Annotated in this window: 60 protein-coding genes and 1 tRNA gene (2 of these 61 only partly in view); 42 read left to right on the forward strand and 19 right to left on the reverse strand. The window is 68.5% G+C overall.

What is annotated here, in order from left to right:
- From murA to ACFOD4_RS15385, 5 genes are all read left to right on the forward strand, one after another.
- Positions 1–1046, forward strand: partial view of a UDP-N-acetylglucosamine 1-carboxyvinyltransferase gene (murA, locus tag ACFOD4_RS15365; protein ID WP_379597774.1) — the 3' portion only. Its footprint begins 214 nt before the window's first position; 1046 of the gene's 1260 nt are visible here — the last part of the coding sequence; its start codon lies off the left edge, out of view; it ends in the stop codon at positions 1044–1046.
- A 37-nt stretch (positions 1047–1083) separates the two neighbouring features.
- Complete coding sequence (gene hisG / locus ACFOD4_RS15370; protein ID WP_379597775.1) at positions 1084–1779, forward strand: ATP phosphoribosyltransferase; 696 nt, start codon at positions 1084–1086, stop codon at positions 1777–1779.
- 23 nt (positions 1780–1802) lie between these two features.
- Entirely contained in the window at positions 1803–3107 is a 1305-nt protein-coding gene (gene hisD, locus ACFOD4_RS15375; RefSeq protein ID WP_379597777.1) for a histidinol dehydrogenase, read from the forward strand.
- 335 nt (positions 3108–3442) lie between these two features.
- The gene (locus ACFOD4_RS15380) at positions 3443–4234 is read left to right on the forward strand and encodes a FadR/GntR family transcriptional regulator (protein ID WP_379597779.1); all 792 of its coding nucleotides are present in this window, start codon (positions 3443–3445) and stop codon (positions 4232–4234) included.
- Positions 4212–5129, forward strand: a complete 918-nt coding sequence (locus ACFOD4_RS15385; protein WP_379597781.1) for a dihydrodipicolinate synthase family protein — start codon at positions 4212–4214, stop codon at positions 5127–5129. The genes ACFOD4_RS15380 and ACFOD4_RS15385 overlap by 23 nt, the downstream gene beginning before the upstream one ends.
- 45 nt (positions 5130–5174) lie before the next feature.
- On the opposite strand, the gene ACFOD4_RS15390 is transcribed toward ACFOD4_RS15385, so the two are convergent.
- Positions 5175–6158, reverse strand: a complete 984-nt coding sequence (locus tag ACFOD4_RS15390) for a Bug family tripartite tricarboxylate transporter substrate binding protein (protein WP_379597782.1) — start codon at positions 6156–6158, stop codon at positions 5175–5177.
- 292 nt (positions 6159–6450) lie between these two features.
- Here ACFOD4_RS15390 and infA point away from each other — a divergent pair, with 292 nt between their 5' ends.
- From infA to ACFOD4_RS15415, 5 genes are all read left to right on the forward strand, one after another.
- A complete protein-coding gene (gene infA, locus ACFOD4_RS15395; RefSeq protein ID WP_007003972.1) occupies positions 6451–6669 on the forward strand; it encodes a translation initiation factor IF-1 in 219 nt (72 codons plus the stop codon).
- Between the two features lie 10 nt (positions 6670–6679).
- Positions 6680–7345, forward strand: a complete 666-nt coding sequence (locus ACFOD4_RS15400; RefSeq protein WP_379597784.1) for a Maf family protein — start codon at positions 6680–6682, stop codon at positions 7343–7345.
- Entirely contained in the window at positions 7330–8442 is a 1113-nt protein-coding gene (locus tag ACFOD4_RS15405) for a ribonuclease E/G (protein ID WP_379597785.1), read from the forward strand. Before ACFOD4_RS15400 ends, ACFOD4_RS15405 begins: the two co-directional genes overlap by 16 nt.
- Entirely contained in the window at positions 8432–8623 is a 192-nt protein-coding gene (locus ACFOD4_RS15410) for a DNA gyrase inhibitor YacG (protein WP_379597787.1), read from the forward strand. The genes ACFOD4_RS15405 and ACFOD4_RS15410 overlap by 11 nt, the downstream gene beginning before the upstream one ends.
- Positions 8624–8739: 116 nt before the next feature.
- A tRNA-Phe gene (locus tag ACFOD4_RS15415) sits at positions 8740–8815 on the forward strand.
- Between the two features lie 277 nt (positions 8816–9092).
- On the opposite strand, the gene ACFOD4_RS15420 is transcribed toward ACFOD4_RS15415, so the two are convergent.
- The 5 genes from ACFOD4_RS15420 to ACFOD4_RS15440 form a co-directional block, all read right to left on the reverse strand.
- The gene (locus ACFOD4_RS15420) at positions 9093–11525 is read right to left on the reverse strand and encodes a diguanylate cyclase (protein WP_379597789.1); all 2433 of its coding nucleotides are present in this window, start codon (positions 11523–11525) and stop codon (positions 9093–9095) included.
- Between the two features lie 105 nt (positions 11526–11630).
- Positions 11631–11867 (reverse strand): hypothetical protein, encoded by a 237-nt coding sequence (locus ACFOD4_RS15425; RefSeq protein ID WP_379597790.1) that lies wholly within the window; start codon positions 11865–11867, stop codon positions 11631–11633.
- Positions 11868–11984: 117 nt separating this feature from the next.
- Positions 11985–12977: a tripartite tricarboxylate transporter substrate binding protein gene (locus tag ACFOD4_RS15430; RefSeq protein WP_379597791.1), complete on the reverse strand. Its 993-nt coding sequence runs from the start codon at positions 12975–12977 to the stop codon at positions 11985–11987.
- Between the two features lie 106 nt (positions 12978–13083).
- Positions 13084–14577 (reverse strand): tripartite tricarboxylate transporter permease, encoded by a 1494-nt coding sequence (locus ACFOD4_RS15435; RefSeq protein ID WP_379597792.1) that lies wholly within the window; start codon positions 14575–14577, stop codon positions 13084–13086.
- 4 nt (positions 14578–14581) lie between these two features.
- A complete protein-coding gene (locus ACFOD4_RS15440) occupies positions 14582–15067 on the reverse strand; it encodes a tripartite tricarboxylate transporter TctB family protein (RefSeq protein WP_379597794.1) in 486 nt (161 codons plus the stop codon).
- 541 nt (positions 15068–15608) lie between these two features.
- On the opposite strand from ACFOD4_RS15440, the gene ACFOD4_RS15445 reads away from it, so the two are divergent.
- Together ACFOD4_RS15445 and ACFOD4_RS15450 are read left to right on the forward strand one after the other, a co-directional pair.
- Positions 15609–16925, forward strand: coding sequence for an ArgE/DapE family deacylase (locus ACFOD4_RS15445; RefSeq protein WP_379597796.1), 1317 nt, complete (start codon positions 15609–15611; stop codon positions 16923–16925).
- 145 nt (positions 16926–17070) lie between these two features.
- The gene (locus ACFOD4_RS15450; protein WP_379597798.1) at positions 17071–17391 is read left to right on the forward strand and encodes a DMT family transporter; all 321 of its coding nucleotides are present in this window, start codon (positions 17071–17073) and stop codon (positions 17389–17391) included.
- A gap of 4 nt (positions 17392–17395) precedes the next feature.
- Here ACFOD4_RS15450 and ACFOD4_RS15455 read toward each other — a convergent pair whose 3' ends face one another.
- The 3 genes from ACFOD4_RS15455 to ACFOD4_RS15465 form a co-directional block, all read right to left on the reverse strand.
- On the reverse strand, positions 17396–17539 hold the full coding sequence (locus tag ACFOD4_RS15455; protein WP_379597800.1) for a hypothetical protein: 144 nt from the start codon (positions 17537–17539) through the stop codon (positions 17396–17398).
- Between the two features lies 1 nt (position 17540).
- Positions 17541–18044, reverse strand: a complete 504-nt coding sequence (locus ACFOD4_RS15460) for a hypothetical protein (RefSeq protein ID WP_379597801.1) — start codon at positions 18042–18044, stop codon at positions 17541–17543.
- Between the two features lie 72 nt (positions 18045–18116).
- Complete coding sequence (locus tag ACFOD4_RS15465; protein ID WP_379598874.1) at positions 18117–18533, reverse strand: secondary thiamine-phosphate synthase enzyme YjbQ; 417 nt, start codon at positions 18531–18533, stop codon at positions 18117–18119.
- Positions 18534–18614: 81 nt separating this feature from the next.
- On the opposite strand from ACFOD4_RS15465, the gene ACFOD4_RS15470 reads away from it, so the two are divergent.
- Both ACFOD4_RS15470 and ACFOD4_RS15475 read left to right on the forward strand, forming a co-directional pair.
- Positions 18615–18845: a hypothetical protein gene (locus ACFOD4_RS15470; protein WP_379597802.1), complete on the forward strand. Its 231-nt coding sequence runs from the start codon at positions 18615–18617 to the stop codon at positions 18843–18845.
- A gap of 25 nt (positions 18846–18870) precedes the next feature.
- Positions 18871–19731 carry a polysaccharide deacetylase family protein gene (locus ACFOD4_RS15475; RefSeq protein WP_379597804.1) on the forward strand — a complete coding sequence of 287 codons (861 nt, stop codon included), beginning with the start codon at positions 18871–18873 and terminating at the stop codon, positions 19729–19731.
- On the opposite strand, the gene ACFOD4_RS15480 is transcribed toward ACFOD4_RS15475, so the two are convergent.
- Positions 19634–20416: a glycosyltransferase family 2 protein gene (locus ACFOD4_RS15480; protein WP_379597805.1), complete on the reverse strand. Its 783-nt coding sequence runs from the start codon at positions 20414–20416 to the stop codon at positions 19634–19636. The genes ACFOD4_RS15475 and ACFOD4_RS15480 overlap by 98 nt on opposite strands.
- A gap of 3 nt (positions 20417–20419) precedes the next feature.
- Positions 20420–21274, reverse strand: coding sequence for a lysophospholipid acyltransferase family protein (locus tag ACFOD4_RS15485; protein WP_379597806.1), 855 nt, complete (start codon positions 21272–21274; stop codon positions 20420–20422).
- Between the two features lie 221 nt (positions 21275–21495).
- Between ACFOD4_RS15485 and ACFOD4_RS15490 the strand changes: the two genes are divergently transcribed.
- The 18 genes from ACFOD4_RS15490 to ACFOD4_RS15575 all read left to right on the forward strand — a co-directional run bounded on the left by ACFOD4_RS15490 (position 21496) and on the right by ACFOD4_RS15575 (position 37096).
- Positions 21496–22293 carry a class I SAM-dependent methyltransferase gene (locus tag ACFOD4_RS15490; protein ID WP_379597807.1) on the forward strand — a complete coding sequence of 266 codons (798 nt, stop codon included), beginning with the start codon at positions 21496–21498 and terminating at the stop codon, positions 22291–22293.
- 87 nt (positions 22294–22380) lie between these two features.
- A complete protein-coding gene (locus ACFOD4_RS15495; protein ID WP_379598876.1) occupies positions 22381–22920 on the forward strand; it encodes a carboxymuconolactone decarboxylase family protein in 540 nt (179 codons plus the stop codon).
- Positions 22907–23716 (forward strand): SDR family NAD(P)-dependent oxidoreductase, encoded by an 810-nt coding sequence (locus ACFOD4_RS15500; protein WP_379597808.1) that lies wholly within the window; start codon positions 22907–22909, stop codon positions 23714–23716. The genes ACFOD4_RS15495 and ACFOD4_RS15500 overlap by 14 nt, the downstream gene beginning before the upstream one ends.
- On the forward strand, positions 23716–24513 hold the full coding sequence (locus ACFOD4_RS15505; RefSeq protein ID WP_379597810.1) for an SDR family NAD(P)-dependent oxidoreductase: 798 nt from the start codon (positions 23716–23718) through the stop codon (positions 24511–24513). The genes ACFOD4_RS15500 and ACFOD4_RS15505 overlap by 1 nt, the downstream gene beginning before the upstream one ends.
- Positions 24514–24563: 50 nt before the next feature.
- Entirely contained in the window at positions 24564–25571 is a 1008-nt protein-coding gene (locus ACFOD4_RS15510; RefSeq protein WP_379597812.1) for a Bug family tripartite tricarboxylate transporter substrate binding protein, read from the forward strand.
- 161 nt (positions 25572–25732) lie between these two features.
- Entirely contained in the window at positions 25733–26602 is an 870-nt protein-coding gene (locus tag ACFOD4_RS15515; RefSeq protein ID WP_379597814.1) for a MipA/OmpV family protein, read from the forward strand.
- A 133-nt stretch (positions 26603–26735) separates the two neighbouring features.
- A complete protein-coding gene (locus ACFOD4_RS15520; RefSeq protein WP_379597816.1) occupies positions 26736–27002 on the forward strand; it encodes a phosphopantetheine-binding protein in 267 nt (88 codons plus the stop codon).
- 29 nt (positions 27003–27031) lie between these two features.
- On the forward strand, positions 27032–27622 hold the full coding sequence (locus ACFOD4_RS15525; RefSeq protein WP_379597818.1) for a COG4648 family protein: 591 nt from the start codon (positions 27032–27034) through the stop codon (positions 27620–27622).
- Between the two features lies 1 nt (position 27623).
- Positions 27624–29003 carry an AMP-binding protein gene (locus tag ACFOD4_RS15530; RefSeq protein WP_379597820.1) on the forward strand — a complete coding sequence of 460 codons (1380 nt, stop codon included), beginning with the start codon at positions 27624–27626 and terminating at the stop codon, positions 29001–29003.
- 14 nt (positions 29004–29017) lie between these two features.
- Positions 29018–29326 (forward strand): hypothetical protein, encoded by a 309-nt coding sequence (locus ACFOD4_RS15535; RefSeq protein WP_379597822.1) that lies wholly within the window; start codon positions 29018–29020, stop codon positions 29324–29326.
- A complete protein-coding gene (locus ACFOD4_RS15540; RefSeq protein ID WP_379597824.1) occupies positions 29323–30231 on the forward strand; it encodes an LpxL/LpxP family acyltransferase in 909 nt (302 codons plus the stop codon). The genes ACFOD4_RS15535 and ACFOD4_RS15540 overlap by 4 nt, the downstream gene beginning before the upstream one ends.
- Entirely contained in the window at positions 30228–30803 is a 576-nt protein-coding gene (locus ACFOD4_RS15545) for a LolA-related protein (RefSeq protein ID WP_379597826.1), read from the forward strand. The genes ACFOD4_RS15540 and ACFOD4_RS15545 overlap by 4 nt, the downstream gene beginning before the upstream one ends.
- Positions 30800–33211: an MMPL family transporter gene (locus ACFOD4_RS15550; RefSeq protein ID WP_379597828.1), complete on the forward strand. Its 2412-nt coding sequence runs from the start codon at positions 30800–30802 to the stop codon at positions 33209–33211. Before ACFOD4_RS15545 ends, ACFOD4_RS15550 begins: the two co-directional genes overlap by 4 nt.
- Positions 33208–34410 (forward strand): beta-ketoacyl-ACP synthase, encoded by a 1203-nt coding sequence (locus ACFOD4_RS15555; protein WP_379597830.1) that lies wholly within the window; start codon positions 33208–33210, stop codon positions 34408–34410. Before ACFOD4_RS15550 ends, ACFOD4_RS15555 begins: the two co-directional genes overlap by 4 nt.
- Positions 34407–35228 (forward strand): beta-ketoacyl synthase chain length factor, encoded by an 822-nt coding sequence (locus ACFOD4_RS15560; RefSeq protein ID WP_379597832.1) that lies wholly within the window; start codon positions 34407–34409, stop codon positions 35226–35228. Before ACFOD4_RS15555 ends, ACFOD4_RS15560 begins: the two co-directional genes overlap by 4 nt.
- Positions 35228–35671 (forward strand): phosphotransferase, encoded by a 444-nt coding sequence (locus tag ACFOD4_RS15565; RefSeq protein ID WP_379597834.1) that lies wholly within the window; start codon positions 35228–35230, stop codon positions 35669–35671. Before ACFOD4_RS15560 ends, ACFOD4_RS15565 begins: the two co-directional genes overlap by 1 nt.
- Positions 35668–36387 (forward strand): 3-oxoacyl-ACP reductase FabG, encoded by a 720-nt coding sequence (gene fabG, locus ACFOD4_RS15570; RefSeq protein ID WP_379597836.1) that lies wholly within the window; start codon positions 35668–35670, stop codon positions 36385–36387. The genes ACFOD4_RS15565 and fabG overlap by 4 nt, the downstream gene beginning before the upstream one ends.
- Positions 36388–36508: 121 nt before the next feature.
- Positions 36509–37096, forward strand: coding sequence for a YajG family lipoprotein (locus ACFOD4_RS15575; RefSeq protein ID WP_379597838.1), 588 nt, complete (start codon positions 36509–36511; stop codon positions 37094–37096).
- 3 nt (positions 37097–37099) lie between these two features.
- Here the strand turns inward: ACFOD4_RS15575 and ACFOD4_RS15580 are convergent, their stop codons facing one another.
- Complete coding sequence (locus ACFOD4_RS15580) at positions 37100–38158, reverse strand: alpha/beta fold hydrolase (RefSeq protein WP_379597840.1); 1059 nt, start codon at positions 38156–38158, stop codon at positions 37100–37102.
- A gap of 109 nt (positions 38159–38267) precedes the next feature.
- Between ACFOD4_RS15580 and ACFOD4_RS15585 the strand changes: the two genes are divergently transcribed.
- The 4 genes from ACFOD4_RS15585 to ACFOD4_RS15600 all read left to right on the forward strand — a co-directional run bounded on the left by ACFOD4_RS15585 (position 38268) and on the right by ACFOD4_RS15600 (position 42383).
- Entirely contained in the window at positions 38268–39374 is a 1107-nt protein-coding gene (locus tag ACFOD4_RS15585) for an ABC transporter substrate-binding protein (protein WP_379597842.1), read from the forward strand.
- The gene (locus ACFOD4_RS15590) at positions 39374–40207 is read left to right on the forward strand and encodes an ABC transporter permease (protein ID WP_379597843.1); all 834 of its coding nucleotides are present in this window, start codon (positions 39374–39376) and stop codon (positions 40205–40207) included. The genes ACFOD4_RS15585 and ACFOD4_RS15590 overlap by 1 nt, the downstream gene beginning before the upstream one ends.
- A gap of 15 nt (positions 40208–40222) precedes the next feature.
- Positions 40223–41011 carry an ABC transporter permease gene (locus tag ACFOD4_RS15595; protein WP_379597845.1) on the forward strand — a complete coding sequence of 263 codons (789 nt, stop codon included), beginning with the start codon at positions 40223–40225 and terminating at the stop codon, positions 41009–41011.
- 61 nt (positions 41012–41072) lie between these two features.
- Positions 41073–42383: an NtaA/DmoA family FMN-dependent monooxygenase gene (locus tag ACFOD4_RS15600; RefSeq protein ID WP_379597847.1), complete on the forward strand. Its 1311-nt coding sequence runs from the start codon at positions 41073–41075 to the stop codon at positions 42381–42383.
- 28 nt (positions 42384–42411) lie between these two features.
- Here the strand turns inward: ACFOD4_RS15600 and ACFOD4_RS15605 are convergent, their stop codons facing one another.
- Both ACFOD4_RS15605 and ACFOD4_RS15610 read right to left on the reverse strand, forming a co-directional pair.
- A complete protein-coding gene (locus tag ACFOD4_RS15605; protein ID WP_379597849.1) occupies positions 42412–43395 on the reverse strand; it encodes a Bug family tripartite tricarboxylate transporter substrate binding protein in 984 nt (327 codons plus the stop codon).
- Between the two features lie 92 nt (positions 43396–43487).
- On the reverse strand, positions 43488–43925 hold the full coding sequence (locus ACFOD4_RS15610; RefSeq protein ID WP_379597851.1) for an SRPBCC family protein: 438 nt from the start codon (positions 43923–43925) through the stop codon (positions 43488–43490).
- Positions 43926–43998: 73 nt separating this feature from the next.
- Here ACFOD4_RS15610 and ACFOD4_RS15615 point away from each other — a divergent pair, with 73 nt between their 5' ends.
- Together ACFOD4_RS15615 and ACFOD4_RS15620 are read left to right on the forward strand one after the other, a co-directional pair.
- Positions 43999–45393: a M20/M25/M40 family metallo-hydrolase gene (locus ACFOD4_RS15615; protein WP_379597853.1), complete on the forward strand. Its 1395-nt coding sequence runs from the start codon at positions 43999–44001 to the stop codon at positions 45391–45393.
- Entirely contained in the window at positions 45390–45821 is a 432-nt protein-coding gene (locus tag ACFOD4_RS15620; protein WP_379597855.1) for a YqaA family protein, read from the forward strand. Before ACFOD4_RS15615 ends, ACFOD4_RS15620 begins: the two co-directional genes overlap by 4 nt.
- Positions 45822–45824: 3 nt before the next feature.
- On the opposite strand, the gene ACFOD4_RS15625 is transcribed toward ACFOD4_RS15620, so the two are convergent.
- Positions 45825–46217, reverse strand: a complete 393-nt coding sequence (locus ACFOD4_RS15625) for a hypothetical protein (protein ID WP_379597857.1) — start codon at positions 46215–46217, stop codon at positions 45825–45827.
- Positions 46214–47020 (reverse strand): TIGR02587 family membrane protein, encoded by an 807-nt coding sequence (locus ACFOD4_RS15630; protein WP_379597859.1) that lies wholly within the window; start codon positions 47018–47020, stop codon positions 46214–46216. The genes ACFOD4_RS15625 and ACFOD4_RS15630 overlap by 4 nt, the downstream gene beginning before the upstream one ends.
- Positions 47021–47117: 97 nt before the next feature.
- On the opposite strand from ACFOD4_RS15630, the gene ACFOD4_RS15635 reads away from it, so the two are divergent.
- A complete protein-coding gene (locus ACFOD4_RS15635; RefSeq protein ID WP_379597861.1) occupies positions 47118–48293 on the forward strand; it encodes a BaiN/RdsA family NAD(P)/FAD-dependent oxidoreductase in 1176 nt (391 codons plus the stop codon).
- A 5-nt stretch (positions 48294–48298) separates the two neighbouring features.
- On the opposite strand, the gene ACFOD4_RS15640 is transcribed toward ACFOD4_RS15635, so the two are convergent.
- A complete protein-coding gene (locus ACFOD4_RS15640; RefSeq protein WP_379597862.1) occupies positions 48299–48622 on the reverse strand; it encodes a hypothetical protein in 324 nt (107 codons plus the stop codon).
- A 222-nt stretch (positions 48623–48844) separates the two neighbouring features.
- The gene (locus tag ACFOD4_RS15645; RefSeq protein WP_379597864.1) at positions 48845–49006 is read right to left on the reverse strand and encodes a glutathione S-transferase family protein; all 162 of its coding nucleotides are present in this window, start codon (positions 49004–49006) and stop codon (positions 48845–48847) included.
- A gap of 300 nt (positions 49007–49306) precedes the next feature.
- Here ACFOD4_RS15645 and ACFOD4_RS15650 point away from each other — a divergent pair, with 300 nt between their 5' ends.
- From ACFOD4_RS15650 to ACFOD4_RS15660, 3 genes are all read left to right on the forward strand, one after another.
- A complete protein-coding gene (locus ACFOD4_RS15650; RefSeq protein WP_379597866.1) occupies positions 49307–50527 on the forward strand; it encodes a polyhydroxyalkanoate depolymerase in 1221 nt (406 codons plus the stop codon).
- A 113-nt stretch (positions 50528–50640) separates the two neighbouring features.
- Positions 50641–51339, forward strand: coding sequence for a dienelactone hydrolase family protein (locus ACFOD4_RS15655; protein WP_379597867.1), 699 nt, complete (start codon positions 50641–50643; stop codon positions 51337–51339).
- A 117-nt stretch (positions 51340–51456) separates the two neighbouring features.
- Positions 51457–54300 (forward strand): PAS domain-containing protein, encoded by a 2844-nt coding sequence (locus tag ACFOD4_RS15660; protein ID WP_379597869.1) that lies wholly within the window; start codon positions 51457–51459, stop codon positions 54298–54300.
- Here ACFOD4_RS15660 and ACFOD4_RS15665 read toward each other — a convergent pair whose 3' ends face one another.
- A protein-coding gene (locus ACFOD4_RS15665; RefSeq protein WP_379597871.1) for a CoA-acylating methylmalonate-semialdehyde dehydrogenase crosses the window boundary here: on the reverse strand, positions 54301–54549 show its final stretch. Its footprint extends 1248 nt past the window's final position; 249 of the gene's 1497 nt are visible here — the last part of the coding sequence; its start codon lies beyond the right edge, outside the window; it ends in the stop codon at positions 54301–54303.

The raw sequence follows: 54549 nt of genomic DNA on the forward strand, positions 1-54549 counted from the left end.
GCATCTCGCTCGACGGCGCGGCGACCGATTTCGAGGCACCTTACGACCTGGTGCGCAAGATGCGCGCCTCGGTGCTGGTGCTGGGTCCGCTGCTGGCCCGCTACGGCGAGGCCCGCGTGTCTCTGCCCGGCGGCTGCGCCATCGGTACGCGGCCGGTTGATCTCCACCTCAAGGGGCTGGAGCAGATGGGCGCGGTGATCGAACTGGATGCCGGCTACATCAACGCCCATGTAGATGGGCGACTGAAGGGTGCCCGCATTCTGTTCACGCAGGTTTCGGTGGGCGCCACCGAGAACCTGCTGATGGCCGCAACCCTTGCCGATGGCACCTCCGAGCTGATCAACGCAGCCCGTGAGCCGGAGATCGCCGATCTGGCTCACTGCCTGATTTCCATGGGCGCCAGGATCGAGGGCGTTGGCACCGACCGGCTGGTGATTCAGGGCGTGGACAGCCTCCATGGCACCACCCATCCGATCCTGCCCGACCGCATCGAGGCCGGCACCTTCGCCTGCGCCGGAGCCATCACCGGCGGCGAGTTGCTGCTGGAAGGCATGAAGCTGGAGCTGTTCGGTGCCTGCACCCGCTCCCTGCGCGAAGCCGGGGTCGAGCTGGTGCAGCAGGAGGATGGCGTGCTTGCCCGCCGCCTCAACGGTCTGCACGGCGTCGATGTGATGACCGAGCCCTTTCCAGGCTTCGCCACCGACATGCAGGCCCAGTTCATGGCCTTGATGGCGGTGGCCGAGGGCGCCTCGATGATCACGGAGACGATCTTCGAGAACCGCTTCATGCATGTGCCGGAGTTGACGCGCATGGGCGCGCGCATCAACGCGCATGGCTCCTCAGCCATTGTGAGGGGGGTGTCCCGCCTGTCCGGCGCGCCGGTGATGGCGACCGACCTGCGCGCCTCCGTCTCCCTGATCATCGCCGGCCTGGCTGCCGAGGGCGACACCGTCGTCAACCGCGTCTATCACCTGGACCGCGGCTATGAACGGGTGGAGCAGAAGCTCGCCGGCGTCGGCGCCGAGATCGAGCGGCTGCCCGGCTAAGCTTGGCGCCTTCCTCCGCACGGTGATAGAACCGCCCATGGACCAGCCCATCAGCGACAAGACACTGACCGCCACCAACACCGCAGGCCCGCTTGTCCTGGCCTTGCCGAAAGGGCGCATCCTGAACGAGGTCGGCCCCCTGCTCACCCGGGCCGGGATCGGCATGGCCGCCGATTTCCACGACGGGTCCAGCCGCCGCCTGCGCTTCGAGACCAGCGATCCGGACCTCGACGTGATCCGCGTCCGCTCCTTCGACGTCGCGACCTTTGTGGCCTTCGGTGCGGCCCAGATCGGCATCTGCGGCGCCGACGTGCTGATGGAGTTCGATTACCCCGAGATCTACGCCCCGCTCGACCTCGGCATCGGTGCCTGCCGCGTTTCGGTGGCCGAGCCGGTGGGCGGCGGGGGCGCGCGCGGCATGGCGCGGCAGTCGCGCGTGGCGGTGGCCAGCAAATACCCCAACATCGCGCGTCGGCACTTCGCGGCCCGCGGCATCCAGGCCGAGGTCGTGCACCTGAACGGCGCCATGGAACTGGCGCCCTCGCTCGGCCTATCGCGACTGATCGTCGACCTGGTGCAGACCGGCTCCACGCTGAAGGCGAACGGCCTGGTGGAGACGGACGTGATCGCGCACATCACCTCCCGCCTGATCGTCAACCGCACCGCTCTGAAGACCCGCCCGGAGGCCATCGGCGACTGGCTCGCCCGCTTCCGCGCCGCGCTCGCCGCCTGAACATCCTTGCTGGAAAATCCCGCATGATCCGCCTGTCCACCGCCCAGCCCGGCTTCGAGAGCGAGTTCCGCGCCTTGCTTGACCAGGCCCGCGACACCACGGCGCAGGTGGACGCGGCCGTTTCGTCCATCATCGCCGAGGTGCGCAAAGGCGGCGACGCCGCGCTGCTCGACCTCACCACCCGCTTCGACCGCTGGACGCCCGAGGGTGGGGCTGCGGGGCTGCGCGTGCCATCGGCGGCGATCGACGCCGCGCGGGCCCGTTGCGCGCCGGAACTGCTGGATGCGCTGGACCTCGCCGCCACCCGTATCGAGCGGTTTCACGCCGCCCAGCTGCCCAACGACGTGGAGCTGGACGATCCCCTCGGCCTGACACTTGGCCTGCGCTGGGGCGCGATCGACGCGGTCGGCATCTATGTTCCCGGCGGCAAGGCAGCCTACCCTTCCTCCGTGCTGATGAACGCCATCCCGGCCCGAGTTGCCGGCGTGCAGCGCATCGCCATGGCGGTGCCGACCCCCGACGGTGTGCTGAACGACCTGGTGCTGGCCGCCGCCCACCGTGCCGGCGTCACCGAGATCTGGCGTGTCGGGGGTGCCCAGGCCATCGCCGCGCTGGCCTGGGGGACGGACAACATCCAGCCCGTGGACCGCGTTGCCGGCCCTGGCAACGCCTATGTGGCGGAAGCCAAGCGGCAGGTCTTCGGCCGCGTCGGCATCGACAGCATCGCCGGCCCGTCCGAGGTGGTGGTACTGGCCGATGCCTCGCAGAACCCCTCGCTCATCGCCATCGACCTGCTGGCGCAGGCCGAGCACGACGAGTCTGCGCAATCCATCCTGATCACCACCAGCGCGCAGATGGCGCACGCCGTGGAACACGCGGTGACCGAGCACCTGGCAACGCTGCCGCGCGCAGGCATCGCGGGAGCGTCCTGGGAGAAGCACGGCGCCATCATCGTCGTGCGCGATTGGGAGGAAGGCGCCGCCCTGGTGGATCGGCTGGCGCCGGAGCACTTGGAAGTCATGGTGGCCGACCCGCAGGCGCTCTTCGCCCGCATCCGCCATGCCGGCGCCGCCTTTCTGGGCACGTACTGCCCCGAGGCGCTAGGCGACTACGTCGCCGGACCTAACCATGTGCTGCCCACCGGGCGCACCGCCCGTTTCGCATCCGGCCTGTCGGTGTTTGATTTCCTGAAGCGCACAACCTGGATCCATGCCGGCAAGCGTGGGCTGGAGGCGATCGGTCCCGCTGCCGTGGCGCTGGCCGAGGCGGAGGGGCTGGGCGCCCATGCCCGCTCCGTGGCGATGCGGCTGGGCCAGGGACAGGGCTGACGCCGCCGGCAGCCCGGCCTGGCGTCTCGCTCTCTCCTATGGCGGGGTTGATCCGCCGGCAGAGGAGAGCCATCAGGAATTCGGCTCTGGCTGTGATTCCATTCAGTGTGCCGATGCTGGGCCTCCGTGAAGCCCGAATGGAGGCTTCCTGGTCCGGCACCGCTTGCCTCCTGTCCGGCGTGAACGCGGCTCCGTCTTCCGCCGGCCACTGATGACGCACCGCTCGCGGTTCTTCTGCCGGGCACCTTGCCAGCCAACCTCCTCCGCCCGCATCGGGCGGGCAGCACGTTGCCCGGCCACTCGTAACATGCCAACATGCTATAAAGGGTGGCGGCATGGCACGGCTGAAGAACCTCTATGGACAGGTGCAGGAGAAGCTGGGACGGCAGATCGCCACCGGCACTTTGCCGCCCGGACCCTTGCCCCCGGAGAAGCTGCTCTCCGAACAGCTCGGCGTCAGCCGCGTGGTGCTGCGCGAAGCGGTGAAGGCCCTTGCGGCCAAAGGCATGGTATCGGTCGGGCCCAGCATCGGCACCCGCGTTCTGCCGCGCAGCAACTGGCACCTGCTCGATGCGGAGGTGCTGGACTGGCACAGCGCCGAAACGCTGGACCGGAACACCATCGCCGACCTGATCGAGCTGCGCCGCATCATCGAGCCCGAGGCCGCGCGGCTTGCGGCCCGACGCGCGACTTCCGAGGATCTGGCCGGCATTCGCGGCGCCTACCGGCGCATGGAGGCCGCCACCGTCGCTCTGCACCAGCGCCCGGACGATTATGTGCTGGCCGATGCCGGCTTCCACACCGCCGTCCTGGTAGCCTCGCACAATCAGTTCCTGTGCCAGATGCAGGCGGCGCTGTCGCAGCTGCTGCGGCTGGGATTTTCCTTGTCGTCGCGCCATCCCGGCGGTGCCGCCTCCACCCTGCCCTTTCACGAGGCACTGCTGCATTGCCTGGAGCGCCGTGATCCCGACGCGGCTGCTGAGGCGGTGCATGTGCTGATCGCGCGCAACGAGCGGCATTTCCGGAGCGTGCTCTGCGGCGCCACTGCGGAAGCGGCGCGGACGGAACCCGAACAGAACCAAGCAACCGAGGAAATCATCCCCCATGCCGCAGGGAACGCTGGCTGACATCCAGGGCAGCTACATCATCGCCCAGACGCCCTTTGACGATCGTGGTGCCGTTGATCTGACCAGCATCGACAGCCTGGCGGATTTCTACGTCGGCCACGGCGCCAACGGCTTCGTGGTGCTGGGCGTCAGTGGCGAGGGCGGCAAGCTGACGCCGGATGAGGCGCAATCCGTCACGGCCCGCTTCATCGCCCGCGCCGGTGGACGCCCTGTCATCGTCGGCGTCAGCAATCCCGGCACCGCCCAGCTCGCCTTGCTGGCGAAGCAGGCCATGGACCAGGGCGCCGCCGGCGTCATGATCGCGCCGCCCGGCGGGCTGCGCACGGAGGAAGACCTGCTCGGCTACTTTTCCACCGTGTTCGGCATGATCGGCGATGTGCCCACCGTGCTGCAGGATTTCCCTGGCTCCACTGGCGTCTGGATGTCCGTGTCGTCCATCCTGAAGCTGATCGAGAGCCACCCGCAGATCCAGGTGGTGAAGGAGGAGGACCTTCCTTCCCTGGGGAAGATCACCCGCCTGCGCGAGGGCGGCGGGCGCCGCGTCGCCATCCTGACCGGCAATAACGGCCTCTACCTGCCGCAGGAACTGGGACGCGGCATCGATGGCCCGATGGCGGGCTTCTCGCATCCCGAGATGCTGTCGGGCGTCTGGCGCCTCCACAGCAAGGGGCGCGTTGAAGAGGCGCATGACCTTTTCGACTGCTACCTGCCGCTGCTGAACTACGAGGCCCAGGGGTTCTGGGGCGTGGCGGCACGCAAGGAGGTGATGCGGCGGCGAGGCGCCATCCGCCATGCCACCATGCGAATGCCCGGGCCGAAACTCGGCCCGCAGCACATGTCAGAACTGGATCTTCTGGTACGCCGGGTGGAGCGCGCCGTCGCCAACCGGCGCTGAGCGGCGGATGCGCCGTGGCGGCTCGCCGCCGCGGCCAGCGGGGAGCTATTCGACCTGGATGTTGGCCTTCTGGATGACGCCGCGCCATTTGGCGATCTCGCTGGCAACGAAGGCCTCGAACTGCTCCGGCGTTTCCCGCACGGGCGTCGCACCCTGCTCGGCCGTGCGCCTGCGGAAATCCGCATCCTCCGCAATGGCCTGAAGCTCGGCGGCGAGCCGGTCGATGATAGGCCGCGGCGTCTTGCGCGAAACCTGCACGCCCCACCATGCCATCGCCTGCACCGTCGGGTAGCCGGCCTCTGCCGTGGTCGGTACCTCGGGAATGCCGGGATGGCGGGCTTCCCCGGTGAGCGCCAAGGCGCGCAGCTTGCCTTCCTGAAGCTGCGACAAGGAAGAAGGCAGGTTATCGATGCCGAAATCCACCCGTCCGGCGAGCAGCTCGGGCAGCCACTGGCTGGTTCCCCGGTAGGGAACATGGGTAAATTGGACCCCGGCCTCGACCGCGAGCAACTCGCCCGTGAGATGCAGGCTGGTGCCGACCCCGGAATGGGCAAATGTCAGGTCGCGCGGCTTCTTTCTGGCCGCCTCCACCAGCTCGCCCAGGGATTTGAAAGGTGAGTCCGCCGGCACCATGATGACATTGGCGACCTCGCAGACCCGGGATACCGAGGCGAGGTCCTCCGGCGCGTAGCCCAGCTTGTTGTACAGCGAGTAGTTGATGGAGGCCGTGCCGATCGTGGCCATGTGCAGGGTGTAGCCATCGGCCGGAGCCTGGGCGACCATGGCGGCGCCGATGCTGCCGCCGGCGCCGCTGCGATTGTCCACGACGACGGGTTGTTGTAGCCGCCGTCCGAGCGCCTCCGCCACCAGCCGGGCGAAGATGTCCGTGGTGCCGCCGGCGGGAAAACCCACGATCATCTGCAAAGGCCGGGTCGGCCAGGCCGCGCCCTGCGCGCGGGAACCCCCGGAAGCAGGCAGCAGCAAAGCGGGGGCAGCCAGCAGTGACCGGCGGCGAAGCGTGTAAGTCATAGACATCCCTTCCTGTCCCGGCAGAGGATGGCCGGGCTGATCTTGGAGGGATGTTCTCAAATCACCGGGGCGGAGGCCAGGGGGGGAGGCAAAAACTCCGTGAGGCAGCAGTCGGGATGGCCGCCATGCGCTGCACGGCGTTGAATCTTACGCGCTGGTGCTCCATTTCAGCCGCCTGAGACGCCTGCCTGCCTGCATCGACCGGCACGGCCATTCTTGACCGCCGCAGCGTGGGCCATCATGGTCCGCGCCGCATGCCCGTTCCCGGATAGCAACGCCGAAAAGAGACCGAATGTCGAAAGAAGATATGATCGAGTTCAGCGGCCAGGTCGTTGAACTGCTGCCCAACGCGATGTTCCGCGTGAAGCTCGACAACGAGCACATGGTTCTGGCCCACACCAGCGGCAAGATGCGCAAGAACCGCATCCGCGTGCTCGCCGGCGACCGCGTCAATGTTGAGATGACGCCCTATGACCTGACCAAGGGCCGTATCACCTTCCGCTTCAAGTAAGCCGCGCCCGATGGCTGAGGCCAGTTTCGCCGCCCGGCCCGGTACCGCGAAGCCCGGTGCCGCGAAGGCCATCCCTGCCCCCTCTCCCGCGGACGTTGGCAGGCCACCCTTGATCCTGGCAAGCGGCAGCCCTCGCCGCCTGGATCTGCTGCGCCGCATCGGCGTGGTGCCGGACGAGGTGCAGCCACCCGAGATCGACGAGGCGCCCTTGCGCCACGAATTGCCGAGGCCCTTGGCCGGGCGTCTTTCTCAGGCCAAGGCTCGCGCCGTGATGGCCACCATGCCGGACGCGCTGGTGCTTGCCGCCGACACAGTGGTCGGCGTGGGCCGCCGCATTCTGCCCAAGGCCGAAAACGAGGCGCAGGCACGCGATTGCCTCGCGTTGCTCTCCGGGCGCCGGCATCGCGTCTACACCGGCGTGGCACTTGGCCTGCCGGACGGTCGGCTGCTGAGCCGCGTGGTGGAAAGCGTGGTCACCTTCCAGCGCCTGACCGAAGCGCAACTCGAAGCCTACATCGCCGGCGGCGAGTGGCGCGGCAAGGCAGGCGGCTACACCATCCAGGAATCCGCTGAGGCTTTTGTCCGGTTCCTGTCCGGCAGTCATTCCAATGTGGTTGGCCTGCCGCTGCACGAGACGGCACAGTTGCTCCGAGGGGTCGGGTGGCTTCGCCCCTGATTCTGGCCTCCGCCTCCCCCGGAGAGCTGCGCACTGCGCTGCTAGTCGATGGCGAGCTCCAGGGGGCCCATATCGAACGCGAGGACGACCCTGAAGGGCTAGGCGACCTGCACCTTGGCCGGCTGGCAGCCCGCGCCCCGGCCATGGGAGGCGCTTTTGTGGCACTGGTGGGTGGAGTTACCGGCTTTCTGCCGGACTCCGAGGGGGCCAAGGGGCGGAGCGAGGGGGAATGGCTTCCCGTCTTGGTCACCCGGACGGCGCAAGGTGGCAAGGGGCCCCGCCTTTCCCTGCGACCCGGTGCAGCGCCGCCTCAGGGGCCGCTTCGCCTGCTGTCACCCGGCCCCGAGGCTCCCGCCCGGCTGGCGGCGCAGCACCCCGGCGCATCCGTGCAGACCGACAGCCCGGCCCTGGCCGCCCGGCTGCGCGCCATGCCGCGGCTTCGGGACCGGGTGACGCTGCTGCGCGGCTCCGCCTTCGACGACGCGGTGGAAGAAGAATTTGCCATTCTGGAGCAGGCCGAGGTGCCTCTGCCCGGTGGCGGCAGGCTGAGCCTGCACCCGACCCCGGCCCTGGTCGCCATCGACATCGATGCGGGCGGATTGGCCGGCGGGCGGGATGCTGCCGCCCACCGCGCGCTGAACGGCCGAGCCCTGTCCGAGGCGCTGCGGCAGATCCGACTGCGCCACCTCTCAGGCGCCATCCTCATCGACATGGCGGGGCTGGCGATCGCAAGGCGGCAGGATCTGCTGCCCGGCTTGGCCGCAGAGGCGGAGCGGGACCCGCTTCTGCGTCTGCTAGGCCTGACAGGTCTGGGGTTGGTGGAATTGCAGCGCCGGCGGGTTCACCGCCCGCTGCATGAAACGCTGGGTCAGCCCTTGTCGCCGCTGACCCGTGTCCTGGCGGCCCTGCGCCGTGGCGCTAGCGCCGCGCGCCATGCTCCGGGCGCCGCCATGGAACTGAGGGCCGCTCCCGCCGTTGTCGCGGCGCTGCGCCAGGCCCCAGCCGCCTTGGCAGCCTTCGAGGCTGCGGCAGGACCGCTGCGCCTGCGCCCTGATCCGCTCTGCGCCGCCGGGGAGGAGGATGTCCATGCCGCGTGAGAAAGCCCCCGGTGCGCCGCGCGGGCGCCCCGCCTGCCCGATCTGCGGCAAGGCGCCGCAGCCCGGCTTCCGCCCCTTCTGCTCGGCCCGCTGCAAGCAGGTGGATCTCGGCCGATGGTTGAAGGGCGCCTACGCCATTCCAGGCGAACCGCCTGCTCCGGAGGATGAAGAACAGGGCTGATCCAGCGCGATCCGAAGCGGGACGTAACAATTCGATTTGCCTGCTGGACAGAACGCGTTGCTTCGGTTATCTCGCGCCACCTCACCATGGCGGTGCCGAACGGTTCCGCAGCTTGGGCCCAGATAGCTCAGTTGGTAGAGCATGCGACTGAAAATCGCAGTGTCGCTGGTTCGATTCCGGCTCTGGGCACCATCTTCCCCGGTACAATACCGTTCTGCATCCATCACGCAGATGGCTTTTCGCGCCCGTCTTGCGTGATGCCGTCCGCCGGCCGGTGACGCGGGCAGATCCCAGGCCGTGCCGCCGGACCCATGCTCCTCGGCGCAAGGCCGGCCCTTGTTCGCAGGCGGGGCAACTCCGCTTGGCTCCGGAGCGATGCCAAGCAAATCAGCCATCTTGTGCGATCAGAAACCTTCTTCATCGTGGTGCCGAAGGCTCTCTGCGGATCGCGGTGCGTTGCTCCGCCCGTTCAGGAGACCGTGCTGGGCGCCAACCGCCGCTGTTCCAGCCTTTGCACCGCGAGCGCCGCCAGATCCGCCAGCAAGGCCTTCTGCTCGGTGTTCAGGGGCGGATGGGGCGAGCGGTCCAGCACGCAGAGCGTGCCCAGCCGATGGTCGCCTTCAGGGCTGCGCAACACCGCCCCGGCGTAAAACCGGAAGCCTTCCGGCGCCACCGTCAGCGGGTTGCCGGCAAAGCGGGGATCGGTCGCCAGATCGGGAACCACCAGCGTGTCGTCCGAGCCTGCAATAGCATGGCTGCAGAACGCGTCATCCCGCGATGCGCCCTCGGCATCCAGCCCGTGGGTCGCAGCGAAATCGGTACGATCCCGGCCGACCACAGAGATCAGTGCCATCGGCATGCCAAACAGCATGGCCGCGACCCGCGCGATTCGCTCCAGCTCAACATCGCCCGGCGCGGTGGCACCGGCGCTGCGGAAGGCTTCCACCGCCGCCAGTCTTGAAGCCTCATCGACGGGCCTCGGGGCCGATGGAGGCAGGGGCGGCACGTTGTCGGCCATCGCCACCTGGTTACGCCCGCTTCGTTTTGCCCCGTAGAGAGCGCCGTCAGCGGCAGCCACCAGCGCTTCCGGCCCGAACGCTAGGCCTGGACGCGGCTCCGCTGTGGCGGCACCCAGGCTCGATGTAACCACCATAACAGGCGGATTGCCCTCATGGGGAACAAGCTCGGCCGCGACAGCAGCCCGCACGCTTTCCGCCACGGAGGCTGCGCCGGCGGCATCGGTCCGCGGCAGGATCACCGCCAGTTCCTCTCCGCCGTAACGTGCCACCATGTCGCCAGGGCGGCGCACCGCCGCGGCAACCGCCACCGCCACGCGGCGCAGGCAGCCATCGCCCGCCGGATGGCCATAGCGGTCGTTGAACAGCTTGAACCGGTCGATATCCAGCATCAGCAACGACAAGGCCGTGCCTTCCCGCGCGGCGCGATCCCATTCCCGGCGCAGCACCTCGTCGAAACGGCGCCGGTTCAACAGCCCCGTCAGCCCGTCCGTGCCCGCTTGGGTCGCCAGTTCGGCCTCGCGTGCTTTGTGGGCCGTGATGTCGCGCAGCACGGCGACGGCACCGTCGGGCTGACCGGTCACGGGCGCGAAGGTGGCCCGGATGGCGGCCTCCACCCAGATCAGCCTGCCATCGGCATGGCGCATCCGGCAGGCCAGCGACATCTGCTCCGCTTCGCCGGAGAGAAGCCGTGCCAGGGCGTCCTGCACTTCGGCACGATCCGCCTCCTCCACTTCATCGAGCGCCATCCCACCCATCAGCGCCGTCGGCGCATGCCCCAGCAGGGCCTCACTGGCCGGGGAAACGTAGCGCCGGCGTCCATCCAGCCCCAGCCGCACCACAACGTCACTCGACCGCTCCGCGAGCAGGCGGAAGCTCGCCTCGCTTTCCGCCAGCAGACGCTCGGATTGCTGCCGCCGCCCCAGGGCGCGGCCGAGACGCAGCCCGAGCAGCGCCAGGAGGCCCGTTACGACGAGCGTCACCCCGCCGCGCCACAACGTATCGGTGCGCCAGCCGGCCAAGGCGGGGTCCCGCGCTCGGGCCACCAGCACCACCAGGGGAAAGCTTCGTGCCTGCTGATAGGCTGCGATGCGCCGAACGCCATCCACTGGCGACACGGTGGTGAAGCTGTCCGCCGTCTGACGCGGCAACTTGTCGCGGAACAGGGCGAAGCCAGCGAGGCTGCGGCCGATGGCAGCCCGCTGGAAAGGATGGCGGGACAGCAGGCGGCCCTTGGTGTCGAGCAGCGCGACAGCGCCATTGGGGCCAAGATCGAACCGCGCGAAATACTGCGCGAAGGTCCCGGCATCGAGCAGCGCCAGGGCGAGGCCCGCAAACTCGCCCTGCGGGGTTTCGATCCGGCGCTGCAGGGGGATGACCCAGCCGCGCCGTGCGGGAACATAGACCGGTGCGCGAAGCTGCACGTCGCCGGTGCCGCGCTCCGGCTGGGCTGCGGCAGCCATTGTTTCGGCCGATAATTCCTGCCCGATATCCGCGATTCGCCGCCCGGCCGGCGTGCCTGCCACCGCCGCACCCTCGGCGTCCAAGATCAGGAAATCGGCGCCCCCTTCGAAGGTCGTGGCCTGAGCTCTCAGGATGCGGTCCAGGCGCTGGCGGGCAGCGGGGCCGGTGCCATCTGCCAGAACCCGCTCCGAAGCGCCGGCCAGAATGGCGCTTGCCATCTGCAGCCGGTCGTCGGTGTGCTGCGCGAGGGATCTGGCCAGATTGGCGGCCTCGACTTCCAGCGAGCGCAGCCGCTCCCGGCGTTCGGACAGGCTGTGCCAGACCTGCAGCCCCGCCAGCAATGCACAGGCCAGCAGGATGAGGCCCATGATCGGGCGGGCGAGAGAGGATGGCGCAGCGGCCGGAGGCAGCAGGCGGCGCATGTCAGCGTCCCTCCCCTGGAAGGCCCTCAGCCCTGGCGGTTCCGGATGACGAGGCCGCTCAAGCAGGGCCTGTGCTCGGCCGCGATTCCTGATCTGCGGTTCATCTCAGCGGAAGCGGCCGCATTCATGGCGCAGGTAGCCGACAAGGTCCTCGGGTGAGCCATGCAGGCGGGCCGCGGCTTCGTCGAGCTGAGCCGGAGTCAATCCGATGCGAACCGCTTCGTCACGGCACCAGTCGGCAAGCTTGGAAGCCCATCCGGCGCTGCCATCACCACAGGTTTCAGAGTTGACCGTGCGGCTCGCCCAGTCGGCAATGAAGATCATGGGCTGGTCCGGCGCCATCTCAACCCTCCGGCAAGTTAAGTCAGGACTCTTAAGCGCCAGAGAGGTCACACAACTTTGAGTTGAAGTCAAGTTGTATTGATGGCGGCGCGGGTAGTGCCGCGCCGGCCGTTCTGATCAGGTCTTGGCCAGACCTGCCGCCTTCATCGCCTCGCCCATGGCGGCATCGGTGTCCGCCATGACCTTGCCGAAGGCCGCCCCATCGCCCCAGTCCATGCCAAAGCCCCGCGACTTCATGAAGCCGCTGTATTCCTGTGACTGGTAGACGCGCTGCAAGGCGCCAGTGAGCAACGACTGGATTTCCGCCGGCATCTTCAGGGGGCCGCCGATGCCGCGCCACACAGCAGTCTGGTAGTCGACACCGAGGCTCTCCTTCAACGTCGGAATATCGGCAAACTGCGGATCCCGCTCGGGCGACATGATGGCCAGGCTGCGGGCGCGGCCGGCATCCAGCATGGCCCGGGCCTCGGGGATCGAGCAGGGCACGATATCGATGCCCCCGGCCACAAGATCCTGCATGCCCGGCGCAGCGCCATTGGACGGCACCCAGCGGACGTGGTCCGGCTTCAAGCCCATGGCCTGCAGCCAACCCACCAGCGCCAGGTGCCAGATTCCGCCCTGCCCCGTGCCGGAGGCCTTCAGCTTGCCCGGCGGCGATGCCTTGATGGCTTCGGCCAGCGACTTGATGTCCTTCCAGGGAGAGGATGCGCTGACCTGGACTCCCGGCGCATCGCGGTTCATCAGGCCGAGCGGGGTGTAGTTGGCATGCGTCAGCTGAGTGAGCCCCTGCCAGTGCATCATCGTGATTTCCACGGTGATGATGCCGATCGAATAGCCGTCCGGCGCCGCCGTCGCGATGGCGCTGTGGCCCACCACGCCGGAACCGCCCGTGCGGTTCACCACGTTCACCGGCTGTCCCAGTTCCTTTTCCAGCAGCGAGGCGATGATGCGGGCTGTGGCATCGGTGCCGCCGCCCGCACCCCAGGGACAGATCATCTGGAGCGGACGGGACGGGAATTTCGGCTGCGCAAGGGCTGGCCGGGCCAGAGGCAGCAAGGCACCGCCGGCGGCGGCCGCGCCCAGGATGTGGCGGCGGGAGATGACGGTCATGGAGTTACCCTCTGGATGATTGCTCCGGCGTAACGGCCGGTTCATGGAAAGTATGGTGAGTTTCCTGCGGGCGGGCCAGCGTCTCGACGCATGGCCCGCCTCTTCATCAGGCCGCGGAGGGGCGCCTCATGCGGCGGACAAGCCATGCCCCCACGGGCCACAACAGGGCACCAATGGTGATCACCGACAGCACCGCCGAGATGGGCCGGTCGAAGAACGGCAACAGGCTGTTGTCCGACTTGATCAGCGAGGTGACGAAGCTCTGCTCCACCATGCTCCCCATCACGATGCCGAGCACCAGCGCAGCGACGGGATAGCCGTTGCGCTCCATCACATAGCCCACCACGCCGAAGAAACCGACCAGCGTCACCGCGAACAGGTTGTTGCCGGTCGCGAAGGCGCCGACGGCGCACAGCATCAGGATCACCGGCATGATGGCCGAGCGCGGAACCCGCAACACGGTCGCCGCCAGTCGGATCATGATCAGGCCCAGCGGGATCATGATGATGTTGGCCAGGATGAAGATGATGTAGAGCGCGTACATGCTGTCGGCGCGTTCGGTGAACAGCGTCGGCCCCGGGTTCAAACCCTTCATGTAGAGAACGCCGATAGCGATCGCCGTGATGGTGTCGCCGGGAATGCCGAAGAGCAGCGCCGGCACCCAGCCGCTGGCCAGCGATGCATTGTTGGCGGCGCCCGATTCCACCAGCCCCTCGGGGTGGCCGGTACCGAACTTTTCTGGCTCGCGCGAGAAGCGCTTGGACATGGCGTAGCTGACCCAGGCCGCCATGTCAGCGCCGGCTCCGGGCAGCACGCCGATGATGATGCCAACCACATTGCCGCGCATCATCGGCTTCGGGTAGCGCTTGGTCATCGTCCATTGTCCGGCCAGGATGCTGCCGAATTTGCGACGGGGAATGGGCGGCGGCTCCGCCTCGGCCAGGGCACGCATCACCTGCGACACGGCGAAGACGCCGACCAGCGCCGGCAAGGGCTCGATCCCGCCGAGCAGGTCGGTCATGCCGAAGGTGAAGCGCGGGGCACCCGCCGGGTTCTCCATGCCGATGCAGGCGAACAGCAGGCCCAGCAGCATCGCCGCGATGGCCTTCACCGGCGAGGACCGCGCCACCAGCGTGGCACACATCAGGCCAAGCAGCGCCAGCCAGAAATACTCGAAAGAGGAGAAGTTCAGCGCTACCTCAGCCAGGGTCGGGGCCATGATCATGAGCGAAAGCGTGCCGACGATGCCGCCGATGGCGCTGAACCACAGCCCGATGCCCAGTGCCATCTCCGCCTGCCCCTTGCGGGTCATGGCATAGGCCTCGTCGGTGTAGGCGGCGGAAGCGGGCGTGCCCGGAATGCGCAGCAGGCAGCCCGGGATGTCGCCGGAGAAGATGGCCATGGCCGAGGAGGTGATGATCGTCGCCACCGCCGCGATGGGCGACAGGTAGAAGGTCACCGGCACCAGCAGCGCCGTCGCCATCGTCGCCGACAGGCCGGGCAATGAGCCGATCACCAGCCCGTACACGGCGGAAGCGAAGATCGCCACCAGCACGTCGAACTGGGCAACAAGGGCGAAGCCGTCCAGAAGCTGGCTCATGGCGTCACCACGGCAGCGGCAGGAGGCCGCCGGGCAGCGGCACCCTCAGGAGGTTCCCGAATACGGTGGCGACCCCGATCGACGCCAGAACCGCCACCGACAGGGCAAGCCGCCAGCTCGCCCCCAGCACCCGCGCCACAACAAGCATGATCAATGCACTGGTCAGAAGAAAGCCCAGCGTATCGGCCACCAGCACGTAGAACAGAAGCAGCAGCGGCGGCAGGAAAGCTCGCACCTCGCCGAAGCGCGGCGGCTCTGGCATCGCTTCTCCGGGCCCGACGGGCACCACGGCCTCCGGATCCTCGAAGCTGTGGCCGATGCGCAGGGCGATCATCGCACCGCAACCGATCAGCCCTGCCCCGATGATCATGGGGAACACGGCCGGGCCGACATCCTGCCCCGGCACGCCAGGCTGCTGCGACGCGCCGAAGCAGGTCACGGCGCCGAGGATGGCCAGTGCCGCCCCCGTTACTCGATCCGATAATTGCACGCCTCTTCCTTCCCTTGATCCGCGCCAGGCGGGGGATAATCCCGGCTTTTGTGCCGGATTCCTTCGATCTGGACGAAGGGGAGTGTGCGAAGGCGGTTCGCCTCGGGTCAAGGCCGCCGGAAAGCACGCCGCACGGCTTGATGCCGGGGATGCAAATGGCATGAACGCTTTGCACGGCGCGGGGATCAGGCACCGCATGGGCAGCGTCGGCTGCGATGGCGGCTTGCCCTCCATCCCCGAGCGAATCTGCTCTGGCACGGCTGGAACTGGCGGCACGGACATCGCAGGCGCCGGATGACGCCGCCGCATCAGATCGCCCTGCGCCGGCGCCCCGGCCATGCCGGCCCGTGGGGCCTCAGCCACCGGGAACTCGGACTGGCAGTCAGGGGGCGCGGCCTGCCCTGGCGAAACGCGCGGGCTCGGCGTCCCGTCGCGTGGCGGCTTTCCGCCCTTCTTTGCAGCACCGCTCCGCCGCCCGCAGGTGGTGACGCCATGGGCGTCCGGGTCCATGCTGCGCGGCCTTGAACGAAAGGCCCATGCGATGAGCGATTCCACCCTGTCCGCCCGCCTGCGCGGCGCAGTCGAAGCCCTGCATGAGGAGCAGGTCGGCTTTTTGGCCGAAATGGTGCGGTTCCCGTCCACCCGCGGCAACGAGGCCCCTTTGCAGGATTGGATCGCGGCCCAATTGGCCAGGCGCGGCTATTCGGTGGACCGCTTCACCATGGCCGATGTGCCGCTCGCCTCCCATCCCAAGGCGAGCCCGATGGTGGATGTCGATCCGGCTGGCAGCGTGCAGGTCGCGGCCATGCACCGCGCGGCCATGCCCGGCGGCCGCAGCCTGATCCTGCAAGGTCATATCGACGTGGTGCCGGCCGGGCCTGGAGCCATGTGGACCTATCCACCCTTCGCCGCAGAGATCCATGATGGCTGGATGTACGGTCGCGGTGCCTATGACATGAAGGCCGGGGTGGCCTGCATGATCTTCGCGATGGACGCGCTGCGCCGCATCGGGCTGGAACCGGCCGCCGATGTGTGCGTGCAGACGGTGACGGAAGAGGAAAGCACCGGCAATGGCGCCTTGGCGCAACTGCTGCGCGGTTATCGCGCGGATGCCTGCCTGATCCCGGAATCCACCGGCGAGATGATCACCCGCGCGCAGAGCGGCGCGCTGTGGTTCCGCCTCAAGGTCGCGGGCTCGCCCGTGCATGTGATGCAGGCCCAGGCCGGCACCAACGCCATCCTCGCCGCCTACGACATGATCAAGGCCCTGCAGCAGCACACGGCCGCGTTGAACGAGCAGGCGAAAAGCCATGCCGATTTTGGCGAAATCACCGACCCGATCAAATTCAACCCCGGCGTGATTCGCGGCGGCGACTGGGCCAGTTCCACGCCCGCCTGGTGCGAGGTGGACTGCCGCATCGGCCTGTTGCCCGGCGATGAAGTGGCGGATGCCAAGGCGGCGGTGGAGCGTGTGGTGCGCGCGGCGGCGCAGAAGGACAGCTTTCTCGCCAACAACCCACCCGAAGTGGACTGGATCGGCTTTGAAGCCGATGGCGCGGTGCTGAAGCCAGGCAGCGAACCCGAGATGTTGCTGGCGCGCATCCACCAGGAGATCCATGGCAAGGCACTGGAGGCGCGCCACAGCACGGCGGTGAACGACACGCGCTTCTACAGCCTCTATTATGGCATCACGGCACTCTGCTACGGACCGGACGGCGTCGGGCCGCACGCCTTCGACGAGAAGCTGCGCATCGCCAGCCTGAAGACCACCACGCTGGCCATCGCGCGCTTCATCGCCGAATGGTGCGGCACGGCGCCCTGCCGTCAGGGACAGGGCTGCCGTCAGGGACAGGGCTGACAGAGCGCCGCCGGAACGCCGCTTCTTTCCTGGAAGCGTTGACCTCGCCGCGCCACAGACTTATCTGCCCGGTGCGAGGCCACGTCCTCCCCCCTCAAGGGTTCCATGTCCGGGACGGCCCGGCTGCAGCCAAGACGGGGGTCCCATGGCCTGGATCGCACTCGGCATTGCCGGCCTTTTTGAAATCATCTGGGCGTTCACCATGAAGCAGTCGGCGGGGTTCACCCGCCTCTGGCCCAGCGTCATCACCATTGCGGCGATGATCATCAGCTTCGGGCTGCTGTCGTGGTCGATGCGCAGCCTGCCGCTCGGCACCGCCTACACGATCTGGACGGGGATCGGTGCTGTAGGAAGCTTCATTGTCGGCATTGCGGTGCTGGGGGAATCCGTCACCCCGCTGCGCATCGCGGCGGCGCTGCTGATTGTCAGCGGCCTGCTGTTGATGAAGCTCTCCAGCGCCGAATAAGGCGTCAGCGGAGGCGCGACGGGTGGGCCGCATGGCGGCGCGCCCGGACCAGCCCGAAGCCGTAATGCACCACCCCATAGCCGCCGAGGCCCATGCCCAGAAGGCTGGCGCCCCAGATCACGGCAGCAAGGATATCCTGCGGTCCCATCTCAGGGCGGATCTCCTGTCTCCATGCCCGGATTATGGCGTCGCCAGATGGTGAATTCCAGCCTCGCGACATAGCCGGCCGACATGGCCGCCGTGGCCAGCAGGGCGGCCGCATAGGCATGGATCACCTTGGGCTGCAAAGCTCCTGCCAGAGTTCCCGGATCCGACATGGCGGCCAGGCCCAGCGCCGCCGCATGCGCGCAAAGGAACAACAGCAGCAGCGCTGCGAGCCAGCGGTTGAAATCACCGTGGCACTGCCACGAACGCTGCCTGTCGCAGGCACGGAAGATCAGGTCCACAACCGGCCACAAAGCCAGTGTGAAGCCCAACGCCGAGGCTTGCGGCGCGTAGCGCAGCATCAGCTCGCCCAGATCGCCGGCCGGCAACGGCACGCGGTAGTTGTCCCGATAGACGACCGCGAGCGTCCCGATCAGGCCGAAGGCCTGGGCCAGGATCCATCGCGCGAGGTTCTCCATCTCCACTCCCTCCGCCACAGGGTGTGCCACGCCGGCGGAACCGGAACAATGTTCTTCTTATGTTCTGGTGTTCACGCGATCGGGATATTCTGAATCAAAGGCTTATTGTCCGATTAAGTGCAAGACGACCTCGCGGCGATGGGGCGCGGCGCGGTGCTCGCACAGGAACACGCCTTGCCAGGTGCCGAGCACAGGCGCCCCCTCCAGCACGGGAATGGAGAGCTGCACCTGGGTCAGCACCATCCTGAGATGTGCTGGCATGTCGTCCGGCCCTTCATCGTCGTGCCGGTAGTGCGGCCCCTCCGGTGCCAGGCGGGCCAGAAAGGCGCCCAAATCCTGCAGCACGTCCGGCGACGCATTTTCCTGCACGATCAGCGAGGCCGAGGTATGTCGGCACCAGACCGTCAGCAAGCCTTCCCTGATCCCCTGCTCGGCCACGAAGCGCCGAACTGCGGCAGTGATCTCGATGAAGCCGCGTCCGCGTGTCGGCACCTCCAGCCGGTGACTTGCCTGCCGCATCATGCCCGCTTCTCCTTGCCCATTGCGCTGCGCGCTGCCATCTCGGGCGCAGCAACCATTCCTTCTGAAGGGCATCCCGCAATGGCCGCAAGGCTCTGGTCCATCGGCAGCCTGCTCGTCCTGATCGGCATCATCGCCTATGTGTTCGGCTGGGACATGCTGCTCTGGATCCCGCGCATGGCGCTGGATGCGCTGACCTGGCTGCCGAACATGGTGATGGAGGCCTGGCATGAGCAGCCCTGGGCGGTGGGACTGGCGCTGCTGGGTCTGGCACTGATGGCGGTGGCGCGGGTGATCGGCCGGCGAGGATGATGGGCCGCCACCCGACCTGCCCGTGATGCCGCAGCAGCCGCGCCGCTGGCGTCCGGCGCCCCTGATCCGCGCTTCCTTCGGGCTGCACGGGGCAGCGGCGGGCGCCCTGGTGCTGCAGCCCGGGCTGTGGCCCTGGTGGCTCGGTGCGCTGGTTGCCAACCATGCCGTGCTGACCGCATCCGGCATGCTGCCGCACAGCGCGCTGCTCGGCCCCAACATGACCCGGCTTCCACCCGGTGCATCGGGCCGCATCGCCCTCACCTTTGATGACGGCCCGGATCCGGACGTGACGCCACGCGTGCTCGACCTGCTGGGAGCGGCTGGGCAATGTGCCTCCTTCTTCTTGGTCGGCAAGCACGCCGCTCGCCATCCGGCCCTGGTGCGACGCATCCTGGCCGAAGGGCACAGTGCCGAGAATCATAGCCATACCCACCCCTGGCACTTTGCCACCCTGGGTCCGCGCGGCCAGTGGAACGAGGTGTCGCAGGCGCAGAGGGCCATCCTCGAGGCCGGCGGCAAGCCGCGCTTCTTTCGGCCGCCGATCGGTTTGCGCAGTCCTTTTCTCGATCCGGTTCTGGCGCGTGCGGGGCTTCACCTGGCAAATTGGTCGCGACGCGGCGCGGACGGCGCGTTGGCCGATCCCGCGCGCATCCTGCACCGGCTGCGGGCACCGCGGGCGGGCGAAATCCTGTTGCTGCATGACGGCAACTGCCGTGCTGGCCCGGATGGGCGCGCCGTGGTGCTCTCAGTGCTGCCGGAATTGCTGAGGCGCATCGCCGATGCCGGACTTAATGGCGTGACGCTGCCCGCTGCCGCAGCCGGCGCCATACCAGCAACGGCAACCGCGGCAGAAAGCCCAGCATCAGGCGGGTATGCATCCCGGTGAGCAGCAGGTTGTCCCGCCCATAGCGGAAATGCGAGATGCCGCCTTCTTCCCGCGAAAGGTAGCGCACCGGCACAGGGATGTTCACTGGCTTCAGCCCAAGCCAGCAGAGCCGCACCGCGGCCTCGGCATCGAAATCGTAGCGGCGCATCCAGCGGGTGCGGTGCATCAACGCCACCACCGGCGCCGCGGGATACACCCGGAAGCCGAACAGCGAATCGCCGACGCCGCTCCAGAGCGTTTCGAGGTCGGTCCAGAAATTGGACACGCGCCGCCCCTTCACACGGATCGCCGGCGCTTCCGGCCCGAAGACGGGCACCCCCAGCACCATGGCATCGGGCTTGGTGCGGGAGGCCGCCATCATGCGCCCGATCTCCTCAGCCGGATGCTGCCCATCGGCATCCATGGCCAGCGCATGGGTGAAGCCCGCAGCCAGCGCCGCCTCCATTCCGTGCAGCAGTGCCGCGCCCTTGCCGCCGTTGCGCGTCAGGCGCAGCAGGCGAAGCCCGGGATCGCTCTCGGCCATGGCCTGCACCGGACAGTCGCTGCCATCGGTGCTGCCATCCACGACAACCCAGACCGGGTTCCACTCGGCGCGGGCCGAACGCACCGTCTCGGCCAGCAACGCGCCGCTGTTGAAGGAGGGGATCAGCACCAGATGCGTGGAGGAGGGCGAAGCGGCGGCCATGCTTCAGGCCAGGTCGCGCCGCGGTAGCGGGGTGGCCGGTGCCCTGCTCCGTGAACGACGCCTGCCGTTTCTGCCGCCGGTTCCAGGCTCCTCCTCCGCCGCAGCGGCGTGGCGCAGAAAGGCCTCGACCTGCCGGCTCATCGCCTCGGCCGAGCCGCAGGGCGGGAACCGCGGCCCCAGCCGAGCACGATAGACCAGCGGCAGGGGCGGTATCCGCCAGGCCGGCCAGCCCTTCGCCAGGAACGGGTTGCCGCCCTCGATCACCACGGTCTGCACTGGTGCGCCGGCCGCCTCGGCGATCACCGCAAAAGACCGACTGAAGGGGCCGAGCTCCGCCCCCAGCGGGCTGCGCGTCCCTTCAGGGAAGATCAGCAGCTGTCCGCCATCCCGCAGCATGGTGGAGGCCTGGCGGATCATGGGGCGGACGGCATCGTTGCGCACGTACCGGGCCAGACGCACGCCGCCACCCAGCAAAGGGTTGTGCCAGAGCGAGGCCTTGGTGATGCAGGCGGCGCGCGGAAGGCGGGAGGTCAGCAGCACCGCATCCATCATGGAGGGGTGGTTGGGCGCGATCACCAGCCCCTGCTCGTGCCGCAGCGTGTCCAGCGCCGAAAGGTCGGCCCGCAGCATGCCGCAACCCCGCAGAACCGCCAGATACAGCCGGAAGCCGCGTGAAATGCCCCATCGCCCGAGCCTTCCTCCAGCTTCGGAAGGCAAGACGCGGAACAGCAGCGCTGCGGGCAGGCTCCACGCCAGGCACATCACCGCGAACAGCAGCAGCAGCGGATAAAAGCGCAGCGCTTGCCAGCCGCGCCGCAGAACGCCGGTCTCGTCGCTCCGGTGGGGACGTCCGGTCACGGTGCTGGATCCTTTGCTGCCGCCGGGCGTGCCGCGACCCCGCCCCGGACCAGGAACCTAGAGCATCCTGCCCCGGGAGGAAATCGGGCGCCTCCGCGAAGATGGCCGCGAACGCGGATAACCAGGTGCGGCCGGGTGGCACTGGTGCCATTTCCCCTAGCAGAAGCCTGGGGCGCGGTTTATCGCTGGAGCCGAAGGCCCACCGCCCGCAGGAGACGCCCGTGACCGAGACGACCCCTTCGCAGGCGCTGGCCACGGCACCACATCCGGCGTTGCCGGCCTATTACCAGGGCACCGACGGGCGTGCCGCCTTTGTGCGCCAGCTTTTCGACGACACCGCCGCGCATTACGACCGGATCAATCGTGTCTTTTCCCTCGGCACCGGCGCCTGGTACCGGCGGGATGCGCTGCGGCGGGGCGGCCTCGCGCCTGGCATGACGGTGCTGGACATCGCCACCGGCACCGGGCTGGTGGCGCGGGAAGCGGCGCGGCTGACCGGCCCCGGCGGCTTCGTCTACGGGCTTGACCCCTCGGGCGGGATGCTGGCGGAGGCCCGGCGGGCACTGTCGGCGACCCCCGCCCCCCATGCCCTGCTGCGCGGGCGGGCCGAGGCCATCCCACTGCCGGATGCCTCGGTTGATTTCATCAGCATGGGCTACGCGCTGCGCCATGTGGCCGACCTCAACGCCACCTTTGCCGAGTACCGCCGCGTGCTGCGCCCCGAAGGTCGGCTGCTGCTGCTGGAAATCGGCCGGCCTGAGGGGCGCGTCGCCCACGCGCTGGCGCGTGCCTATCTCGGCCATGTGGTGCCCGCCCTGTGCCGGCTGACGGCGCCGCGCGCCCGCTCAGGCACACTGATGCAGTACTACTGGGACACGATCGAGGCCTGCGTTCCGGCCGAAGCCATTCTTGGCCAGTTGCAACGCGTGGGGCTGGACGATGTCCGTTGCGACACCTCGGTGGGCGTGTTCCGCGCCTATGCGGCTCGACGCCCGGACGGGAGCCTCACCCGCGATTGACGTGCAATTCGCTTTCGTTGTTCCATGTCCTGAACAGTGGAGCCGGAGTTCGCACCCGGCCGGAACAAGGAAACGTCATTGGCCCGCATGCCCTATGCCGATCCGGCAAACCCGGAAACGCGTCCGCTTGCCGAGCGCATCATCCGAGAACGCGGCAGCGTGCTGCATCTTTACGCCATGCTGTTGCACAGCACGCCGGTGGCCGAGGGCTGGCTGCGCTACCTGACGGCGATCCGGCAGGAATGCGCGCTGTCGGGGGCGCTGCGCGAACTCGTCATCATGCGTGTCGCGCATCTGAATGGGGCCCCCTACGAGGCTGAGCAGCACGCACCCATTGCGCTGCGCGAAGGGCTGAACCAGTCGCAGCTTGACGCGCTCGGGGACTGGCAGACCAGCGACGCCTTCAACGAGAACCAGCGAGCGGTGCTGGCCTATTGCGATTCCATGACGCGCGAAGTTCATGTGCCACAGCCGGTGTTCGACGCTGTGCGGCAGGCTCTGCCACCGCGCGAGCTGGTGGAGCTGACCGCCACGATCGGAGCGTACAACATGGTGTCTCGCTTTCTGGAAGCCATGGGCATCGATGCGCGCGACACGTTGCCGGGTGCCGCCGATGCCAAAGCTTGAAGGGCGCGTCGCCATCGTTACCGGCTGTGGCTCCCAGGGGCCGGGCTGGGGCAATGGCAAGGCCATCGCCGTGACGCTGGCGCGGCATGGCGCGACGGTGTTCGGCATCGATAACAATCCCGCCGCGGCGGACGAGACTGCCGGCATCATCGCCGGCGAAGGCGGGCGCTGCGTCACCGCCACCGCCGACGTTACCAACAAGGCCGGCGTCGATGCCGCGGTCGCGGACTGCCTCGACCGCTTCGGGCGCATCGACGTGCTGGTCAACAATGTCGGCCATTCCCTGCCCGGCGATCCGGCCACCATGCCCGAGGATGTCTGGGACGCGCAGATTGCGGTGAACCTGAAAAGCGCCTTCCTCTGCACCCGGGCCGTGCTGCCGGTGATGGAGGCGCAGGGCAAGGGTGCGGTGGTCTCGATCGCCTCCACCGCCGCCATCCGCTACACCGGCAAGCCGCAACCTGGCTACGCTGCCGCCAAGGCGGGGCTGGTGCAGTTCAGCCGCGTCACCGCCATCGATTACGCCCGGCGCGGCGTTCGGCTCAACTGCGTGCTGCCCGGGCTGATGGAAACGCCGCTGGTGGAGAAGCTGGCCGCGGACTTTGCCAGCCACGAAACCGGCACCGACCGCGATGCCTTCTATCGCCGCCGGCATGAGCAGGTGCCGATGGGCCATATGGGCGAGGCCTGGGACGTCGCTGAGGCCGTGCTGTTTCTGGCTTCGGACACGTCGAAGTATATCACTGGCACAGAGCTCCTCGTCGATGGCGGGCTCTGCGCGGCGGTGCGCGGCTGATGCTGCGGCTGGACGGCAAGGTCGCCTTTGTCACCGGCGCCGGCTCAGCCGGGCCGGGCTGGGGCAACGGCAAGGCCACGGCGGTGCTGATGGCGCGTCAGGGGGCGAAGGTGTTCGCCCTCGACAACCGCGCCGAGGCGGTGGAGGAAACGGTTGGCATCATCCGCGCCGAGGGTGGCGTGGCCATGGGCCATCTGGCGGACGTCACCGCTTCGGGCGACGTCGCGGCGGCGGTTGCCGCCTGCGTCGCGGCCTATGGCGGTCTCGACATCCTGGTGAACAATGTGGGCGGCTCCTTTCCGGGCGGCGCCGAGAGCCTGGCGGAGCGCGACTGGGAAGCCCAGATCGACTTCAACCTGCGCAGCGCCTTTCTCTGCTGCAAGCACGCCATGCCGCATCTGCGGGAACGGCGCGGCGCCATCGTCAACCTGTCTTCCATTGCCGCGCTGCGCATGAGCGCGGACCGGCCGCACATCGCCTACAGCGCCTCCAAGTATGGCATCCTGGCGCTGACGAAATCCGTTGCCATGGAACAGGCCCGGGCCGGCATCCGCTGCAACACGGTGGTGCCAGGTCTGATGCACACGCCGCTGGTGGAGAACCGGCTGGTCAGGCAACTCGGCGCCAATGACGCGGCGCAGCTCATCGCCAAGCGCAACGCGCAGGTGCCGATGGGCCAGATGGGGGATGCCTGGGACATCGCCCATGCGGTGCTGTTTCTGGCCTCCGCCGAGGCGAAGCACATCACCGGCACCGAGCTGGTCGTCGACGGGGGAATGTCCGCCGCGATGCCCTGAAAGCGGGCCGGAACGAACCGGCGGCAAGCCGGAACAGGGAGAGCGACCGCATGACCGAGACCCTACCGGCCCAGATGGCGCCGCCCGAACCGTCCCGCCGCGCGCTGCTGCTGGGGGCCGCCACAGCCGCGTTGGCCCGGCCCGCCATCGCCCAGGGAAGCTTTCCCCGCCGGGCCATCACCATCGTGGTGCCGATCCCGGCCGGTGGCGGCACCGACTACGCGGCCCGGCTGATCGCCGATCCCATGGGCCGCCTGCTCGGCCAGCCGGTCGTGGTGGAGAACCGTCCTGGCGGCAACGACGTGGTGGGGCTGACGCACGCCGCGCGCTCCCAGCCCGACGGGCACACCTTGCTGCTGGGCTATTGCGGCACCATGGCCGGGCGCGCGGCAATCGGCGGCACCGGCCCGATCAGCACCACCGACGATTTCGTGCCGATCGGCCAAGTGTCGGACACGCCGCAGCTCTTCGTGACGCACCCTTCCATTCCCGCCGCGACGCTGCCGGAATTCGTGGCCTATGCGAAGGCCAATCCCGGCAAGCTGAGCTATGCCTCGGCCGGGAACGGCTCCATGCACCACCTGGGCACGGAGTTGCTGAAATCCCGCACCGGCATGGATCTTCTGCACGTGCCTTATCGCGGCACCGGCGAGACGATCAGCGACCTTATCGCCGGCCGGGTGCAGTTCTACATGAACTCGCCGCCGCCCTTGGTGCCGCTGGTGCGCGACAACAAGGTTCGTGCCCTGTGCGTCAGCTCCAACGAGCGGCATCCCGGGCTGCCCCACATTCCTTCCGCCACCGAGGCCGGGCTGGGCGACCTGCCGCTCAACGTGTGGTTCGCACTCTACGCGCCAAAGAATGTGCCGGCCGAAATCCGCGCCCGCCTTTCCGCTGTTCTGGAGCAGGGGCTGGCCGAACCCGCCATCCGCGACCGCGCCTTCGAGGCCGGCTCCCTGGTCCGCTTCGCCGGCCCGGACGCCACGGCGCAGCGTCTGCGCACCGAAATCGACGGTTGGCGACGCATCGCCGAAGCGGCCAACATCCGCGCCGACTGATGCGGCAGGGTGGGCGTGGCGCTTGCGGCGCAGCGCCCGCTTCCCCATGATGCCGCCCAGTTCATGGCGGAGGCGTTGCCACCTTCGCCACCCCTCGCTGCCCTCTGGCCCGCCGGCCGGTTTCCCGGTCAGCACCGACGCAGAAAGGGTCTTCCGGACCGATGCGCCTGTCGCCGCTTTGCCTGCTGGCCGTCGTCGCCGGCGCTCCCGCCTGGGCGCAATCGCCCGAAGCTCCCCTTCCCGCCGCGCGCGGCCAGCCAAAGTTCGAGGCTGGGCTTGGCGCCGGCGGTGGCTTCCTGCCCGACTATCCGGCGGCGGGACAGAACCATTTCCAGGGCCTGGCCTTCCCCTACATCATCTATCGCGGCGAGGTCCTTCGCAGCGACGACCAGGGTCTGCGCGGCCGCTTCTACAATGATGACGTGCTCGGGGTGGAACTGAGCTTCTCTGGCGCCTTCCCGTCCTCCTCGGACAACAACCGGGCGCGCGAAGGCATGCCCGATCTGGACTGGCAGGGTGAGGCAGGCCTGGCGCTGCGCCTGACCCTTTGGCGCGACCGCGAGACACCGCAGCGGGTGAATCTGGAATTGCCGGTGCGCGGCGTCTTCTCCACCGATGGCACAGGCGTCCGGTATCGGGGCCTGACCCTGTCGCCCGAGCTGGCCTATGAGCGGCTGGATCTGGGCCGGCCCGGCGGACGGTTCCGCGCCGGTATCGGGCCGATCTTCGCCACCGGCCGCCTGATGGACTACTTCTATCGGGTAAAGCCCGAGCATGTCCGCCCGGACCGCCCGGAATATGACGCGGAGTCGGGTTATCTCGGCACTCGGCTGCAGCTCTCGTACCGCATGCCGGTGACGGAGCGCCTGTCGCTGGTGGCCGGCGGCCGGCTGGAGTCCTTCCACGGCGCGACCAACTCCGAGAGCCCGCTTTTCCGGCAGGAATGGAACACCTCCGTGGCCCTCGGCTTCGCCTGGTCGTTCTACCAATCCGAAACCCGTGTTGCCTCCACCTCTTCCCCCTTCGATTGAGAGCCAGAGCGGCAACTGTGCCATTTTCGCACGTGCTGTTGCCCTTTCTTGGGCGATTGTTCATGAATGAGCCGCATTTGCCGTTCTATGCTCCGTCTTTCCGGCGGTGCCTGGCGGCGGAATGGAGGTTCGCGTGAGTTCCCAACTGACCATCGAATCCGAGGTGGCGGCGCTGATTGTGGAGGCGCTGCATCTGGAAACCACGCCGGATGAGATCGATCGGGATGCGCCTTTATTTGGCGAGGGGCTTGGTCTCGATTCCATCGATGCGTTGGAAATCGCCCTCGCCGTTTCTCGTCGCTACGGCTTCCAGCTTCGCTCGGACGACGAACGCAACGGGCAGATCTTCGCCTCGCTGCGCAATCTTTCCGCGCATATCGACAAGCACCGACAGCGCTGAGCACGGCGACCGTGGGAGTGGCGGGGCCCATGCTGCGCCGGGCACTCCCTTATGCCGCGGCAGCGCTGGCGGCAGCGGTGGCCAAGCTTTCTGACGCGCCAGGACTGGCGTTGCTGATTGGCCTGCCTGCCCTGGCGCTTGGCGCCAGCCGGCGGCAGTCGCCTGCCTTTCGCCTAGCCTTAGCCGCGGTTGCGGTGGCTGCGGCCCTTGCCTTCGCCACTGCACCGTCCATCCTTGCCGTGCTGCTGCCCTCCTTCGGGCACGCCCTGCTGGCGCTGCATTTCGGCCTGACCCTGCTGCCAGGCCGGGAACCGCTCATTACCCGCTATACGCGGCATGATTTTGGCTACCTGCCGCCCGAATGCGCAGGCTATACCCGCGCGCTTACGGCGCTTTGGACGCTGCTCTTCGCTCTTCTGGTCCCGCTGCACGCCATGGTGATGCTCGCCCTGCCGCCCTTCGAAACAGCCGATCCTGGCCTTGTTTACGCAGCTCTGCTGGGCTTCATGCTGCTGCTGTTCCTGGGGGAACATCCCGTGCGCAGCCTGCGCTTCCCGCAACACGGCGTCGCCACGCCAGCCCGCACCTTGCGCGCCATTCTTTCGGCTCATCTTTCCTGACATGCCGCACTCCACCGCGACTGCCCCGCTCACCAACCGCCCCGCCGACGCCGTGTTGTTCCGCCGTGGGGCCGAGGCCGTCACGGTTGGCCGCTTCCTCGCCGACGTGGCGGCCCTGGCCGCAAGGCTGCCCGAGCGCTCCCACACGCTGAACCTTTGCGGGAACCGCTACAACGCCCTGCTGGGCTTTGCGGCGGCGCTGAGCCGCGGGCAGGTGGTGCTGCTTTCCGCCGATCGTTCCGCCCGGCGCCAAGCGGAAATCGCCGCCGCCTATCCGGATGTCTGCGTGCTGGCCGATGCAGTGATCGAGGCCACTGGCGGCGAAGCGCCCTGGGAGCCGCCGCCCGAAGCCATCCGCATCGCGCCCGCGCATGAAACAATGTCGGACGGGCCCAATCCCGAGATTCCCTTGCACCGTGTGGCGGTGATCGGCTTCACCTCCGGCAGCACCGGCCGCCCCGCCGCACATCCCAAGAGCTGGAAAGCGTTGGTGGAAGCCGCCCTGGCCGCCGGCGATCGCTTCGGCCTCGATGCCGGCCCGCAGGAAGCAACGGTGGTCGCCACCGTGCCGCCGCAGCACATGTACGGCTTCGAGACCAGCATCATGCTGCCACTGCAGGTGCCGGTGGCGGCGCATGCCGGGCCGCACTTCTATCCCATCGAGGTGGCCGAGGCGCTGCACGCCGCCCCCGGCCGGCGCGTGCTGGTGACCACGCCACTGCAGATGCGCGCCTTGCTGGGCGCCGGGCAACCGCTGCCACCGCTCGAGGCAGTGATCTCGGCCACCGCGCCGCTCGATCCCGTTCTGGCCGCCAACGCCGAGGCGGCGTGGTCCACGCGGGTGCTGGAGATCTACGGCGCCACCGAGATGGGCTCCATCGCCAGCCGCCGGACCGTGGATGGGGATCGCTGGAAGCTCTACCGCAGCGTGTCCCTGCGCGACGCCGCAGGTGCCGATGCCGCGACGGAAGCCGTGGTGGCCGGCATGGCCTCGCCCGTACCGCTCGCCGATGCGGTGGAGCTGCTGGAGGGTGAACAGTTTCGTCTGCTGGGACGCCATGCCGACATGGTCAAGCTCGGTGGCAAGCGGGCCTCGCTGGCCAGCCTCAACCGCATCCTGCAATCCATTCCCGGCGTGGAGGACGGCGTGTTCGTCGAGCCGGAGGATCTGGAGCGCAACCCCTCCGCCCGGCTGGTCGTGTTCGCCGTGGCGCCAGATCTGTCTGGCGAAGCCATCCTCGCCACCCTGCGGCGCGAGATCGAGCCGGTTTTCCTGCCCCGGGCGGTGATGCTGGTGCCTGCCCTGCCACGGGATACCGTGGGCAAGCTGCCACGCGCCGCGCTGGATGGGCTGCGCCGGCAGCTGGCCGGCACCGCCTGACGCAGCCCTCCGCCATGCAGCACCAGTCCGAGTTCGCCTTTCCCCCGGACCATCCCGTTTTCGCCGGCCATTTTCCCGGGCGTCCCCTGGTGCCCGGCGTCGCATTGCTGGACGCCGCCTTCGTCCGCATGGCGGCGGATGGCAGGGTGGCGCGGCTGGTGCGGGCCAAGTTCACGGCACCCGTCGGTCCGGACGATCCCGTTTCGCTTTCCTGGCAGGAAACGGGACCGGAGCGCCTTGCCTTCCAGGCCCGGTGCCGCGGCGTGCCGGCCTTCAGCGGCGAGGCCGTGCTGGTCGCCAGAGACAGCAGGCGTCCGGCATGAGCTGGCAGCGCCAGCGGGAGCGGGGCAGCCATTCCGCGATGGGGCTGATGGCCTGGATCGTCACCCACATCGGCTACCAGGCAGGCTGGCTGCTGCTTTATCCCATTGCCTTCTACTTCCTGCTTTCCTCGCCCCGGCAGCGCCGTCATGTGTCGCTGTTCCTCGAACGCGCTCTGCGGCGGCGGCCCGGATGGAATGACCTGTTCCGGCTGTACTTCACCTTTGCCGCCACGCTGCTCGACCGGCTCTTTCTCCTGGATGGCCGACGGAGCGACTACCGGATCGAGGTTCACGGGCTTGAAGCGGTGCAGGCACACATCGCGAAGGGCCAGGGCTGCATTCTGCTCGGCGCGCATCTGGGCAGCTTCGACGCTCTGCGCGCCATCGCCGATGCCGGCTGCCCGGTGGAGGTCGTGGCGCTGATGCATGCCGAGCACGCAGCCATCAGCAGCGGTTTCTTCGCCGACTGGGCGGCGGGAAGTGCAACCCGGGTCATCTCGCTTGGCCAGCCGGACGCCATGCTGCAGGCACGGGAATGCCTGGAACGCGGCGGGCTGGTGGGCATCCTGGCCGATCGCACGCCGCAGACGCCCGGCACCGCACCGCGCCGGCGCCGGGTGCCTTTTCTGGGACGTGATGCGGCCTTCCCCGAAGGACCGCACATCCTGGCCGGCGTGCTCGGCGCCCCGGTGATGCTCGCATACGGCGTCTGGACCGGAAAGCGCCGCTATGAGGTGCATTTCGAGCCGCTGACGGATCGCATCGCGCTGGAGCGCCATCGACGGCGGGAAGCGCTGGGCGCGAGCGTCGCCGATTACGCCGTGCGGATCGGTGGCGCCGCCTGTGCCTTCCCCTATAACTGGTTCAACTTCCACGATTTCTGGGAGGAGGTGGACACGACATGACCATCCCCCGACGCACCCTTCTGCTGGCCACTTCGCTGCTGCCGGCGGCCGCACCCGCGGAGCTGACGACACTGGATGGCGTGATGGCTCTGCTGGCCGCCCGCCGCGGCGGCACGGCGCGTTTCACCGAAAGCAGGGAGTTCCCCGAATTAAGCATGCCGCTTCCCAGCAGTGGCACTCTGCGTTGGCAACCGCCCGCCTTTCTGGAAAAGCGCACCACTGACCCCATCGAGGAAGTGCTCCGGATCGAAGGCGACCGTCTCCTGTTCGAGCGGCCGGCGCAGAACATCCGGCGCGAGATCGGCCTGGACGATGCTCCGGAGCTTCGCCCGCTGGTGGAATCCATGCGGGCGACGCTGTCGGGTGACCTTGCCACGCTGCGCCAGCATTTCGAGGTGGGATTTCAAACTTTGCCGAACGGGCGCTGGCAGTTGGCACTGACGCCGCGCGCCATGCGGGTCTATGCCGCTCTGCAATCGGTCCGCATCACAGGCCGCGCCGATGCGCTGCTGTCGGTGGTGACACGCGGCAATGAGGGCGAGACCACCCTCGAAATCACGCCCGGTCCGTGAGCGCCGTCGCCACCGCATGGTGCCGGCTGGGTCTGGCCCTGACCTTGCTGCTGCTGCTCGGCGCCGTGTTGCTGCGGGGTGTCGGCTTCCGGGCGGAGATGAGCGATCTGCTGCCCAGCGGCAGCACGCCGGCCATCCGCTTCATGCTGGAGGAGTTCCGCAGCGGCACCGCCTCCACCTTTCTGCTGGGCGGGATCGAGGGGGCGCCGGAAGCCGAGCTGGCGCGGATCAGCCGCGAAACCGGAGAGACGCTGCGCGCCTCCGGCAACTTCTCCTTTGTCGGCAACGGTGCGCAGGATCTTGCGCCGGAAGAGCGCGACCTGCTTTTCCGCTACCGCTACCTCTTGTCGCCCGCTCTTCAGAACGAACCGGAACGCCTGAGTGCCCCTGCCCTCCGCACCCGACTGGAGGCGCTGCTCGACGGCCTGCGTTCCGCCGCCGCGCCGCTGCTGGCGCGCTTCGGTTTTGCCGACCCCCCCGGCGTGTTTTTAGACCTGCTTCGATCCTGGATGGGATCGGGGCAGATGCAGCAGCGGCACGGCGTCTGGTTTGCTGGCGGCGAGGGTTCGCCGCGCGCGCTGATCGTCGCGCATGGCCGCGGTACGGGAACCGACCTGCAGGCCCAAACTGCGCTGATCGCCGAGTTCCGGTCCGCCTTCGACCGTTCCGGCCCAGGCGAGGCGCGGCTGGTGCTGAGCGGGCCGGGCGTGTTCAGCACCGCGGCGGCGGCGGCGATCGAGGCCGACGTGCACATGATCGCGCTGTTCTCCGGGCTGCTGGTGGCGGGCTTCCTGCTGTGGCGCTACCGTTCGCTGCTGGTGCTCGCCGCGGTTGCCGTGCCCTTGTTGGCGGGCACTCTGGCCGGCACTGCGGCGGTGGCGCTGATTTACGGCGCGGTGCATGGCGCGGCCTTTGGCTTCGGCATGACCATGCTGGGGGTCGTCGCCGATTACCCGATGCTGCTCCTGACGCAGCGTCGCCCGTCCGAAACGCTTTCGGGGGCCGCCCGGCGCCTCGGCCCGACCCTGGCCCTGTCGGCTGCTGCGGCGGCACTCGGCCTGACCGCCATGCTGGCCTCGGGCTTTCCGCTGCTGGGGCAGCTCGGCCTGTTTGGTGCCGTGGGACTGCTGGCCGGGGCTGCCGTCACGCGCTGGGTGCTGCCACGACTTTTGCCGGGCGAGGTCATCCAGCCGCGCCCGTTGCCGGCTCCGGCGGCGCGGACGCTGCGGCGCCTCCGCGGCGCGCGCTGGCCGCTGCTGGCCCTTCCCCTGGCGGCGCTGCTGCTGCTGTTCGCCGGCGGGCCGCGCTGGAACCAGGAACTCGACGCGCTGAGCCCGGTACCGGAACGGATGCGGCAGGAGGATGAAGCAATGCGCCGCCAGCTCGGCGCGCCTGATACGGCGACGATGATCCCCCTGAGCGGCCCGGATGCCGAAGCAGTGCTGCGCCAGGCGGAAAGGGTCGGCGCCGCGCTGTCGCCTCTGGTGGCGCGGGGCGTGCTGGACCGCTTCGACAGTCCTGCTCGTTATTTGCCCAGCATCGCGACGCAGAACGCGCGGCAGGCGGCCCTGCCCCTGCCCGATGCCCTGGCCGCGCCATTGCGGGAAGCGGCAGCCGGCCTACCCTTCCGCCCGGCCGCCTTTGACCGGTTCCTGGCGGATCTGGAAACCAGCCGCGCTCTGCCGCCCCTGACGCCGGAAGGGCTGTCCGGCATGCCGTTGCTCTCGCCCCTGCTGGGCGTGATGCTGTCGGAGCGCGGCGGCTCCTGGCACGGCATGGTGGTTCCCGCCGGGCTGCATGATGTGGCGGCCGTGCGCCAGGCCATTGCCGCGCTGGACGACCCGACGATCTTTCTGGTCGAGGTCAAGGCGGAAACCCAGGCCTTGGTGGTCGCCGCCACGGCCGAGGCGTTGCGCTGGGTGGCGTTGGGCGGCTGTGCCGTTGTGCTGCTGCTGGTATTTGGCCTCGCCCGTCAGCAGCACAGTGCTCGGCTCGGTTCAGTGGCAGCCCTGCGTGTCGCGGCACCGATCGGCGGTTCGCTGGTGGTCACACTGGCGGTGCTGACCCTGGTCGGCGAAGCCTTGAACCCTTTCCACCTCGCGGCGCTGTTGCTGGCCGTGGGGGTTGGGCTGGATTACGCCCTGTTCCTCGGCGTGCCCGCGCCATCCATGTCCACCCCGCCTGCAGAGGCGGAAGAGGAGGAACGCATCCTCGGTTCCGTGCTGAACTGTACCGTCACCACCCTGCTGACCTTCGGCCTGCTGGCCTTCTGCCACACTCCTGTGCTGCGCGGCATCGGCCAGTGCGTGAGCATCGGCGTGGCGGCGGCCTTTATCCTGGCTCTCGCGCTGGCCCCGCGCGGCGTGGTAACGCCGCCCTCCCTGCCAGAACAACGGACCGGCGCTTGAACCAGATCAGCCCCATTCCGCCGCTCGCCATCACCGCACTGACTGCTGTCAGCGCGCTGGGCGCCGGGCTGGACGCCACGCGGCACGCGTTGCGGGCGCGGCAGGGTGGGCTGGCTCCGGCAGCACCGGAAGATGGCGTGCCGGGTGCCTGGGTAGGCCGGGTCGCGGGGCTGGAAAGGGCTTTCCTGCCGCAGGCGCTCAGCCACTTCACCTGCCGCAACAATCTCCTGGCCGAGATGGCGCTGGCGCAGGACGGCTTCGCTGAGGCGGTCGGGGACGCTTGTGTCCGCCACGGCCCTGCCCGCATCGGTGTGGTGCTCGGCACCAGCACGGCCGGCATCGCCGAAACCGAGGCCGCCTACGCTGCCCGCTCCGGCCCGGGTGCACCGCTGCCAGGCAGCTTCAACTATAGCGACACGCATGACCTGCAGGCGCTGCCCCGCTATGTCCGGACCCGGCTGGGGCTAAAGGGGCCGGCATTGGCCGTTTCGACGGCCTGCACCTCCGGGGCCCGAACGGTGATCGAGGCGGCCGCGCTGCTGCATAGCGGCATCTGCGATGCCGTGGTGGCGGGCGGTGTGGACACGCTGTGCCGCCTGACGCTGCGGGGCTTCGACGCCCTGGCGCTGCTTGCCCGTGGCCCAAGCCGGCCTTGTGCCGCAGACCGCGAGGGCATTTCAATCGGTGAGGCCGCCGGGCTGTTCCTGCTGGAGCGTGGTCCGGCACCGGGGCAGCTGGCTATTCTTGGCGCGGGTGCCAGCGCCGACGGGCACCACATGTCCTCTCCCCACCCGGAAGGATTAGGTGCTGTCACAGCCATGCGCCGGGCACTGCAGCAAGCAGGGCTGGCGCCGGCGGAGATCGACTACATCAACCTGCACGGCACCGGCACCCGCGCCAACGACGCCATGGAGGACCGTGCGGTGACGGAGGTCTTCGGCACTGCCTTGCCCTGTTCCTCCACCAAGGGCTGGACCGGGCATACCCTGGGCGCCTCCGGCGCGCTGGAGGTGGCGGTGGCCGCCATCTGCCTGCAGGACGGGCTGATCCCGGGCTGCCTCGGCATCGATGCGCCCGACCCTGATTTCCGCGCCGACCTGGCCATCGCCAACAGGCATGCGTCGGTGCGGCGGGTAATGAGCAACTCCTTCGGCTTCGGCGGCAGCAACTGCGCACTGGTGCTGGGGCCGGCGGCATGAACAGCTCCATGGTGTGCCGCATCGGTGGTGTTGGCCTGCTGGGTGCTGGCCTTCCGGGCTGGACCGCTTCCCGAACCGTTCTGGCCGGCGAGCGTGCCTGGCATCCCGAGCCTCCTGCCATCCCCGCGCCCGCCATGCTGCCCGCCACGGAAAGGCGGCGCGCCAGCCTGGTGGTGCGGCTGGCCCTGGCCGCTGCGGCCGAGGCTGTCGCGGGACAGGCTGGCACAGCGGACGATGAAGCGGACGACGCCTCGCAGCTCGACACTGTTTTCGCCAGCGGCAACGGCGACGGCGCCACCGTGGGCGCCATCCTGGAAGCGCTGACCCAACCCGGCGGGGATGTCTCGCCTACCCAGTTCCATAACTCGGTGCACAATGCCGCCGCGGGGTATTGGGGGATCGGTGCCCGCTCGATGCGGCCTTCCACCAGCCTTGGCGGCCATGACGACACCTTTCCGCTGGGCCTGCTGCAGGCGGCGGCGCAGGTGGCATGGACTGGACGGCCGGTGCTGTTCTGCGCCTGCGATGCGCCGATGCCGCCGCCGCTCGACAGCGTCCGCCCTTGTGGACCGCCGTTTGCCGTGGCGCTGCTGCTTCGTCCGGACAACCGCCGCGGTGCCTCGCTCGTGCTGCGCTACAGCGGCGACACCTTGCCGGGATCCACGGCCTCGGCCTCCCCGCTGCGCTTGGCGCTGGAGGATGGCAATCCCGCTGCCCGTGCCCTGCCGTTGCTGGAGGCGCTGGCCGGCAACCGGACCCTGCGGCATGGCTGGGCCTTGCGCGACGGCGGCATGGTGCTGGCGGAGTTCGCGCCGTGATGCCGGTCGTGCCACTGGATCGCGCCGGCATTGCGCGGCTGGTGCCCCATGCCGGCGACATGTGCCTGCTGCACGCGGCGCTGTCGTGGGATAAGGACAGCATCGCCTGCACCGCCACATCGCACCGCGATGCGGCCAATCCGCTTCGACGCGATGGCATGCTGCCGGCCATTTGCGGCGTGGAATATGCCTTGCAGGCCATGGCGCTGCATGGCGCGCTGACCGCCGATGGCGCGGCGCAGCCAGCCGGCTTCCTGGCCAGTCTGCGCGGGGTGGATCTGGCGGTGGCGCGGCTCGATGACCAGCCGGCACCGCTTTCCGTCACGGCATGGGCGGTGGCGCGGGAGGCGCGTTCCTTCATCTACGCCTTTGCCCTCGTGACGGAAGGGCGGGAATTGCTGGCCGGACAGGCGGCGGTGATCCTGCCCGGCGCTGTGGCATGAGGCGCGCCCTGGTTTCGGGCGCGGCGAGCCCCATCGGACTGGCCATCGCCCGGCAGCTGGCGGCGCAGGGCGAGCACGTCATCCTGCACGCCCACGCGGCGCTGGACCGTGCCGAGGCGGAGGCCGCGGCCCTGCGCGATGCCGGGCACGGTGCCGAGGCCGTCGGCTTCGACCTGACCGACCCCGACGCCACCGCCGCCGGGGTGGCGCGCATCCTGGAGGCCGGTCCGGTGCAGATTCTGGTGCACAATGCCGGCACGCATGACGACGCGCCCATGGCCGGCATGTCAGCGCGTCAATGGCACTCGGTGTTGGATGTGTCGCTGAACGGCTTCTTCCACCTGGCCCAGCCGCTGCTGCTGCCGATGATCGGAACACGCTGGGGCCGCATCGTGGCGATCTCCTCCGTCTCTGCGATCATGGGCAATCGCGGGCAGGCGAACTACGCGGCAGCCAAGGCGGGGCTGTCGGGCGCCATCCGCTCGCTGTCGCTGGAATGCGCGCCACGCGGCGTCACGGCCAATGTTGTTGCGCCCGGCATCATCGAGAGTCCGGCCACAGCGGCCGTGCTCAGCCGCGAGCAGATCGCGAAGCTGGTGCCGGCGCGCCGTGCCGGCACACCCCGGGACGTGGCGGAGCTGGTTGGCTTTCTGGCGTCGGAGCGGGCGGGCTACATCACCGGGCAGACCATCTCGGTGAATGGCGGGCTGGCTTAAGGGCGTGACGCCGGCGGTGGACGGCGCAATGGGAATTTGCTCAGCTGCCGGCCGGACATAGAAGGATGTTCCGGCGGAACCGTTCAGGGTACCGCCGGCGCCCCGGAAAAGGACGCCCGCCATGCATCGCCGCTTCCTCGCCCTCGGGCTGTTGCTCGGCCTCGCCGCCTGCGGCACCACCGAGGCCAGCCTGCCCTATTCCCCGGCCACCCCGCCTGTGGCGCAGCCCGGCGCTGCCTCCGTGGTCGTCATGGGCACCGTGGTGGATGAGCGTGAGGACGGGCGCGAGGACCCCCGCTGGATCGGCACGGTGCGCGGTGGCTTCGGCAATCCCATCAAGCGCCTGGACGCGCCAGAACCGGTTTCGGAGGTGGTGCGGAAGGCCTTTGCCGATGCGCTGCGGGCACGTGGCCTGCTGGCCGCCGGCACCAGCTCGCGCTTCCGGCTGGATGTTCGCATCCTCGACCTGCAGGCCAACCAGCTGGCACGACGCGAGGGCGTCGCCTCGTTCCGCATCAGCCTGGTCAATGCCGCCGGCCGCACGGTGCTGAGCGATCAGGCGGAAGCGCGGAGGATGACCGGCTCCTTCTTCTCGGCAGCCGGCGTGTTCGGCTCGGTGGATGAATTGCAGATGGTGGCGCAGCAGGCCATGAGCGAGGCGATCGACAAGCTGCTCGACCGCCCTGCTTTCGCCGCGGCGCTTCGCTAGCAGTCAGTGTTCGGTCGCCAGCCAGGTTGCCGCGGCCTGGTCGGCGCCCGAAGGGAGCGGCTCGGCCGGAGCCCGCATCCAGCTCAGCACATCCGCGGCCACCACGCCGCGCGCCCGGTCCCGCAGCAGCATGTGATGGCCGTCCGCGTAGTAGGCGGCGCGCAAGGCCGGGTCTGCGGCCGCGTCGCGCAGCATGGTCCGTAACGGCAGGGCGCCCGTGATGCGATCCTTGCCGCCGTAAAGCACCAGGACGCGCCCGCGCGGCGGCGCGGCCAGCGCCGCATCCATCAGCCCGACCAAGCCATAAAGGGTATCGACCCGCACCTCCTTGTAGGTCAGCGGATCGCGGCTCCAGCCCCGCATCGCCTCCTCGTCATCCGTTGGCGCGAAGCCGGGCGCGGAGTTGCGGAACTCCAGCAGCGGCACCGTGTGCGCAAAGAAATCGAGGGCGCCGCGACCCAGCCAGCCGAGGCTGGCACGGCCCTGCAGTGCCGGCGCCAGCAGGATGGTGCCGTCCACCGGCGGAGGCTCGGACGAGGCCAGCGCCACCAGCGCAACGGCACCCCCCATGCTTTCTCCCAATAGAAAGAGCGGCAGGCCCGGATGACGGGCGCGCAGCAACCGGGCAGTCCGGGTGGCATCCTCCGCCAGCGCCTGTGTTCCGGGCCAGACGCCGCGATGCGGTGCCGCTCCGAAGCCGCGCTGATCATAGGCGTAGACAGCGAGTCCTTCGGCGGTGAAGGGCTCGGCAGCGCGGCGGAACGCGTTGCTCGCGGTGTCGCCGAAGCCGTGCAGCGCCAGGACGATGCCTTGCGGGGCCCCGGCCGGCAACCAGGCGTGCAGCGGCAACTCCGCACCGTCCGGCATCACAAAGGCCTGCGGTCCGATGACGGGAGTGGTCACGGCAGGTCCTGCCGGAATGACCTGCGGTGCGCAGGCGACGGCGGCCAGGGCAAGGAGCGGGATGAAGCGCGACAAGGCGTGAGGGCCGGGTTCGATGTTGCGGGCGGCATGGTAGCCGTCCGGCCCTGCGGTGCGTGAGGCTTTCCTGCTCCATGGCATGGTCCCTGCGAAGGCGCGAGACAAGATGCGGCCGCATCTGGCACGGTGCGTGCTTGCGTGGCCACGGCATAGGGGCGAGCAGCCCCATGGAAGAAGGGGCGTGCGGACCATGACACAGAGCTTTCAGCAGGATTGCGCTGAGTTGCTGCAGCGACAGCTGCGGCATGGCCGCATCTCCCGGCGCCAGATGATGCTGGGGTTCGCCGCACTGGGTGCCACGGCGGGCCTCAGCAACCCGGCCACCGCACAGGCGCGGGAACTGGTGATGGTGAACTGGGGCGGCCTGGCCAATCAGGGCTTCAACGAATTCTATGGCCAGGCTTTCATGGCCGCCAATCCGGGCACCAAGGTGGTGCAGGACAGCTCCGGCCCCTCCACCGGCAAGATCCGCTCCATGGTGGAAAGCCGCAACGTCACCTGGGATGTGTGCGACAGTTCCACCGCCACGGCCATCCTGCTCAGCAAGATGAACCTGCTGACGCCTATCGACTACGGCATCGTCGACAAGGCCAACGTCATCGACCCAGCCTTCGCCGTGGAATACGGCGCCGCGCCTTACTCCTTCTCCACCGTGCTGGTGTACGACAGCAGCAAGTTCCCGTCGGCACCCACCGGCTGGAAGGATTTCTTCGACCTCAAGCGCTTCCCCGGCCAACGCCTGCTGCGCCGCGACGCGCGTACCTCGATCGATGTGGCCGCCATGTCGCTCGGTGCCGATCCGAAGAAGCTTTACTCCATCGACACCGGAGCCGCGCTGAAGCGCGTGGCCGAGATCCGCGCGAACTGCGTCTACTGGAACAACGGCTCCGAATCCGAGCAGTTCATGCGCACCGGCGAGGCAGTGATGGGTGCCATCTGGCACACCCGCGCCTCGGTGCTGGAGCGGGAAAGCGGCGGACGGCTCAAATTCATCTGGGATCAGGGCATGCTGCAGGCCGGCACCATGGTGATCCCCCGTGGCAATCCCGGCGGCGCCGCTGCGCAGCGCCTGCTGGCCTCCATGCTGGCCAATCCCGAGCCGCAGGTCGGGCTGCTGAAGCTCCTGGGCAATGGGCCGACCAATCCCCGCGCCGCGCCGCTCGTGCCGCCGGAGCTCCGCCGCATCAACCCCACCGATCCCGAGAATGCGGCGAAGCAGGTGACTCTGGACGAGATCTGGTGGGCGGCGAACTACCAGGAGCTGAATCCGGAATTTCTTGACGTGATCACCGGCTGATGCGGCGCGAATGGGGCTGGTGGGGACTGATCCTGCCGGCTTTCCTGCTGATGACGCTGGTCTACCTGGTACCGATCGCGCAGGTGCTGGTGATCAGCGTCACCGAGCCTCGCCCTGGCCTCGCCAATTACGAGCGGCTCTGGACCAACGCCGCCGTGCAGCGAGTGGTCTGGACCACGCTGCGCATTGGGGCGCTGACCACGCTGATCGCGCTGGTCCTCGGCTATGCGCTGGCCTATCGGATCACCCTCTCGCCGCCGCGGCAAAAGCGGTTCTGGCTGCTGGCCGTGCTCGTGCCGCTCTGGATCAGCGTGCTGGTGCGCGCCTTCGCCTGGGTGACGCTGCTGCGTCGCGAGGGGCTGATGAACCAGGGGTTGATGGCCTCCGGCGTGATCGACCAGCCGCTGGCACTGGTCTGGAACGAATTCGGCATCCTGGTCGGCATGGTGCACTACATGGTGCCCTATGCGGTGCTGCCCATGCTCGCCTCGATGGGCGAGGTGGACCACCGCGTGCTGGCAGCCGCGCGTGGCCTGGGCGCCGGGCGAACAGAAAGCTTTCTGCGCGTCTTCCTGCCGCTCTCCATGCCCGGCGTCGTGGCCGCCGGCGTGCTGGTCTTCATCTTCTCGCTCGGCTTCTACATCACTCCTGCCCTGCTCGGCGGTGGCAAGACGCTGATGGCTGCCGAATGGATCAAGCTGCAGATCACCGACCTTCTGCGCTGGGGGCTGGGAGCCATGCTGGCCACGGTCCTGGTGGTGGCGATCCTCTCGACCCTGGCGCTGTTCTCGCGGGTCGTCGATCTGCGGCGCCTGTTCGGCACCGCGCGATGATGGAGGGTTGAGATCATGGGCGGCTACCGTCCCGGCTGGCTGAACTCCTCGATTGCCTGGATGACGGCGATCTACCTGATCGTGCCGGTCACCATTGTGATTCCCGTATCGCTGACCGACCAGCGCTTCCTGTCGCTGCCGCAGGAAGGCCTTTCCCTGCAGCATTATGCCGCGCTACTGGGCAGCGAAGCCTGGCGCGGCGCGATTGGGCAATCCTTTCTGATCGCCCTGGCCTCCACGGCGCTCGCGGTGATCGCCGGCACGCTGTGCTCGGTGGGCTTCTGGCGCATCGGGCGGCGCAGCACCGAGTTGCTGCGGGCGGTGATGCTGCTGCCGATCATCATTCCATCCATCGTCTATGCGGTGGGTCTGTATCGCTCCTATGCCCTGGCCGGCTTGCTGGACAGCTTTGTTGGCGTGGTACTGGCGCATGGCGTGACCGGCATCCCGTATGTGGTGGTCACTGTGTCCACCGCGCTGGCCGCCTTCGATCCGCGGCTGGAACAGGCGTCCCGCGGGATGGGCGCGACACTGTGGCAGACGCTGCGCTGGGTCATCATTCCGCGCATCCTGCCCGGCATCGTTTCGGGCGGCATCTTCGCCTTCATCCATTCCTGGGATGAGTTGCTGATCGTGCTGTTCATCGCGTCGCGCAACGTTTTTACCCTCCCGCGCAAGATCTGGGACGGCATCAACGAGAACATGGACCCCGCCATGGCGGCGGTGGCGGTGCTGCTGGTGATGCTGACGGTGGCGCTGCTGGTGGCCGACATGACGTTGCGGCGCAGCCGCGAGAAGGTCTGATGCGGCGGCGCCGCGAGAAATCCAGATACGGCAAGTCCGTGAAGGTTTGAAGGAGAATGCAATGAAGGACAGGCGTTTCCACCTCGGCTGGTTCCTGCAAGGCTCCAGCGTGCAGGCCTGGGGCGAGCCCTGGACCGGCAACATAGGCCAGGAATGGATGCAGCCGGAGTTCTTCACGGAAATGACGCGCAACCTGGAGCGCGCCTGCTTCGATTACGTCCTGATCGAGGATTCATCCTATGTGGGCGAAAGCTTTGGCGGCACTCGCGACGTGTATCTGCGCGACGCCATCGCCGTGCCACGGCAGGATCCTTCAGTGCTGGCCACCATTCTGACGCAGAAGACGCGGCACATCGGGATCGTGCCGACCTTCGCCACCTTCGCCTACCCGCCCTATCTCCTGGCGAGGCTGGTGGCCACGCTGGACCAGGTTTCCAATGGCCGGATCGGCTGGAACGCCGTTACCGGGAGTTCTGATTTCGCAGCACGCAATTTCGGGCTGGAAGGGCTGCCGGAGCACGATCTGCGCTACGACATGGCCGACGAGTACATGCAGGTGGTGAATGGGCTATGGGGGTCTTGGGAGCCGGGCGCGTTGCTCGCCGACACGGAAACCGGCGTCATGGTCGATCCCACCAAGGTGCATGCCGTCAACCATGAAGGACGCTTCTACAAATCGCGCGGTCCACTCAATTCGGGCCCCTGCGTGCAAGGCCGCCCGGTGATCGCGCAGGCCGGCGGCTCACCCCGTGGGCGGCAATTTGCGGCACAGCATGCCGACACCATCGTTGCCAGCATCAAGGGCACGGCAGGGATGAAAGCCTATCGCGACGATATTCGCGCCCGCATGGCTGCGGCAGGGCGTGACCCGGATTCCTGTAAAGTGCTGTTTCTGATCTCGCCCATCATCGGCGACACGGAGGCTGAGGCCTGGTCGCGCAAGAAGCGGCGCGACGAGCACAATGCGGCGCATCTGCATCTGCGCATGGCGCATCTTTCCAAAATCACCAACATCGACTTCTCCGCCCTGCCGCTGGACGAGCCGCTGGGCAAGCTGACCACCAACGGCCATCAGCAGAGCCTGGACGAGTTCCTGAAGCGTGCCGGCAACAAGACGCTGCGCGAGGCCATGGCGATCTACAACGAGGCCGGCTCGCTGCAGCTGATCGGCACGCCGGAGCAGATCGCGGATCGGATGGGCGAAGCGATGGATGAGGTCGGTGGCGACGGCTTCCTGTTCTCCCTGCCCGACACCAGCCGCCGCAGCGTGGCCGAGGTGGCGGACGGGCTGGTGCCTGCCCTTCAGAAGCGCGGTCTGATGCGGCGCAACTACGCGCACGATCATTTCCGCGACAATCTGCTGGCGTTCTGAGCAGCCCGCCGCACAGGCGGGCCGCCTGCTACCCGGCGGTGACCCCGGCCGCCCGCACCAGAGGCTCCCACTTGGCCATCTCGGAGCGCAGCCAGTCCGCGGCGCTCTCCGGGGTGGAGTCGGCACGCGGCTCGACCGTCAGCTCGCTGAAGCGCTGCCGCAGCTTTTCCTGCCGCATCACCTTGTTGGCCGCGTCGTTCATGGCCGTCACGATTTCCGGGGGCGTGCCGGCGGGAGCGAAGATCATGTGCCAGGTGTAGGCCTCGTATCCTGGCAATCCCGCCTCGGCGAAGGTCGGGATGTCCGGCAGTTGCGGCAGTCGCTTTGCCGAGCTGATCGCAAGCCCCCGGGTCTGCCCTTCCCGCACGCTGTTCACGCCGTCGGAAGCCACGTTGAGGAACATGGTGAGGTTGCCGTTCAGCAAATCCGGCATCGCCGGCGCCGAGCCGCGATAAGGAATGTGGTTGACCTGCAGGTTGCCTGCCTGGTGCAGGAACAGCGCGGTGGCCAGATGCACCGCGCCGCCGGCGCCGGAGCTGCCATAAGTGTAGCGGCCTGGAGCGCTGCGGAACATCTCGATCAGCTCGCGCAGCGACTGCGCCGGCACGTTCTTGTTGACTTGCAGCAGCATGGGAATGATGCCGACCAGCGCCACCGGCTGGAAGTCGCGGACCGGATCGAAGCTGAGATTGGGGAAGAGCGGCCGCAGGACCGAGTGTGCCACGGTGCTGTAGAGGAAGGTGTGCCCGTCCTTCGGCGCACGCGCTACCGCCTCGCTGCCCACCACTACGCCGGAGCCGGTACGGTTTTCCACCACTACCCTCTGCGGCAGGGCGGATGACAGGCCCTCCGCCACGGCACGGGCCGCCACGTCGGTGGGACCGCCGGCAGCAAAAGGACAGATCAGGCGGATCGGGTCGCTGGGCCAGGTCGCCGCCCGGGCGGGCAGCGCGGCGCCCAAACCGACGATGGCGGGCATAGCCAGCACCGCCCGGCGCTTCAGCTGGGTCATGGTCATCCTCCCTGCGATGCTTGCTGCATCTTGGGGAGAACTGTTTCATCGCCGATGCCTGCGGGCAAGAACTTCCGGTGGCCGGGCCAGGCTCAGCGTCCGCGGGTCTGCCGATCTGTATCTTCCGAAGCATCATGCCCGAAGGCACGGCTCGGCGCGTCGGGGATCCGCAGATCCGGGTCGCCGCCGCCTGCACGCTCCAGATGCGACTTCAGGCTTTGCAGCGCCGCCTCGGCCGCGTGCAAGGCAGCCTCGCGAGGGGTTTCCGGCTCCGTGGGGTCGGCGGCAATGGCCACGTCCTTGTCCAGCCGCAGCGTCAACCGTGTATCCTGACCCGCCGCCGTGACGTGCCATTCTCCGCGTGGCTCGAAATCCCAGCTGACCTTGCCGTCTTGCCGGTGCAGCCCACCTTGCGGAATGTTGCCCTCCTCGCGCCGCAGCTGCGGCAGCCAGTCGGGGATGTGCGCCGGGTCGGCCAAGTAATCGAGAACTTCGGCCGGCGGCCTTGAGATGGTGATGGCCTGTTCCATGCGGGGCAGAACGCCACCGCATGGGTTGCGGTTGCCCCTCCTCACCAAACCGGGTCGCGCCTAGGCTGATGCCATGCTCCAGACCGTGATCGAAGACCTGCTCGCCCGCCAGCCCGCCATTCGCGCCCGGCTGGACGATTTCCTCCGCCTGCCTAGCGTGGGCGGCGACCCCGCCTTTGCCGACGGAATGCAGGCGACGCGCCGCTTCCTGCTGGACTGGCTGCGCGACACTGGCCTACGCGATGCGCAACTGCTGGATGGCGGCGGGCAGCCGGCGGTTTATGCCTCCTGGACGGGCGCGCCGGGCCGTCCGACCGTGCTGATCTACGGCCATTACGACGTGCAGCCTGCCGCCCCGCTGGATCACTGGCGCACGCCGCCCTTCGAGCCGACCGAGATCGACGGCCGCCTTTACGCGCGCGGGGCTTCCGACGTGAAAGGTTCCACCACCATCGCCCTAGAGGTGATCGCGGCATTCCTGCGTGCCGGCGGCTGCCCGGTGAACGTCAAGCTGTTCCTGGAAGGCGAGGAGGAAACCGGCTCCCCAAGCCTGCGCCGCATCGTGGAACAGCACCGTGACTTGCTGGCCGCCGACGCCATGATCTCCGCCGATGGCGGCCGCGCCAGCCAGACCCGCGCCACGGTGAACGTCGGCGCGCGCGGTTCCACCGCCTTCGAGATCGCGCTGCGCACGGCCTCCAAGGAAGTCCATTCGGGCCGCTATGGCGGCACCATCCGCAACGCACTGCATGAGATGTCCGTGCTGGTCGCCTCGTTGCATGGACGCGACGGGCGCATCGCCGTGCCGGGCTTTCTCGACGACGTGCCCGAACTCACGCCTCAGCAGCGGGCCGAAACCGCCGCCTTCGCGCCCGATGAGGACGCCTTTATCGCCGAGATCGGCGCCTGCGCCTTCGGCGAGCCGGGCTACACCTTGCGCGAGCGCGTGACGCTGCGCCCCGCCATCGACGTGAACGGATTGTGGGGCGGGTATACCGGCGTGGGCGGCAAGACCGTGATCGCCGCCGAAGCCTTCGCCAAGCTCAGCATCCGCCTGGTGCCCGGACAGGACCCGCTGCGCGCGAGGGATGCGGTGGCGGCACACCTTCGCGCCCTCTGCCCGCCCGGCAGCGAATTGGTTTTCCAGTTCGGGCGCGACGGCTCCCCCGCCTCCTCACTGCCTTCCGACCATCCGCTGCTGCGCGCCGGAATGGCGGTGTGGCGGCAGCTTTCCGGGCAGGAACCGATTCCGGTGCGGCTCGGTGCCACCGTGCCGATCACGGCGATTTTCAAGGAGATGCTGGGCATCGACACGCTGATGTTCGGCTTCAACCTGCCGGATGAGGATGTGCACGCGCCCAACGAGTTCTTCCACCTGGATTCTCTTCCACTTGGGCTGCGCGGCTGGTCCATGCTGCTGGCCGAACTTGGCGCCATGCCGTCCGCAGCATTCGACCGGGTCCGGTGAGCCTGCTTCTCGGCCTCTTCGCCAGCGCCTTCCTGTCGGCCACCCTCCTGCCCGGCTCCTCGGAGGCGGCGCTGCTTGCGCTGCTGGCGGCCTCGACGATCGAGCCCTGGCTGCTGGTCGTCACCGCCACGGCCGGCAACATCCTGGGCTCCTGCGTCAACTATGCCATTGGGCGTGCGATCGAGCGCTTCCGCAACCGGCGCTGGTTCCCCGTGGAGGCGCGCCGCTACGATCAGGCCATGGGTTGGTACCGCCGCTTTGGCCGGTGGTCGCTGCTCGCATCCTGGGTGCCGGTGGTAGGCGATCCGCTGACGGTGGTGGCCGGCGCCCTGCGCGAGGATTGGCGCGTCTTTCTGGCGCTGGTCACGCTGGGCAAGGGCGCGCGCTACGCCGCCATTGCCGGCGCCTTCGCGGCCTGGCCGCGTTGAGCCTCAAGGATCGGCATAGCCCAGCGGCCGCAGCACCAGTTCACCCTGCCGCGGGTCCTCGCGGAAGAACAGCCCGCCCCGGCGCTGCGATCGATCGGGCACGTAGTCGAACTCCAGCAGGCTGGTTTCCACGACCTGCCCTTCCCGGCGGATCTCTCCCTGCACGCGCAGGCTGGCGGCCGTCTGGTTGCCGAGGTTCTGCGCGGTCACCGGCAGGTGGTAGCCGAGGCCGGGTCCGAGCGCCTCGGCTGTGCCGGCCTCCAGGCGGATGCCGGGCGGGGTGTCCGGCCGCAGCAGTGCCTGGTGCAGCAGGATGCCGAGGACGGCCACCAGCATGATCAGGCCCAGCAGCCCGGCCAGCCTCTCGGGCCAGGGTGCCTTGCCGCGGGCGCTCACAGCACCAGCCGCGCCGCCGCGCCCCCCAGAGCGCCGGGAAACGCCAGCACGATGATGGCCGTCAGCGCCGCCGACAACCCGAGCCCGTCCAGCCGCCCGAAGGTCCAGAGGATGTAGCCGCAGACCAGGAAGGTGACGGCGTAGCCGACGATGGAGTAGCGCAGGAACAGGTCCCAGAACCCGCCCTGCCGCCGGTCATCCTCGCCATAGAAGCCCACCTCGTAGACGAACGCATGCAGCAGGATCACGGAGAACAGCGTCAGGGCAATGGCGTGCCAGGGCGTCATCATGTAGGCGATCAGCACCATCTCCTCCGTTGGCGCCAGGTTGAACGCCAGGTAGAGAGCGCCCGCGGCCATCAGGAACAGCGCCGCCGGATACCCGGCCCGCTCCTTGCGCCGCTGTTGCCGTCCGCCCTCCTCGCCGAACTGCGCACGCGCCAGGACGGCACCCATCGCGGCGGTCACCGTTTGCAGGGCGACCTTGCCGTTGATGGCATGCACGTCCTCGCGTGCCCAGTCGATGACGTTGCAGAGGGTCAGCACCAAGACCGACACCACGGCGCCGACGAACAGCGCCAGAAAGGCCTCACGCAGCGCTCCCTTCCAACCCTCATCCGCATCGCTTCCCGTCAGCATGGCGAGGCCCGTCAGCAACGGCACCGACAGGCACAGGAACAGCGCCAGCCGTACCGGATAGGTGGCCGAGCCCAATTCCCACATCTCCATGGTCATCAGGATGGGGAGGGCAAAGACTCCTGCCCCGGCCGCGGCCCGCCCCAGTTCGCGGAAGGATCTCGGCAACCGGTCTCCTCGTTCAGGCATGTCACGCTAACGCTGCGAAGGGGTGGAAGTCACAACGGCTTGCCGCGGTGTGGCGCCGGCGGCTAATTCCCGCCACATGCGGAATTTCGATGCGATCGTTCTGGGCGCCGGCGCGGCCGGGCTGATGTGCGCGCTGCGCGCCGGGCAACGCGGCCGGCGCGTGCTGGTGCTGGACCATGCCCGGCAGGCCGGCTCCAAGATCCTGATCTCGGGTGGCGGGCGCTGCAACTTCACCAACACCGGCACGGTGCCGGGCCGCTTCTTCTCGAACAACCCCCATTTCGCCAAATCGGCCCTCAGCCGATACACGCCCGCGGAGTTCCTGGCGCTGGTGGAAAAGCACCGCATCGCGTGGCACGAAAAGACGCTGGGCCAGCTCTTCTGCGATGGCTCTGCGCGGCAGATCGTGGACATGCTGCTGGCCGAATGCATGGCGGGCGGGGCCGAGATCCGCACCGGCCACCGCATCACCGATGTTTCCCGCGCCGATGGGTTTCGCGTCTCTAGCGACCACGGCGAATTCAGCGCGCCCGCCCTGGTGCTGGCGACGGGCGGCCTGTCCATTCCGAAGATGGGCGCCACGGGGCTGTCGCTGGACCTCGCGCGCCGCTTCGGGCTGCCGCTCACCGAAACCCGGCCGGCGCTGGTGCCGCTCACCTTTTCCGGCGAAATGCTGGAACTGATGCGGCCTTTGTCGGGCGTGTCTCTCCCCGCCGTGGCACGTCTTGGAAAGCAGGCCTTTCCGGAGGCGGTGCTGTTCACCCACCGGGGCTTGTCCGGCCCGGCCATTCTGCAGATCTCCTCCGCCTGGACTGAGGGCGTGCCGCTTCGCCTCGACCTGCTGCCCGATCGCGATGCGGGCATGGAGCTGCTGGCCGCCAAGCGCGCCCGGCCACGCGCGGAGCCACGCACGGCCCTGGCGGAGCTGTTGCCGCAGCGCCTCGCCCAATCCCTTGCCGCAAGCTTCCTGCCGGACCGCATCCTTGCCGAGCAGACCGACAAAGATCTGCGTCGACTCGGCGCCATGCTGCGGGACTGGAACCTGACGCCGTCCGGCACTGAAGGTTACGCCAAGGCGGAAGTGATGCTCGGAGGCATCGATACCACCGCTCTCTCTTCGCAGAGCATGGCCGCCCGCACGGTGCCGGGGCTGCACGTCATCGGCGAGGCGGTGGATGTCACCGGCTGGCTCGGCGGCTACAACTTCCAATGGGCCTGGGCCAGCGGCTGGGCCGCAGGCGGCTCGGTCTGACCCGTTCAGCCGGGCGGCTGGCTCGGGGCGCGGCTGCCGGGACGCAACGCTTCGCGCGGGTGGGTCAACGGGGCACGGCCATCCGGTCCTACCTTCAGTTCCTGGAACTCGCTATCCACCCGCTGCCCGTTGCCTGAACCCGGCGCATCCACTGCCGCCGGTGCCGGACCGGAGCCGGAGCCGTTCTGTTGCCCGGGCTGGGCGGGAATGGAGTGGGTTTCCCCGGTCAGTGCGCCGGGTGCAGGGGACGAAGGATTCGAAGGTGCCTGCGCCAGGGCCGAGCCGGCGAGGCCAGCGGCCAGCAGGGCGGTCGGAAGGAACGGTCTCATGGGTCTCGGTCCGGTTGCTCGCGGTCGGGAAGCGTGCCGCCCAATGCCAACCTCCGAGTGGCACGGCCGGTTGCCGGGGAGGATCGCAGCCCTCCCCTGCTTCCCCCGCATCGCCGACCCTTCGCGAGCGGCCTCGATCGACCAGCGCTGCTAGACGGCTTCCAGTTCGGCCATCCATGCCGGCATGGACGCCCAGGCGAGGACATGATCCCGGTGCACGGCTCAGGCGGGCTCCAGTTCCACGTCATAGGTCAGGAAGCGGTTGGCCACTGGCGCGTACACCGCAACGGCAATAGTCGGACCATGCAGGGTGAGCTGAGCCGGGGTCGGTGCGTCGTCCATCTCGGTGGCGAGCGTGCCGAAAGGCGGGCGGACAAGCGGCACATCAGGTAGCCGCGCAGCGACCACGAAAAGGGGTCAAGGCTGACGATCCGCAACTGGAGCTCGGCCATCGCCATTCGCCGCCTCCATTATGACGTTGCAACCATATTCGCGCCACGGGCTTGACGGAATGGTCATGAATGAAGGACCACCCTGGCCGGGTCATGCGGGAAACATTTCCGTGATCGGGTACGGCGCCGACCCAGAACGCGGGAGGGGCCGTGCCAGGGCTGGAAACGGGTTCGCGATTTGGCGGAACGGCTCCGGTTCAGGCATTCTGGTTTGCGGGAGACACGCCTGCCGATGATGTATCAGCTCTACCAGGCCCAGCAGGACCTGCTTACCCCGTTCCGGGCTTTCGCCAAGGGAACCGGCGCCGTGCTGCGGCAGTTCGACAATGGCCGTCCGGAAACCTTTCCGCTACGTCATTTCACCGCCGCGTTGGAACTGCTGGGATCGAGTGGAATCACCCATATCCGGCCTTCCTTCGGTTTCACCACCGTGGAGATCGGCAACCGGGACGTCACCATTACCGAGGAGCCCGTCTTCTCCACGCCCTTCGGAACGCTGCTGCACTTCCGCAAGGACATGGAGGTTGAGCAGCCCAAGGTGCTGGTGGTGGCACCGATGTCGGGGCACTTCGCCACCCTGTTGCGCGGAACGGTGCAGGAGCTGCTGCCGGAGAACGATGTTTACATCACCGACTGGACCAACGCCCGGGACGTTCCTGTTTCCGCCGGGCGCTTCGGCATGGACGAGTTCGTTGACCATGTGATCCGCTTCCAGGAGGAGATCGGACCGGGAGCGCACATCCTCGCCGTGTGCCAGCCCGCGGTGCCGGTGCTGGCGGCCGTGGCGTTGATGTCGGAAGACCGCAACCCGGCCACTCCGCGCTCCATGGTGCTGATGGCCGGGCCGATCGACACGCGGCAATCGCCCACCAAGGTGAACGAGCTGGCCAACGAGCATACGATTGCCTGGTTCCGAGACAATCTGGTGGACACGGTGCCTTGGCGTCTCAAGGGCGGGGGCCGCCGCGTCTATCCTGGCGCCCTGCAGATCACTGCCTTCATGTCCATGAACATGAACCGGCACATGAACGCCCATGTGGAGCAGTTCCGGAACTTGGTGGGCGGTGATTCCGAACTGGCCGACGCGCATCGCCGCTTCTACGACGAATACCTGGCCGTCATGGACCTGCCGGCGGAGTTCTACCTGGAGACGGTGGAATCCGTGTTCCAGAAGCATGATCTGGCTCTAGGTCGCATGACGCACCGCGGCCGGCCCGTGCGGCCGGAGGCCATCGAGCGCACCTTCGTCCTCACCGTGGAGGGCGAGCGTGACGATATTTGCGGCATCGGTCAGACTTCGGCGGCGCTGGACCTGTGCAGCGGCCTGTCCACGCGCATGAAGCGCCATCACCTGCAGACCGGCGCCGGCCATTACGGCGTGTTCAGTGGCCGTCGCTGGGCTCGCGAGGTCTACCCACGGGTGCGCGGCCTGTTCGAGGAAGCCTCGGCCTGACCCTCCGGGGCTGAGAAGCGGCGGCGGAAGGGGCGGGCCGCAGCGTCCCTGGGTTCACCCCGCCCCCCGCTTGGCCTTATCCTTCCGGCTCATTCCCGGCAGAGGAGAACGCCATGCCCGAAATCCAGATCCAGGCCAGCGACGGCAGCGGCGGCTTCGGCGCCTACCTCGCCATGCCCAAGCAGGTGCCCACCGGCGCCGTGGTCATGATCCAGGAGATCTTCGGCGTGAACCACGCCATGAAGTCGCTGTGCGACTGGGTGGCGGATATGGGCTTCATCGCGGTCTGCCCCGACCTCTTTTGGCGCATCGAGCCGGGCATCGACCTGACCGATGGCTCAAAGGAGGAATGGGACCGCGCCTTCGCCCTGATGAACGCCTTCGACCAGCAGAAGGGAATCGAGGACCTGAAGGCCACCCTTGCTGCCGCCCGCGTGCTTCCGGGCTGCAATGGCCGCGCCGGCACGATGGGCTTCTGCCTTGGCGGGCGCCTTGCCTTCATGATGGCCACTGACTCGGATGCCGATTGCAACATTTCCTACTACGGCGTCGGTATCGACGGGCTGCTGGAGGGGAAAGACCGGATCAGCAAGCCGCTGCTGCTGCATGTGGCCGAGAAGGACCGCTTCGTTTCCGAGGAGGCACGCGGCAAGATGCAAGCGGCGCTGACCGGCATGGGCGGCGTGGCCATGCACGTTTATCCGGGCGTGGATCATGCCTTTGCCCGCATGGGTGGCCATAGCTGGGACGGGCGCGCCGCCACCATCGCCAATGGCCGCACCGCCGAGTTGCTGGCCGTCACCCTCGCCTGACTGCCCGGCCGCAACCGGTCAGCGGCTGCGGATTTTCTTTGCCTTTCGCAGCCGTTCCAAGAATAGGCCATCCATGCCCCGCCCCGCCGCCCCCGTCCGCGTCAGGACATCCCGCCCATGAACGGCGTGGACCACCCCGAGGAAGCCGCCCGTCTGGCGGCGCTGCGGCGGAGCGGGCTTCTCGATACGCCGCCCGAGCGCGGCTTCGACGATCTGGTTCGACTGGTCGCCGAATTGCTGGAAGCGCCGATCGCCGCCATCCACCTGATCGGTGCCGACCGGCAATGGGCGAAATCCGAGTACGGCCTAGGCCGTCGGGAAATGCCGCGCGACATTTCCTTCTGCCGGCACACGCTGCATCAGCCGAGCGGCCTGGTGGTGCCGGATGCGGCACGGGACGAGCGCTTCGCCGCCAATCCGCTGGTGACGGGCGCGCCCGGCATCCGCTTCTATGCCGGCCAGCCGCTGCTGTTCGAGGGATATCCGGTCGGCGCGCTGTGCGTGATCGACACCAAGCCCCGGCCAGGCGGGCTGACTGCGCGGCAACGCTCGGTGTTGCGCGGGCTGGCGGAACTGGCCAGCGGACAGATCGCCCTGCGCAGCGCCGCCGCCGAACGCCAGCAGGCGGAAGCGCTGCGGCAACAAACGCTGGATAGCGCCACCGACTACGCCATCATCACCACCGATATCGGCGGCCACATCACCGGCTGGAATACCGGGGCCGAGAACATCCTCGGCTGGACCGAGGCGGAGGTGCTCGGCCAGAGCGTCGAGATCCTGTTCGATGCCGATGACCCCTCGGCGCAGCGGGCCTCCCGCATGCTGGGGCGTGGCAGCGAGAATCGCTGGCATCGCCGCAAGAATGGCAGCCGCTTCTGGGGGCGGGGAGCGACCACGCCGCTGCGGGACGAGGCGGGGCGTGTCACCGGCTATGTCCGCGTCACCCGTGACCGCACCGCCGAGCACCTGGCCTCCGAGGCGCTGGACGCGGTGAACGAGCGCTACCGCCTGGCGGCCCGTGCCACGAACGACGCCATCTGGGACTGGGATCTGCGCAGCAACCTGGTGCTTTGGAACGAGGCGCTGGAAAGCGCCTATGGCCACCCCCTCGATCAGGTCGAGCCCTCAGGCGACTGGTGGCTGCGCCATATCCATCCCGCCGACCGCAAGCGCGTGCATGACAGCATCCACGCGGTGATCGATGGAGATGGCGCGGAATGGACCGAAGAATACCGGTTTCGCCGTGCCGACGGCACCGACGCGCATGTGCTGGACCGCGGCTTCGTGATCCGTGACGAGGCCGGCCGAGCCCTTCGCATGATCGGCGCCATGCTCGACCTCAGCCGGCGGCGGCGCATCGAGGCGGAGCTGCGCAGCACGGAGGACCGGCTGCGGCTCGCCACGGATGCCGCCGGCCTCGGCACCTTCGATTATTTTCCTGCCACGGACCAGTTGCACTGGGACGATCGCTGCCGCGCCCTGTTCGGACTGCCTCCGCGTGTCCCCGTCTCCTATGAGAGTGCCTTTCTCGCCGGCCTTCATCCCGCGGATCGCGAAACCGCCGATGAGGCGGTGAAGCGCGCCCTGGACCCCTCGGGCGATGGTCGCTTCTCCGTGGAATACCGCACCATCGGGCTGACCGATGGGGTGGAGCGCTGGATCGCCGCCACGGGCCAGGCCTTTTTCGAGAATGGCGCGCCGATCCGGATGATCGGGACAGTGCTCGACATCAGCGAGCTGAAACGTGCAGAGGCAAGGCTTCGTGAATGGAACGAGGCGCTGGAACGCCGCGTGGAGGAGCGCACTCAGAGCCTGCGCGAAGCCGAGGAAGCGCTGCGCCAGAGCCAGAAGATGGAGGCGGTTGGCCAGCTCACCGGCGGTCTGGCGCATGACTTCAACAATCTTCTGGCCGGGATCGCAGGCAGCCTGGAAATGCTGGAAACGCGCCTGGCGCAGAATCACACCGAGGGTATCGCCCGCTACATCGAGGCGGCGCGAGGCGCCACGGAGCGGGCGGCGGCGCTGACCCATCGCCTGCTGGCCTTCGCCCGCCGGCAGACCCTGGATCCGCGGGCGGTCGAGGTGAACCAGCTGGTGGCCGGAATGGAGGAGATGATCCGCCGCACGGTCGGCCCCAATATCCGCTTGGTGGTGGAGGCGGAACCCGCCCTCCCCGCCGTGCTGTGCGATGCCAATCAGCTGGAGAACGCCCTGCTGAACCTGTGCATCAATGCTCGCGACGCGATGCCCGATGGGGGCACGTTGCGCATCGTCACCGCCCTTGCCCCTGGTGAGCCGGGCTGGGTGGCGCTCCGCGTTCAGGATGACGGCGCCGGCATGGCGCCGGAGGTGGTCGCGCGCGCCTTCGATCCCTTCTTCACCACCAAACCCATTGGCCAGGGCACCGGTCTCGGCCTGTCCATGGTGTATGGCTTTGCCCGGCAAAGCGGCGGCCAGGCCCGCATCGAAAGCAGCCCGGGCCAGGGCGCGATGGTGGAGATCCTGCTGCCGTTGCATGAAGAGGCCGTCACGGCTCCTCCGGCCGCGGCACGATCCGATTCCGCCGAGCCGGCCTTGTCACACGGTACCTCGATACTGGTGGTGGATGACGAGCCCAGCGTACGCATGCTTCTGGTGGAGCACCTGGAAGCGCTGGGCTACGGGGTCCGGGAGGCCGGCACCGGCCATGCCGCTCTGGAGCTGGTGAAGGCCGGGCCCGCGCCGGACATGCTGGTCACCGATGTCGGCCTTCCCGGCGGCATGAACGGCCGGCAGCTGGCGGATGCGGTGCGGCAGCGCCATCCCGATCTGCCCGTGCTGTTCATCACCGGCTATGCCGAAAGCACGGTGTTCGGCAACACGCCGCTGGCCCCAGGCTTCGCCATCATGACCAAGCCCTTCTCCATCCGCGCCCTGGGGGACAAGGTGGGCGCGATGCTGGCCGCACCGCGCCCCGGCTGATCAGCCCAGCACCGGCATGGAGAAGCTGGCGCCGGCCCGTATCCCCTTCGGCCAGCGCACCGTGCCAACCTTGTAGCGGGTGTAGAAGCGCACGCCTTCCGGCCCATGGATGTGGTGATCGCCGAACAGCGAGCGCTTCCAGCCGCCAAAGGAATGGAAGGCCATCGGCACCGGGATGGGCACGTTGACGCCGACCATGCCGGTCTTCACGCCCGACAGAAAGGCCTGCGCCGTGTCTCCGTCGCGGGT

It is taken from the genome of Teichococcus globiformis (genome assembly GCF_042646265.1).
Lineage (GTDB): Bacteria > Pseudomonadota > Alphaproteobacteria > Acetobacterales > Acetobacteraceae > Pseudoroseomonas > Pseudoroseomonas globiformis.

Bases quoted from the DNA above. Each gene is read 5' to 3' on its own strand.
- ACFOD4_RS15505 (WP_379597810.1), top strand. From the start codon at position 23,716: ATGCTGCGGCTGGACGGCAAGGTCGCCTTTGTCACCGGCGCCGGCTCA.
- ACFOD4_RS15610 (WP_379597851.1), bottom strand. From the start codon at position 43,925: ATGGAACAGGCCATCACCATCTCAAGGCCGCCGGCCGAAGTTCTCGAT.
- ACFOD4_RS15420 (WP_379597789.1), bottom strand. From the start codon at position 11,525: ATGCGCCGCCTGCTGCCTCCGGCCGCTGCGCCATCCTCTCTCGCCCGC.
- ACFOD4_RS15580 (WP_379597840.1), bottom strand. From the start codon at position 38,158: ATGCCATGGAGCAGGAAAGCCTCACGCACCGCAGGGCCGGACGGCTAC.
- ACFOD4_RS15650 (WP_379597866.1), top strand. From the start codon at position 49,307: ATGATGTATCAGCTCTACCAGGCCCAGCAGGACCTGCTTACCCCGTTC.
- ACFOD4_RS15445 (WP_379597796.1), top strand. From the start codon at position 15,609: ATGAGCGATTCCACCCTGTCCGCCCGCCTGCGCGGCGCAGTCGAAGCC.
- ACFOD4_RS15480 (WP_379597805.1), bottom strand. From the start codon at position 20,416: ATGGCCGCCGCTTCGCCCTCCTCCACGCATCTGGTGCTGATCCCCTCC.
- ACFOD4_RS15455 (WP_379597800.1), bottom strand. From the start codon at position 17,539: ATGGGACCGCAGGATATCCTTGCTGCCGTGATCTGGGGCGCCAGCCTT.
- ACFOD4_RS15575 (WP_379597838.1), top strand. From the start codon at position 36,509: ATGCATCGCCGCTTCCTCGCCCTCGGGCTGTTGCTCGGCCTCGCCGCC.
- ACFOD4_RS15560 (WP_379597832.1), top strand. From the start codon at position 34,407: ATGAACAGCTCCATGGTGTGCCGCATCGGTGGTGTTGGCCTGCTGGGT.
- ACFOD4_RS15450 (WP_379597798.1), top strand. From the start codon at position 17,071: ATGGCCTGGATCGCACTCGGCATTGCCGGCCTTTTTGAAATCATCTGG.
- ACFOD4_RS15525 (WP_379597818.1), top strand. From the start codon at position 27,032: ATGCTGCGCCGGGCACTCCCTTATGCCGCGGCAGCGCTGGCGGCAGCG.
- ACFOD4_RS15635 (WP_379597861.1), top strand. From the start codon at position 47,118: ATGCGGAATTTCGATGCGATCGTTCTGGGCGCCGGCGCGGCCGGGCTG.
- ACFOD4_RS15385 (WP_379597781.1), top strand. From the start codon at position 4,212: ATGCCGCAGGGAACGCTGGCTGACATCCAGGGCAGCTACATCATCGCC.
- ACFOD4_RS15475 (WP_379597804.1), top strand. From the start codon at position 18,871: ATGCCGCAGCAGCCGCGCCGCTGGCGTCCGGCGCCCCTGATCCGCGCT.
- ACFOD4_RS15595 (WP_379597845.1), top strand. From the start codon at position 40,223: ATGGGCGGCTACCGTCCCGGCTGGCTGAACTCCTCGATTGCCTGGATG.
- infA (WP_007003972.1), top strand. From the start codon at position 6,451: ATGTCGAAAGAAGATATGATCGAGTTCAGCGGCCAGGTCGTTGAACTG.
- ACFOD4_RS15495 (WP_379598876.1), top strand. From the start codon at position 22,381: ATGCCCTATGCCGATCCGGCAAACCCGGAAACGCGTCCGCTTGCCGAG.
- ACFOD4_RS15660 (WP_379597869.1), top strand. From the start codon at position 51,457: ATGAACGGCGTGGACCACCCCGAGGAAGCCGCCCGTCTGGCGGCGCTG.
- ACFOD4_RS15655 (WP_379597867.1), top strand. From the start codon at position 50,641: ATGCCCGAAATCCAGATCCAGGCCAGCGACGGCAGCGGCGGCTTCGGC.
- fabG (WP_379597836.1), top strand. From the start codon at position 35,668: ATGAGGCGCGCCCTGGTTTCGGGCGCGGCGAGCCCCATCGGACTGGCC.
- ACFOD4_RS15380 (WP_379597779.1), top strand. From the start codon at position 3,443: ATGGCACGGCTGAAGAACCTCTATGGACAGGTGCAGGAGAAGCTGGGA.
- ACFOD4_RS15500 (WP_379597808.1), top strand. From the start codon at position 22,907: ATGCCAAAGCTTGAAGGGCGCGTCGCCATCGTTACCGGCTGTGGCTCC.
- ACFOD4_RS15545 (WP_379597826.1), top strand. From the start codon at position 30,228: ATGACCATCCCCCGACGCACCCTTCTGCTGGCCACTTCGCTGCTGCCG.
- ACFOD4_RS15590 (WP_379597843.1), top strand. From the start codon at position 39,374: ATGCGGCGCGAATGGGGCTGGTGGGGACTGATCCTGCCGGCTTTCCTG.
- ACFOD4_RS15390 (WP_379597782.1), bottom strand. From the start codon at position 6,158: ATGACTTACACGCTTCGCCGCCGGTCACTGCTGGCTGCCCCCGCTTTG.
- ACFOD4_RS15430 (WP_379597791.1), bottom strand. From the start codon at position 12,977: ATGACCGTCATCTCCCGCCGCCACATCCTGGGCGCGGCCGCCGCCGGC.
- ACFOD4_RS15425 (WP_379597790.1), bottom strand. From the start codon at position 11,867: ATGGCGCCGGACCAGCCCATGATCTTCATTGCCGACTGGGCGAGCCGC.
- ACFOD4_RS15470 (WP_379597802.1), top strand. From the start codon at position 18,615: ATGGCCGCAAGGCTCTGGTCCATCGGCAGCCTGCTCGTCCTGATCGGC.
- ACFOD4_RS15530 (WP_379597820.1), top strand. From the start codon at position 27,624: ATGCCGCACTCCACCGCGACTGCCCCGCTCACCAACCGCCCCGCCGAC.
- ACFOD4_RS15605 (WP_379597849.1), bottom strand. From the start codon at position 43,395: ATGACCCAGCTGAAGCGCCGGGCGGTGCTGGCTATGCCCGCCATCGTC.
- ACFOD4_RS15515 (WP_379597814.1), top strand. From the start codon at position 25,733: ATGCGCCTGTCGCCGCTTTGCCTGCTGGCCGTCGTCGCCGGCGCTCCC.
- hisG (WP_379597775.1), top strand. From the start codon at position 1,084: ATGGACCAGCCCATCAGCGACAAGACACTGACCGCCACCAACACCGCA.
- ACFOD4_RS15640 (WP_379597862.1), bottom strand. From the start codon at position 48,622: ATGAGACCGTTCCTTCCGACCGCCCTGCTGGCCGCTGGCCTCGCCGGC.
- ACFOD4_RS15585 (WP_379597842.1), top strand. From the start codon at position 38,268: ATGACACAGAGCTTTCAGCAGGATTGCGCTGAGTTGCTGCAGCGACAG.
- ACFOD4_RS15535 (WP_379597822.1), top strand. From the start codon at position 29,018: ATGCAGCACCAGTCCGAGTTCGCCTTTCCCCCGGACCATCCCGTTTTC.
- ACFOD4_RS15565 (WP_379597834.1), top strand. From the start codon at position 35,228: ATGCCGGTCGTGCCACTGGATCGCGCCGGCATTGCGCGGCTGGTGCCC.
- ACFOD4_RS15510 (WP_379597812.1), top strand. From the start codon at position 24,564: ATGACCGAGACCCTACCGGCCCAGATGGCGCCGCCCGAACCGTCCCGC.
- ACFOD4_RS15465 (WP_379598874.1), bottom strand. From the start codon at position 18,533: ATGCGGCAGGCAAGTCACCGGCTGGAGGTGCCGACACGCGGACGCGGC.
- ACFOD4_RS15540 (WP_379597824.1), top strand. From the start codon at position 29,323: ATGAGCTGGCAGCGCCAGCGGGAGCGGGGCAGCCATTCCGCGATGGGG.
- ACFOD4_RS15400 (WP_379597784.1), top strand. From the start codon at position 6,680: ATGGCTGAGGCCAGTTTCGCCGCCCGGCCCGGTACCGCGAAGCCCGGT.
- ACFOD4_RS15435 (WP_379597792.1), bottom strand. From the start codon at position 14,577: ATGAGCCAGCTTCTGGACGGCTTCGCCCTTGTTGCCCAGTTCGACGTG.
- ACFOD4_RS15615 (WP_379597853.1), top strand. From the start codon at position 43,999: ATGCTCCAGACCGTGATCGAAGACCTGCTCGCCCGCCAGCCCGCCATT.
- hisD (WP_379597777.1), top strand. From the start codon at position 1,803: ATGATCCGCCTGTCCACCGCCCAGCCCGGCTTCGAGAGCGAGTTCCGC.
- ACFOD4_RS15410 (WP_379597787.1), top strand. From the start codon at position 8,432: ATGCCGCGTGAGAAAGCCCCCGGTGCGCCGCGCGGGCGCCCCGCCTGC.
- ACFOD4_RS15600 (WP_379597847.1), top strand. From the start codon at position 41,073: ATGAAGGACAGGCGTTTCCACCTCGGCTGGTTCCTGCAAGGCTCCAGC.